The sequence below is a fragment of the Paenibacillus tundrae genome (assembly GCF_030812775.1).
Lineage (GTDB): Bacteria > Bacillota > Bacilli > Paenibacillales > Paenibacillaceae > Paenibacillus > Paenibacillus tundrae_A.
The window spans coordinates 230,685-288,355 of record NZ_JAUSTI010000002.1 but is presented as its reverse complement, the minus strand read 5'-3'; the positions used below and the strand labels follow the sequence as shown (position 1 = coordinate 288,355).

General features: G+C 44.6%; 51 protein-coding genes and 1 pseudogene (2 of these 52 cut by a window edge). 48 read left to right on the top strand and 4 right to left on the bottom strand.

Translation table 11 applies throughout. The features are described 5' to 3' along the window. Positions 1 to 595: the end of a sensor histidine kinase gene (locus tag J2T19_RS04595; RefSeq protein WP_307213629.1), read on the top strand. It extends 1,172 nt beyond the left edge of the window; only the last 595 of its 1,767 coding nucleotides appear in the window; its start codon lies off the left edge, out of view; the stop codon is at positions 593 to 595. Next, the gene (locus J2T19_RS04590; protein WP_307213627.1) at positions 580 to 2,214 is read left to right on the top strand and encodes a response regulator; all 1,635 of its coding nucleotides are present in this window, start codon (positions 580 to 582) and stop codon (positions 2,212 to 2,214) included. Before J2T19_RS04595 ends, J2T19_RS04590 begins: the two co-directional genes overlap by 16 nt. Positions 2,215 to 2,374: 160 nt before the next feature. Here J2T19_RS04590 and J2T19_RS04585 read toward each other — a convergent pair whose 3' ends face one another. Next, positions 2,375 to 3,139 carry a response regulator transcription factor gene (locus tag J2T19_RS04585; RefSeq protein ID WP_307213625.1) on the bottom strand — a complete coding sequence of 255 codons (765 nt, stop codon included), beginning with the start codon at positions 3,137 to 3,139 and terminating at the stop codon, positions 2,375 to 2,377. A gap of 273 nt (positions 3,140 to 3,412) precedes the next feature. On the opposite strand from J2T19_RS04585, the gene J2T19_RS04580 reads away from it, so the two are divergent. The 10 genes from J2T19_RS04580 (at position 3,413) to J2T19_RS04535 (ending at position 16,618) form a co-directional block, all read left to right on the top strand. Next, complete coding sequence (locus J2T19_RS04580) at positions 3,413 to 4,771, top strand: extracellular solute-binding protein (protein WP_307213623.1); 1,359 nt, start codon at positions 3,413 to 3,415, stop codon at positions 4,769 to 4,771. Positions 4,772 to 4,884: 113 nt separating this feature from the next. Further along, entirely contained in the window at positions 4,885 to 7,782 is a 2,898-nt protein-coding gene (locus J2T19_RS04575) for an extracellular solute-binding protein (protein ID WP_307213621.1), read from the top strand. Positions 7,783 to 7,840: 58 nt separating this feature from the next. Continuing rightward, positions 7,841 to 8,758, top strand: coding sequence for a carbohydrate ABC transporter permease (locus J2T19_RS04570; protein ID WP_307214028.1), 918 nt, complete (start codon positions 7,841 to 7,843; stop codon positions 8,756 to 8,758). A gap of 2 nt (positions 8,759 to 8,760) precedes the next feature. Further along, positions 8,761 to 9,636 carry a carbohydrate ABC transporter permease gene (locus J2T19_RS04565; RefSeq protein WP_145407513.1) on the top strand — a complete coding sequence of 292 codons (876 nt, stop codon included), beginning with the start codon at positions 8,761 to 8,763 and terminating at the stop codon, positions 9,634 to 9,636. 15 nt (positions 9,637 to 9,651) lie between these two features. Beyond that, a complete protein-coding gene (locus tag J2T19_RS04560) occupies positions 9,652 to 11,115 on the top strand; it encodes an NHL repeat-containing protein (RefSeq protein ID WP_307213617.1) in 1,464 nt (487 codons plus the stop codon). Beyond that, positions 11,099 to 11,734, top strand: a complete 636-nt coding sequence (locus J2T19_RS04555; RefSeq protein WP_145048756.1) for a YIP1 family protein — start codon at positions 11,099 to 11,101, stop codon at positions 11,732 to 11,734. The genes J2T19_RS04560 and J2T19_RS04555 overlap by 17 nt, the downstream gene beginning before the upstream one ends. Positions 11,735 to 11,751: 17 nt before the next feature. Beyond that, positions 11,752 to 14,322: a DUF5696 domain-containing protein gene (locus J2T19_RS04550; RefSeq protein WP_307213614.1), complete on the top strand. Its 2,571-nt coding sequence runs from the start codon at positions 11,752 to 11,754 to the stop codon at positions 14,320 to 14,322. Beyond that, positions 14,319 to 15,221, top strand: coding sequence for a carbohydrate ABC transporter permease (locus J2T19_RS04545; RefSeq protein ID WP_370874811.1), 903 nt, complete (start codon positions 14,319 to 14,321; stop codon positions 15,219 to 15,221). The genes J2T19_RS04550 and J2T19_RS04545 overlap by 4 nt, the downstream gene beginning before the upstream one ends. A 17-nt stretch (positions 15,222 to 15,238) precedes the next feature. After that, a complete protein-coding gene (locus tag J2T19_RS04540; RefSeq protein ID WP_307213610.1) occupies positions 15,239 to 16,183 on the top strand; it encodes a carbohydrate ABC transporter permease in 945 nt (314 codons plus the stop codon). A gap of 81 nt (positions 16,184 to 16,264) precedes the next feature. Then, a complete protein-coding gene (locus J2T19_RS04535; protein WP_307213608.1) occupies positions 16,265 to 16,618 on the top strand; it encodes a hypothetical protein in 354 nt (117 codons plus the stop codon). 119 nt (positions 16,619 to 16,737) lie between these two features. On the opposite strand, the gene J2T19_RS04530 is transcribed toward J2T19_RS04535, so the two are convergent. Next, positions 16,738 to 17,880 carry a family 8 glycosyl hydrolase gene (locus tag J2T19_RS04530; protein ID WP_307213606.1) on the bottom strand — a complete coding sequence of 381 codons (1,143 nt, stop codon included), beginning with the start codon at positions 17,878 to 17,880 and terminating at the stop codon, positions 16,738 to 16,740. A 235-nt stretch (positions 17,881 to 18,115) separates the two neighbouring features. Between J2T19_RS04530 and J2T19_RS04525 the strand changes: the two genes are divergently transcribed. The 19 genes from J2T19_RS04525 to J2T19_RS04430 all read left to right on the top strand — a co-directional run bounded on the left by J2T19_RS04525 (position 18,116) and on the right by J2T19_RS04430 (position 36,714). Beyond that, complete coding sequence (locus J2T19_RS04525; protein ID WP_307213604.1) at positions 18,116 to 19,399, top strand: SGNH/GDSL hydrolase family protein; 1,284 nt, start codon at positions 18,116 to 18,118, stop codon at positions 19,397 to 19,399. A gap of 65 nt (positions 19,400 to 19,464) precedes the next feature. Then, complete coding sequence (locus tag J2T19_RS04520; RefSeq protein WP_307213603.1) at positions 19,465 to 20,007, top strand: alpha/beta hydrolase; 543 nt, start codon at positions 19,465 to 19,467, stop codon at positions 20,005 to 20,007. 604 nt (positions 20,008 to 20,611) lie between these two features. Further along, positions 20,612 to 20,986: a response regulator transcription factor gene (locus J2T19_RS04515; protein ID WP_307213601.1), complete on the top strand. Its 375-nt coding sequence runs from the start codon at positions 20,612 to 20,614 to the stop codon at positions 20,984 to 20,986. After that, complete coding sequence (locus J2T19_RS04510; RefSeq protein ID WP_307213599.1) at positions 20,976 to 21,611, top strand: chemotaxis protein CheC; 636 nt, start codon at positions 20,976 to 20,978, stop codon at positions 21,609 to 21,611. The genes J2T19_RS04515 and J2T19_RS04510 overlap by 11 nt, the downstream gene beginning before the upstream one ends. Further along, on the top strand, positions 21,604 to 22,578 hold the full coding sequence (locus J2T19_RS04505) for a sensor domain-containing diguanylate cyclase (protein ID WP_307213597.1): 975 nt from the start codon (positions 21,604 to 21,606) through the stop codon (positions 22,576 to 22,578). Before J2T19_RS04510 ends, J2T19_RS04505 begins: the two co-directional genes overlap by 8 nt. Before the next feature lie 500 nt (positions 22,579 to 23,078). Next, on the top strand, positions 23,079 to 24,104 hold the full coding sequence (locus J2T19_RS04495; RefSeq protein WP_307213595.1) for a M14 family metallopeptidase: 1,026 nt from the start codon (positions 23,079 to 23,081) through the stop codon (positions 24,102 to 24,104). 24 nt (positions 24,105 to 24,128) lie between these two features. Next, on the top strand, positions 24,129 to 25,679 hold the full coding sequence (locus J2T19_RS04490) for an ABC transporter substrate-binding protein (RefSeq protein WP_307213593.1): 1,551 nt from the start codon (positions 24,129 to 24,131) through the stop codon (positions 25,677 to 25,679). 52 nt (positions 25,680 to 25,731) lie between these two features. Beyond that, a complete protein-coding gene (locus J2T19_RS04485) occupies positions 25,732 to 26,649 on the top strand; it encodes an ABC transporter permease (protein WP_056690418.1) in 918 nt (305 codons plus the stop codon). An 18-nt stretch (positions 26,650 to 26,667) separates the two neighbouring features. Further along, entirely contained in the window at positions 26,668 to 27,507 is an 840-nt protein-coding gene (locus J2T19_RS04480; RefSeq protein ID WP_307213590.1) for an ABC transporter permease, read from the top strand. Between the two features lie 79 nt (positions 27,508 to 27,586). Then, positions 27,587 to 28,594: a hypothetical protein gene (locus J2T19_RS04475; RefSeq protein ID WP_307213588.1), complete on the top strand. Its 1,008-nt coding sequence runs from the start codon at positions 27,587 to 27,589 to the stop codon at positions 28,592 to 28,594. Then, on the top strand, positions 28,594 to 29,415 hold the full coding sequence (locus tag J2T19_RS04470) for an ABC transporter ATP-binding protein (RefSeq protein WP_307213586.1): 822 nt from the start codon (positions 28,594 to 28,596) through the stop codon (positions 29,413 to 29,415). The genes J2T19_RS04475 and J2T19_RS04470 overlap by 1 nt, the downstream gene beginning before the upstream one ends. Then, positions 29,412 to 30,194, top strand: coding sequence for an ABC transporter ATP-binding protein (locus tag J2T19_RS04465; RefSeq protein ID WP_307213584.1), 783 nt, complete (start codon positions 29,412 to 29,414; stop codon positions 30,192 to 30,194). Before J2T19_RS04470 ends, J2T19_RS04465 begins: the two co-directional genes overlap by 4 nt. Before the next feature lie 72 nt (positions 30,195 to 30,266). Then, the gene (locus J2T19_RS04460) at positions 30,267 to 30,815 is read left to right on the top strand and encodes a carboxymuconolactone decarboxylase family protein (RefSeq protein ID WP_145407529.1); all 549 of its coding nucleotides are present in this window, start codon (positions 30,267 to 30,269) and stop codon (positions 30,813 to 30,815) included. Between the two features lie 261 nt (positions 30,816 to 31,076). Further along, a complete protein-coding gene (locus tag J2T19_RS04455) occupies positions 31,077 to 31,787 on the top strand; it encodes a FadR/GntR family transcriptional regulator (protein ID WP_307213581.1) in 711 nt (236 codons plus the stop codon). 297 nt (positions 31,788 to 32,084) lie between these two features. After that, the gene (locus J2T19_RS04450; RefSeq protein ID WP_307213579.1) at positions 32,085 to 33,431 is read left to right on the top strand and encodes an MFS transporter; all 1,347 of its coding nucleotides are present in this window, start codon (positions 32,085 to 32,087) and stop codon (positions 33,429 to 33,431) included. 130 nt (positions 33,432 to 33,561) lie between these two features. After that, a complete protein-coding gene (locus J2T19_RS04445; protein ID WP_307213577.1) occupies positions 33,562 to 34,395 on the top strand; it encodes a transketolase in 834 nt (277 codons plus the stop codon). Beyond that, positions 34,395 to 35,342, top strand: a complete 948-nt coding sequence (locus J2T19_RS04440; RefSeq protein WP_307213575.1) for a transketolase family protein — start codon at positions 34,395 to 34,397, stop codon at positions 35,340 to 35,342. Before J2T19_RS04445 ends, J2T19_RS04440 begins: the two co-directional genes overlap by 1 nt. Positions 35,343 to 35,425: 83 nt before the next feature. Further along, positions 35,426 to 36,184, top strand: coding sequence for an SDR family NAD(P)-dependent oxidoreductase (locus tag J2T19_RS04435; protein WP_307213573.1), 759 nt, complete (start codon positions 35,426 to 35,428; stop codon positions 36,182 to 36,184). Positions 36,185 to 36,288: 104 nt separating this feature from the next. After that, positions 36,289 to 36,714: a DUF3237 family protein gene (locus J2T19_RS04430; RefSeq protein WP_307213572.1), complete on the top strand. Its 426-nt coding sequence runs from the start codon at positions 36,289 to 36,291 to the stop codon at positions 36,712 to 36,714. A gap of 24 nt (positions 36,715 to 36,738) precedes the next feature. Here J2T19_RS04430 and J2T19_RS04425 read toward each other — a convergent pair whose 3' ends face one another. Further along, positions 36,739 to 37,410, bottom strand: a complete 672-nt coding sequence (locus tag J2T19_RS04425; RefSeq protein WP_307213570.1) for a Crp/Fnr family transcriptional regulator — start codon at positions 37,408 to 37,410, stop codon at positions 36,739 to 36,741. 141 nt (positions 37,411 to 37,551) lie between these two features. Here J2T19_RS04425 and J2T19_RS04420 point away from each other — a divergent pair, with 141 nt between their 5' ends. The 12 genes from J2T19_RS04420 (at position 37,552) to J2T19_RS04365 (ending at position 48,933) form a co-directional block, all read left to right on the top strand. After that, positions 37,552 to 38,730 carry an adenosylhomocysteinase gene (locus J2T19_RS04420; protein ID WP_307213568.1) on the top strand — a complete coding sequence of 393 codons (1,179 nt, stop codon included), beginning with the start codon at positions 37,552 to 37,554 and terminating at the stop codon, positions 38,728 to 38,730. A gap of 208 nt (positions 38,731 to 38,938) precedes the next feature. Beyond that, positions 38,939 to 39,880 (top strand): glycoside hydrolase family 43 protein, encoded by a 942-nt coding sequence (locus J2T19_RS04415; protein ID WP_307213566.1) that lies wholly within the window; start codon positions 38,939 to 38,941, stop codon positions 39,878 to 39,880. Positions 39,881 to 39,994: 114 nt separating this feature from the next. Further along, entirely contained in the window at positions 39,995 to 40,393 is a 399-nt protein-coding gene (locus tag J2T19_RS04410) for a GNAT family N-acetyltransferase (RefSeq protein WP_307213563.1), read from the top strand. A gap of 108 nt (positions 40,394 to 40,501) precedes the next feature. Continuing rightward, positions 40,502 to 41,020, top strand: a complete 519-nt coding sequence (locus J2T19_RS04405; RefSeq protein ID WP_307213561.1) for an RNA polymerase sigma factor — start codon at positions 40,502 to 40,504, stop codon at positions 41,018 to 41,020. Then, positions 41,004 to 42,614, top strand: a complete 1,611-nt coding sequence (locus J2T19_RS04400; RefSeq protein ID WP_307213559.1) for a DUF4179 domain-containing protein — start codon at positions 41,004 to 41,006, stop codon at positions 42,612 to 42,614. The genes J2T19_RS04405 and J2T19_RS04400 overlap by 17 nt, the downstream gene beginning before the upstream one ends. Positions 42,615 to 42,632: 18 nt before the next feature. Continuing rightward, the gene (locus J2T19_RS04395) at positions 42,633 to 42,926 is read left to right on the top strand and encodes a Rossmann-fold NAD(P)-binding domain-containing protein (protein ID WP_307213557.1); all 294 of its coding nucleotides are present in this window, start codon (positions 42,633 to 42,635) and stop codon (positions 42,924 to 42,926) included. Then, on the top strand, positions 42,895 to 43,038 hold the full coding sequence (locus tag J2T19_RS04390) for a hypothetical protein (protein ID WP_307213555.1): 144 nt from the start codon (positions 42,895 to 42,897) through the stop codon (positions 43,036 to 43,038). The genes J2T19_RS04395 and J2T19_RS04390 overlap by 32 nt, the downstream gene beginning before the upstream one ends. Before the next feature lie 222 nt (positions 43,039 to 43,260). Then, complete coding sequence (locus J2T19_RS04385; protein WP_307213553.1) at positions 43,261 to 44,007, top strand: VOC family protein; 747 nt, start codon at positions 43,261 to 43,263, stop codon at positions 44,005 to 44,007. Between the two features lie 259 nt (positions 44,008 to 44,266). After that, a complete protein-coding gene (locus J2T19_RS04380; RefSeq protein WP_307213550.1) occupies positions 44,267 to 46,255 on the top strand; it encodes a glycoside hydrolase family 2 protein in 1,989 nt (662 codons plus the stop codon). Between the two features lie 231 nt (positions 46,256 to 46,486). Continuing rightward, a complete protein-coding gene (locus J2T19_RS04375; RefSeq protein ID WP_307213548.1) occupies positions 46,487 to 48,070 on the top strand; it encodes a histidine-type phosphatase in 1,584 nt (527 codons plus the stop codon). A 150-nt stretch (positions 48,071 to 48,220) separates the two neighbouring features. Continuing rightward, positions 48,221 to 48,634, top strand: coding sequence for a hypothetical protein (locus J2T19_RS04370; RefSeq protein ID WP_307213546.1), 414 nt, complete (start codon positions 48,221 to 48,223; stop codon positions 48,632 to 48,634). Further along, positions 48,607 to 48,933: a phosphotransferase gene (locus J2T19_RS04365; protein WP_307213544.1), complete on the top strand. Its 327-nt coding sequence runs from the start codon at positions 48,607 to 48,609 to the stop codon at positions 48,931 to 48,933. The genes J2T19_RS04370 and J2T19_RS04365 overlap by 28 nt, the downstream gene beginning before the upstream one ends. A gap of 32 nt (positions 48,934 to 48,965) precedes the next feature. Here J2T19_RS04365 and J2T19_RS04360 read toward each other — a convergent pair. Then, positions 48,966 to 49,181, bottom strand: a pseudogene (locus J2T19_RS04360) (TSUP family transporter); the annotation flags it as partial. Positions 49,182 to 49,309: 128 nt separating this feature from the next. Here J2T19_RS04360 and J2T19_RS04355 point away from each other — a divergent pair. From J2T19_RS04355 to J2T19_RS04335, 5 genes are all read left to right on the top strand, one after another. Further along, positions 49,310 to 51,571: a glycoside hydrolase family 3 N-terminal domain-containing protein gene (locus J2T19_RS04355; RefSeq protein WP_307213542.1), complete on the top strand. Its 2,262-nt coding sequence runs from the start codon at positions 49,310 to 49,312 to the stop codon at positions 51,569 to 51,571. Between the two features lie 329 nt (positions 51,572 to 51,900). Next, positions 51,901 to 52,650: an FCD domain-containing protein gene (locus tag J2T19_RS04350; protein ID WP_307213539.1), complete on the top strand. Its 750-nt coding sequence runs from the start codon at positions 51,901 to 51,903 to the stop codon at positions 52,648 to 52,650. Between the two features lie 23 nt (positions 52,651 to 52,673). Beyond that, entirely contained in the window at positions 52,674 to 54,716 is a 2,043-nt protein-coding gene (locus J2T19_RS04345; protein WP_307214026.1) for a hydantoinase/oxoprolinase family protein, read from the top strand. Then, positions 54,716 to 56,692, top strand: a complete 1,977-nt coding sequence (locus tag J2T19_RS04340) for a hydantoinase B/oxoprolinase family protein (protein ID WP_307214025.1) — start codon at positions 54,716 to 54,718, stop codon at positions 56,690 to 56,692. The genes J2T19_RS04345 and J2T19_RS04340 overlap by 1 nt, the downstream gene beginning before the upstream one ends. A gap of 109 nt (positions 56,693 to 56,801) precedes the next feature. Further along, positions 56,802 to 57,671, top strand: partial view of an ABC transporter substrate-binding protein gene (locus J2T19_RS04335; protein ID WP_307213537.1) — the 5' portion only. It continues 267 nt past the right edge of the window; 870 of the gene's 1,137 nt are visible here — the first part of the coding sequence; its start codon is at positions 56,802 to 56,804; the stop codon falls past the right edge of the window.

Sequence of the window (57,671 nt, the reverse complement as noted above, 5' to 3'; positions counted from 1 at the left end):
CAATAGCTTCTTCATTCTAAACTCCCTTGCCAGAACAGGAGAAACGGAGCGGATCGAGCAGTTTACGAATATGCTTGGTGAATACTTTCGCTTCATCACCCGCAACGGCACTGATTATGTACCATTAAAAGAGGAGGTCGAGCATTCACGAATATATACCGATATTCAGCAATTGCGATTCTCTAGACGAATTAAAATGGAGTTCGGGCAAGTGCCATCTGGCATGGAACATATACAGGTACCCAGACTGATTATACAACCGATTATTGAGAATGCTTACGAACATAGTCTTGAGAGAAATACAAGTATGGGGCTCTTACGCGTTCAATTTCATATGGAAGCTACGTATGCCGAGATCATCGTGGAGGACAATGGCAGGGAGTTGCAACATACAGATATCATGCTGCTTCAAGCACGAATTCGCAACGAGGCCGGTGCGGACGAAATGACCGGACTAACGAATATTCACAGACGTCTAGTTCTGACTTATGGGGAAGAAAGCGGTCTGTTTCTATCCCGTAGCGAGTTACAGGGCTTGAAAGTTACGATTCGAATCCAATGGAAAGAGGGGGGAAAGGAATGTATCGACTTCTGATTGTGGATGATGAGGAGATCATTACAGACAGTCTATATGAAACATTTGCCAGGCATATGCCAGATCAACTTGACGTATGCAAAGCCTATTCGGCCTCAGAAGCATTGAACTGGATGCGGCGGAGTAGAATCGATATTGTGCTTACAGACATCCGTATGCCAGGCATGAGCGGGCTGGAACTCACTCAAGAGATTCAGACTCATTGGCCGCAATGTCGCATTATTTTTCTGACAGGACACAGCGATTTTGATTATGCGTACAAAGCGCTGCAAATGCCCAATGTACGTTATTTGCTCAAAACGGAAGGCTACGACAAAGTGCTAACATTTGTGGAACAGGTGATGGAAGAAATCAGGCAGAGTCACCACATGCTTGAAGGGCTGGAACGGTCACGTGAACTGCATATTCAGCTGGCTGTGTTCCAGCAGGAGGAGTATGTACGTCAATTACTCCAGGACTGTAACTCTGCTCCATTCTCTCTGTCTGAGATGTCTGAAATGCAAACTGAACTGACTAAGAGAAACATCGAATTGCAGGCGGATGCTCCGGTATATCTGGTGCTTGGTCGATTGAACAAACCGCTAGATGCTGGAACGGATCTCAGACAGGTTCAGGATTCCGTCCGTATTATTGGCTCTTCGTTATTAAGTGAACAAGCAACGTATGTTAGCGTATCGGATCATTACGGTGATGTCGTCTGGCTGCTCCAGCCCATAAGAGAGAAGGGTTACGAACCCAATCCGTTCACTAGCTATATTGAGGGTACGTTGGAGCTTGTACAGGCAGCTTGCTTCGCTTCTCTTGACATGTCCATAGCGTTTACATTAAGTGGGCGCGCATGTGCTTGGTCACAGATTTCTAGGCAATATGAACGGCTAAGATTGCTGCAGTGGATGAAGATTGGCGATGGGGTATCCATGGTGTTGACCGATATTTATGAAGGTTTTACTGCTGGGGCTGTGAAAGACCCGGTTCGAATCTCAAGCCGTATAGACGTCATGTCAGGATATTTGGAAACCGGACGATTTCAATCCTTTTATGACATATTTGAAGAGCTTGCGGGTGAACTAATGCTACAGGACATGACGATGGAACGAGCGATGGAGACCTACTATCATCTGGCGCTGTTGCTGTACTCGACGTGCAATCGGTGGGGGCTTCAACAGGATACAGCTGACCAACGAAGCTTGCTGCAACTCGGCGATTATACCTGCATGAAAGATGCAGTGCAGTCTCTATACCGCACTGCGGATGAATTGGTACATTTCAAGCGATCAACAGAAGAGGAACGCACAAACCTGGTAATCCAGACATTAGGCTGTTATATCAAGGATAATTTAGAGAAGGATCTCTCCCTAGTGAGATTGGCAGAACTGAATCATTTTAACCCATCCTATCTGTCCAGACTTTTCAAACAAGAGATGGGGATCAATCTGTCAGAGTATATCGACGACTGCCGTATTCGTAAAGCGAAGGAGTTATTGCATAAGTCGGATTTAATGGTGCGCGAGGTGGCACTACAGGTTGGTTATGAAGCTGCTCATTCCTTTACCCGCCTCTTCAAGAAGCTGACGGGGATGACGCCCCAGGAATACCGTGAATCACTGTTAGTGCGCTAGATGTAATAATGAGTAACAGCTATACAAATTATTAATCATGATAAGCGGGATATAGAATACCCACGAGACGCTGGCTGAGACGAGGGCTAGCGTCTCGTGGGTAGGGGGATGCCAATTTATTTACTTCAATTATGTGCATATAGATCCTGACAATCCATGCCTAAGCGGTGTGGATTTTTTGCCTTCGATATGCATTGGGGCTTGATCCCGTATAAGCCTTGAACTTTTTGTAGAACCAGTCGATATCCTTATAGCCTACACCAACAGCAATTTCGTAAATTCGCAGATCCGTGGATAAGAGAAGCTGTTTTGCTTTTTCCATCCGCTGCTGCAGCATGTAATCATTGAAGGACATCTTCTCTTCAAGCTTAAACTTCTGTCCGAGATATGCACAGTTAAAATGCAGCATATCCGATATTTTTTTTAGTGTGATCTCATCACTCAGATGATCCCTTACATACGTTTTGACAATTCGAATCACATGACTGGAGTCCATCGCTTTGCCATTAATTTGAATGGGCGGCGTGAGAGCTGCTGTTTTCTTCATTGGCTCTGGTTCCAGCTTCGTACGTAGTTGATGCAGACTAGTGAGCAGGGCGGGTGTACTGACAGGAGAAGTCAAGTAATCATTCACCTGATATATTAACGCCTTGCGTACAAGCTTGAAGTGATCCCTCCCACCGATAATAAGGATAGGGATTTCGCTTATTTTTCGAATGTGATGACATAGCCACAACCCAGCGGTATCATACCGCTCTGTATGTATGACAACGACAGTAAAGTCCTGTTTAAACATAGCGGTCAGAGCAGCTGCTGAGTCAAAGACGCAATCCCCAATCGTATAGTCTGATTTGCTGTGTTGTAACAGGTGTTGAAGCTCTCTGCACAAACGACGACTATAATCCACAAGTAATAAGTTGTACATGAAGCCAAACCTCACCTTCTCCTGAATTTTCAACCGATAGTTCCACTGAAATAAGGCTTACCTTCATTATGAGAACAAAAGAAAGCGCATACAATGTCCATATTTTTGCAGATGGTGCATTTCTTTACCATTTGAAGGTGTAACACTTCGATATTGGCTAAAAAGTAAGGTGTTCTATAGTCCATCGGGGTAAATACCTGTATTTTGGCGGGTTGTTTGCGCTTTCATATGAGCGATACACTTTGAGAGCAAACGACATTAGGGGGGAAGACGATGAGAAAAAACAAGTTTATGTTATTGAGTTTGGTATGTGCACTGATGTTATTGATTGCTGCATGTAGTTCCGCACCTACGGCTCAGCCTGAGCCGGAAACACCCGCACCACAAGAGCAAGAGGAACAAACAGGCGAAGCAGAGCCGAAGAATGAATTATCCACGCCGGAGATGGATTTTGACATGGGCGGCAGAACGATCAAAGTTGTTGCCTGGTGGGACATGGAAATTACAGATAACAATCCGGATAACATTCAGCGCATTGAAAATCTAGAAGCATTGAAGAAAAAGCATAACTTCGAGATTGAATACGTCTCGATTGACTTTGGAGAATATCAAGAAAAAGTGGTCGCTTCTCTGATGGCGGGCGAACCGCTTGGTGATCTAGTGAGGTTAGGAAAAAACTATGCGATTCCAGCGTTGACCAAACAAGATCTGTTGTGGCCGGTGGATGATTATGTAAAGAACGACAAGGTATTCAATCAGAAAACGACCAAGGAATATATGCAATACGAAGGCAAAGGTTATGGATTTACTGAAGATAAGTCCTCGTTCATCAATGGAATATTCTATAACCGCACATTAATGCAGGAGCTTGGCTTGAAGCCCTTACAGGAATATGTTGATGCAGATGAGTGGAATTGGGATACGTTCATTAGTGTTGCTAAGCAGGCGAATCAGGATCGCAATAACGACGGTAAGCTGGATACATGGGGATTAGCACAGACGGGTCTACTTGAACCGATTCTCTACTCGAACGAAGCATCTTTGACGAAAGAGGATAAACAGAACCTGGAAGATCCGAAAACAAAAGAGGCACTGAACTTCCTCTCTAAACTTGCCACAGAGAAGGTTGGCAGAGCGACGGAAGGCGGCGATTGGACGGAGCCAGCAACGTTTTTTCGTCAAGGTAATACGTTGATGTATTCAGGTGCAATGTATGAGGTTAGCGGCATTATGACAGACATGCAGGATTACGACATCGGCTTTGTGCCATTTCCCAAAGGACCGAGTGCGTCAGCTTATCATTCCGGTGAATCACGTTACCAAGCACTAACGATTCCTAAAGCTGCAGAGAATCCTGAGCAACTAATGTATATCTGGGAAAAAATCAATGAAATTGATTCTGTCTATGAATATCCAGAACAATCGACGTTAGAAACAAATTTGGCAGATGAAGCCGACATCAACAATGCCAGAACGGTGGCAGAGGGCATGTTAGTTTTGGATCATAATACGTTCCCTTCCCTGCCTTTCTGGGATTTCGACGCTGAGCTGAAGGAAGGCGTATCGGTATCGACTCTGATCGAGAAATACAAAGCACCATTTCAAGCCGCAATTGATGAGGTTTACCAATAAACTACGCTACGCTATTCAAGTCCCAGGTAGATCGCCTCTAGGACGCGGTCTGCCTGGATTAGCTCATCATGTTGTTGTCGCTTACGAATACAGGAAAGGGGATACATTCGAACATGCGGTCACGAAAGAAAAAGGGACTGATCCTTGTGCTCGTTGTGGCTCTGGTGTTCTCCATATGGAACTTATATCCATCGCGGGATCGGAGTCCGGGAATAGTGCGTGCGCTTGAGGATTTTGAGGCGACATCGGGTACAGAGGATTCACGCAGCTATCAAAATTACCTGACTACCCATTCGAATACAGCTAAACCTGAGCAAACCGTGCGAATTGAAGGCGAAGCTTATACCCAGACCGATGGTGACGGTTTTGAGATCGTACAAGGTTATGCCGGATTGGATGGAAGTGCTGTAATTACGCCGGAAACGGGAAGCATCCGGTGGGATGTTCCTGTGCAGGTGAGTGGGCTGTACCATCTTCGTATCCACTATTATCCCGTTGCAGGTAAAAGTTCAGGCATCGAACGAAGACTTGAGCTGAACGGGGAGGTTCCTTTCCGGGGAGCAGACGTCCTCATATTCGACAGAGTATGGGGCAATCGTGAAGATAGCATTCGCAGGGACGATCGCGACAATGACCTCAGACCAAGACAAGTGGAACAGCCTGAATGGCAGATCGCTTCGTTCAAAGATAGCGCAGGCTACTTCGAGGAACCATTTCAGTTTTATTTTGAAAAAGGAAACCAACAGTTATCGCTCACCTCGCTGAGAGAGAGTATGGCGATTGATTACATTGAGTTGTACCAGGAAGAGGACATTCCTTCCTATGCAGACGTAGAGAAGGGCTATTCCTCGCGCGGTCTAACAGAAGCAAGCTCATGGATGCTGAAGGTTCAAGGAGAACAGGCAGTAAGTAAGTCATCGCCTACGCTTGCGCCCATATCAGATCGTTCGAGCCCTTCGCTGGAGCCATACGACGTATCCAAAATTCGAGTCAACGCCATTGGCGGCATCAATTGGAAGTTGCCTGGCGAATGGATCGAGTGGGAGGTCGAGGTGCCTGAAGATGGACTATACCAGATCGCGTTAAAAGTGAAGCAGGATCAGCTGCGCGGCGTCTATGCGACCCGTAGTCTGACAATCAACGGTCAAGTTCCATTCAAGGAGATGAAACGCCTTCGATTTAATTACAGCCCAGCTTGGCAAACTCAGGTATTGGGAAGTAGTGAAGAGAAGCCTTACTTGTTCCATCTCGAAAAAGGCACGCATCGACTGCGAATGACGGTAACACTCGGCGATATTGCGCCGCTCCTTCGTACCGTGGAATCCAGTGTGCTTGAACTGAATGAGATGTACCGCAAAATATTGATGATTACCTCCAAAACACCTGATCCGCTTCGGGATTATCAATTGGAACGCCGCATCCCAGAGATGACAGAGGTCTTTGAGCGGCAGGCAGATACACTTCGTTCTGTGGCAGATTATCTGGAACAGGCAACAGGAGAACAGAGCGATAAGGTTGCTATCTTGCATGCGATGGTCGTTCAGCTAGAGGATATGGCGGCTAGGCCCGAGACGATACCCAAACGTCTGGATACGTTCAAGATTAATGTAGGTGGACTCGGTACGTGGATTCTGTCGGTTCGTGAACAACCGATTACATTGGATTACTTGGTTGTCTCTTCGCCAGATGAAGCACTGCCAAGAGCAGAAGCGAGCGTATTCCAGCAAGTGAAGCATGAGATGGGCGCTTACGTCGCTTCCTACACGGAGGATTACGACAGTATCGGTAATGTGGAACAGAAGAAGGACTCGATTACGGTATGGATTACGACCGGACGAGATCAGGCCCAAGTGTTAAAAGGATTGATTGACGATTCATTTACACCAGATACGGATGTCTCCGTACAATTGCGCCTTGTTCCGCCTAACATCTTGTTACCCGCGACTCTTGCTGGCGAAGGACCTGACGTGGCTATGCAGATGGGTGAAGATATCCCCGTAAACTATGCAATGAGAAATGCGGCAGCTGATCTGAGCACGTTCCCAGACTTTGAAGAAATTGCAAATCGATTCCGCGCAAGTGGGTTAACGCCTTACCGTTACAACGATGGAGTCTATGCACTTCCGGAGCAACAGCAATTTCCAATGTTATTCTACCGGAAAGATGTCCTCAGTGAGCTGGAGCTGGAGCCGCCAAAAACGTGGCAGGACGTATACAACGCTATTGCTGTATTGCAGAAGCATAACATGGAGTTTTACCTGCCTATTGAGGACACGCTGAATAACGCCAATCTAGTTCCAAATGCAACCTTTGCTATGCTCCTATACCAGAACGATGGCACCTTCTATGCCGAGGATCAGAAGAAGAGTGCACTGGATTCGGAGATTTCGATGGATGCGTTCAAGCGATGGACGCAATTTTATACCAATTACAAATTTCCGCTAAAAGCTGATTTTCCGAATCGCTTCCGTACTGGAGAGATGCCAATTGGTATTGCGGATTACACCACGTATAACATGCTGACGGTCATGGCTCCGGAAATACGTAACCTCTGGGATTTCACAATTGTTCCGGGCACGGAGCTTCCGGATGGTTCGATTCGACATGAAGTTGCTAGCTCGACCAGTGCCGTGATGATGCTTGAAAATGCCAACAACAAAGAAGCAGCATGGAAGTTTATGAAGTGGTGGACGGATGGGCAGACACAGATTGAATACGGAAGAGAAATGGAAGGTCTAATGGGCGCTGCTGCTCGTTATCCAACAGCCAATATTGAGGCTCTGGAGCAATTACCATGGCCTGTGAAAGATTATCAAAACCTGGAGAAGCAGTGGGAGTGGGTGCAGGGCATTCCGCAAGTTCCCGGAGGGTATTTTACCGGTCGGCATCTAGATAATGCGTTCCGTAAGGTCGTCAACGCAAATGAGAACCCACGTGAGGCATTGTCCGATTATGTATTGTATATCGATGATGAAATTGAGTTGAAACGTAGGGAATTTAATCTGAAATAGAGGAAAGGGAGGGTAACGGTTGCAAGCCAAAACAACCAAGACAGCCGCCGCTCCTGCCATCCAAGCGCGCCACGTCGGCTGGTGGACCCTGCTTAAACGGGATCTATATCTCAGCAGGCACTATTATATTTTGATGGCACCGTTCATGTTGATCTTTTTTATGTTTACGGTCATTCCGGTCGGTATTTCGCTCGGCTTAAGCTTTTTTCACTTCAATATGTTGGAGTTGCCGCGATTTATCGGTTGGCAGAATTACTCACGGCTTTTCTTAAATGACGATGTATTTCTGATCGCACTCAAAAACACGCTGCTTTTTGCTGTTATCACGGGTCCAGTTAGTTATATTGCTTGTTTCTTATTTGCCTGGATCATTAATGAGCTGTCCCCCAAAATTCGGGCAGTGATGACGCTGGTATTCTATGCACCATCCATATCCGGCAACGTCTTTTTCATCTGGCTAATTATTTTCTCTGGTGACAGCTACGGTTACATGAATGGCTTTTTGATGCGTCTTGGCATCATACTGGAGCCGGTTCAATGGCTGTCCAACGAGAAGTACGTTTTAGCCATCGTCATTATTGTACAGCTATGGCTTAGCTTAGGTACCAGCTTTCTAGCCTTTATTGCAGGGCTTCAGACCATCGATCGGTCTTTGGTGGAAGCTGGTACAGTGGACGGCATTAAGAACCGATGGCAGGAACTTTGGTTCATTACACTGCCTTCGATGAGACCGCAGTTGATGTTTGGGGCAGTCATGCAGATCACAGCTTCATTCGCTGTAGCCGAGATCTCAATTGCGTTAGCAGGTTTCCCGAGTGTGAACTATGCTGCGCATACCGTGGTCACTCATTTGTTGGACTTTGGTACGATTCGCTTTGAGATGGGATACGCTTCGGCCATCGCCACCGTTTTATTTGCACTGATGCTTGGAACAAACGTTCTAACGCAAAAAATGCTGAGAAAGATAGGTGAATGACAATGACCAGCAAGGTACGGGCTGCCTTTGGCATGCCGAAGAAACTCAATCGGTCATTTACCGTCAGCTTGATGTTATTCGCACTGCTTGCTCTGTTCGGGTCATTTATGGTACTTCCACTTATCTATGCCGTAAACAACGCCTTCAAGCCACTGGATGAGCTTTTTATTTTCCCGCCTCGCTTCTGGGTGAATAATCCGACGACGGAGAACTTTGCAGATCTGATTAATCTCATGGGCAACTCATGGGTACCGTTATCCCGGTACATTGCTAATACACTGCTCATTACGCTGGTCGGAACCGCAGGGCATATCCTTCTTGCTTCTGCAGCAGCTTATCCGCTAGCCAAATACCGTTTTCCTGGCTCCAAAGTGTTGTTCACGATCGTCATTTTGTCACTGATGTTCTCACCACATGTTACTGCAATTCCCAACTACATGGTGATGTCATGGCTCGGCTGGATTAACACACACACGTCCATTATTGTGCCGTCGCTTGCATTCTCACTGGGATTGTTCCTGATGAAACAGTTCATGGAGCAGATTCCCGATGCGTTGCTGGAGGCAGCCAAAATCGACGGAGCCAATGAATATCGAATTTTCTGGAGCATCGTAATGCCCAATGTGAAGCCTGCTTGGCTTACACTCATGATTTTGCAGTTTCCTGCACTTTGGGGAACAGACGGCGGAAGCTTCATTTATAGTGAGAATCTCAAAACGCTGCATTATGCACTCAGTCAGATTGTTCAAGGAGGGATTGCTAGGGCAGGGGTAGGTGCTGCTGTCGCTTTGCTGCTCATGATTGTACCGATCACCTTGTTCATCATCTCCCAGAGCAGTGTTATGCAGACGATGGCCACTTCTGGAATGAAGGACTAGAAAGGAGGCAGCTAGGTGCGAGCAAGCACAAGGAAGAAACAAAAATGGATCATCATAGGCATGGTCTGCCTACAACTGTTCGGGCATGGGGCACCCCTAGCCAACGCAGACGGAACATCAGACGCATATCATTATTCCTATTGGGGCGAAGCGGTTCCTGCTCCAGTCGCATATGAAGCTACGGCAATCATTACGGGCAGGAAGCTGGACACGGATGCGTTCAAGGAACCGAGCGACCTGCATGTTACAGCCGATCAGCGGGTCTTCCTACTGGATTCGGGCAATGGACGTATCATCGAGATGGATCGTAACTTCAAGCTCGTTCGGGTAATCGATTCATTTGAACGTGAAGGGCAGCCAGACCATTTTAATAACCCTCGAGGGCTTTACGTTACGAATAAAGGACATTTGCTAGTGGCAGATTCAGATAATCAACGTGTGGTGCATCTAGATGAACTTGGGCAATTGGTCAAAATTGTAGCTGAGCCGCAATCAGATCTGTTGCGAACAGACTTTCAATTTAAGCCTATACGGGTCGTCATGGACAAAGGAGAACGCATTTACGTCATGGCTGAGGGTGTCTTTGACGGATTCATGGAGTTTAACGCGGATGGCACGTTCTCCTCATTTATCGGAGCTAATCGAGTTCAGGTTGACCCGGTAGAGTATCTGTGGAAACGATTTGCAACTCGTGAGCAGCGGAGTCAGATGGTCATGTTCACGCCAACGGAGTTCACGAATCTAGATATGGATGAAGAGGGATTCATCTATGCCACAAGTGGGGATCGTGGTAAGGATCCAATTAAGAAGCTGAACGCCCAAGGAACGGACATCTTGCGCAGAGAAGGCTACCAGCCACCTCAAGGAGATATGATGTACACCACTGAGACAGGGCCATCGCGACTGATTGATGTTGACGTGGGGGACAGTGACATGTACTCCGTGCTAGATGCGAATACAGGGCGAGTCTTCACCTACAATGGTGACGGTTATCTGCTCCATATTTTTGGTGGCATTGGTAATCGTCAGGGGCAATTTAATACACCTGTTGCACTTGAGCGTGCTGGGGAGCGGATCCTTGTGCTGGACAAAGCACTTGGTGAAATTACCGTCTTTCAAACGACCGAGTATGGGCGTACATTACACGATGCCGTGCGCAGTTATTATAACGGTGACGAAGATCATTCGTCGTTGCTGTTTGCCAAAGCTGCTGAGATGAACGCCAATCTGGAATATGCCTATGCCGGGATCGGTAAAGCTCTGCTTCGCCAGAAGGAATATGCAGATTCTGCGCAGTACTTCAAGCGTAGCATGGAGCGTCTTGGTTATTCCAAAGCATTTCTGTTGTTCCGCAAAGAGCTGATGCGTGAGCATTTCTCATGGATGATGTCCGGACTATTCCTAGCTGTAGGTTCGCTTGTCACCGTCATGATCGTTCGTAGGCAGAAAAGGAGGACAACGAATGCTGGCGTCAAGTAAGCAATTATACCAATATCCGCTGCATCTCATTTTTCATCCGTTTGACGGATATTGGGAACTGAAATATGAACGAAATCAGAAAATGACTCTGCTGATTGCAGGTATGATCATGCTGCTTTTGATTATGACCAAGATTTTGCATGCACAGTACAGCGGTTTTCTAATCAATTTCAACAATCCGAAACGGCTAAACAGTCTGCTTGAAATGGTATATGTCATCGTTCCAGTGTTGTTCTGGTGTGTTGCGAACTGGTCCTTAACAACACTGATGGATGGGGAAGGTAAGTTTTCCGAAATTTTTATGTCTACATGCTTCGCCTTGGTACCATTGTTGTTGATTCAGTTTCCTTGGATCTGGCTGAGTCTTGTCATCTCTGTACAGGAAACCGCCTTTTATTATTTCTCTAATGCGATTGCTATTGGCTGGACGGTGTACCTGTTATTCGTTGGCAATATGACGGTTCACCAGTATACGCCAGCCAAAACGATACTCACCATGTTCCTAACACTTGTAGCTATGGCATTCATGGCATTTTTGTGCCTGTTATTCTTCAGTCTCGTACAACAGATTGTATCTTTCGCAGTGACTATCTATCAGGAATTAGTGCTTCGGGGCTAAGGGAGGGGGAACAAGCAATGAAACACGCTGTAGTCAAAAAAATAACTGGAATGCTGCTCATAAGCAGCCTGCTTCTCGGCAGTTGTCAGTTCTCGCCCTCACCATTAACCCCAGTGAGTGCGAATGCCGTTGACCAGGCTGATATACCTTCCCTGCCTCCAGGAGAAAAACTAAAATCCTCCTTTCGTGATGATCGCCTACCAGGCATGCTCGGGATTGCCCAAAATAATGCGTTGCAACTGTTCCTTCATGAAGAGACTGCTGAAATTGCAGTTATTTATAGGGGAAGCGGGCAAATCTGGCGCAGTAATCCCACAGATCGAGAGCAGGATGCGATTGCAGCAGGGATTAACAAAGACCTTTTATCGTCGCAAACGAGGCTAAGCTTCTTTAATACTCTCGGCCAGAGCAGTACCGTGAACTCCTACACCGATAGTGTCAGACATAAGCAGATAAGCTATGAAGCATTGCCAAATGGTGTGCGGGTGCACTATCAGTTTGGAAGTACCGAGCGTTCGATCGAAGACTTGCCAGTCAAGATTAGCAAAGAACGTTTCGAACAAGACATACTCGCTCAGCTCGACAAGGTTGGGGAACGAGCCCTGAAGATTGGTTATGCAGAAGACAAGGACGAGGGCGTCTATGATCGAAATGATAAGGCGCTGCAAGGGTTGCAGCTATCCCGAGCCTTGAAAGCTTTTGATGAAGCTGGATACACGGAAGAGGATCTGGTGCAAGACCATGCGGAACATGGAGTCGAGCAGGAACGAAGTGGGCCACGACTCTTTATGCTCACGATGGAATATGAGCTGGACGGACAGGATCTGTTGGTACGGGTGCCTGCCTCGGGCATTCATTTTCCTGAGGAATATCCAATTAACAGCATATCTGTGCTGGAATATTTCGGAGCAGGTAGTACAAGTGAAGAGGGCTCTATGCTGGTTCCCGACGGCTCAGGAGCATTGATTCATTTTAACAACGGGAAAACGCTATACCCTGCCTATCAGCAGGATATATATGGGTCTGACCTCACGATGAAAATGCGGGAAGCAAGTTCTAATGAAGCCAAAGCAAGATTGCCGGTTTTTGGATTAATTCGAACCGACGGTGCTTTTCTAGGCATTATTGAGGAAGGGGATGCTGTTGCAGTTGTCAACGCAGATATCAGCGGCAAGCTTAATAGCTACAACAACGTATACCCAAGCTTCTATGTAGTGAATAAAAGCGATATTACACTGCAGGCCAGCGATATGGTACGAACACTTCCCAAATTTCAGAATCAGCCGACCGTATCTGACTTTGTCGTTCGTTATGCTTTTGTTGGTGCAGAAGAGGCTAGTTATTCAGGTCTTGCCTCCGTGTATCGAAGTTACCTGCAACGAACGGGCGGGGTACCTGAGGAACAAGCCAGCAAGGTACAGGACAGTATCCCTTTTTATCTCAAACTATTTGGAGGTATAACAACAAGGCAGCATATGTTGGGCATTCCTTACGATTCCACACAGGCGTTAACCACTTTCGACGAAGCAGAGAAGATACTCTCTACGTTAATGGAGAAGGATGTTGCTAATATTCAGGTTCGTTATGCAGGATGGCTTAATGGGGGGATTCACCACCGAATACCGGACTCAATTAAAGTCGATGGAGCCATCGGCGGACAAAAAGCAATGCGTGAATTCAGCACGTTTGCTCGTGATACCGGCATTGGATTTTATCCAGATGTAGCGGTATTGAATGTGCATTCTAAGGGTGGATTCAAACCATCCAGAGAGGCGTCCCGCACACTGACCCAGCAACCGGCGGTGCGCTATCCGATGAATCGAGCAATCCAACGTCCCGACCGGGATCGATCGCCTTCATACATTCTGTCTCCGAATCTACTGGGCAATGTAACGGATAAAATGCTGGATTCCCTTAAACCGCTTGAAACGGAGGGGCTTTCCCTGTCAGATCTGGCAGAACAATTGAATAGCGACATGAATCCGAAGAAGCTGTTGGATCGGACGGAGGCAGTAAACAACGTAACTACAGCGCTTGAACAGATTAAACAGCAGGCTGGTTCCGTGGTAGCTGAGGGAGGAAATGCTTATGCACTTCCTTATCTCACAGGTCTGACAGATGCTCCCATGACCAGCAGTCGGTTCAAGCTGGAGGATGAAGAGATTCCGTTCTTTCAGCTTGTGATGCACGGAAGTATCAGTTATACCGGTTCCCCTTATAATCTATCAACATATACAAACGCAAGACAGTATGTGCTGAAGTTAATTGAATATGGGGCAAGTCCATATTTCGCTTGGTTTAATGCACCCAATCACGTCGTGAAAGAAACTGATTTTGATCATCTCTATGCGGCGAATTATGAGCAATGGATCGATCTGGCGGCTGAGATGTACAGAGAGGTTAATCAGGCAAACCTGCCGTTTATAGGTCGTTCGATGATCGCGCATCAATCCGTATCAGAAGGTGTATTTCAGACAACGTATGAGGGCGGCGGATTCGTCATCGTGAATTATAACGACTTTCCTGTGGAAGTTGAGAACCATACTGTGGAAGCTCAAAGTTATGTGACTGGTGGTGAGCAGCTCTGAAGACGCTCCTGAAATGGAAATGGGGAAGTCGTACGTATGCTCAGCAGAAAGCCATGTGGGGCATGATTTACGTGCTTCCCTGGCTTGTTGGATTTGTTTTGTTTTTCTTCGTTCCGTTGCTGGCTTCCCTAAGGTACAGCCTGAGCACAATTCAGGCGAATGCAGAAGGGATCGCAATTCAATTCAGTGGGGTCGCCAACTATATTCAGGCATTGACCGTGAATACCAGCTTCAACCGAGCACTTATCGAATCGGTGACAGACGTACTTGTGAACGTGCCGCTTATTGTCATCTTTAGTTTGTTCCTTGCGGTTATCCTGAACCAGAAATTCAGAGGTAGAGCGGTAGCGCGTTCGATCTTTTTCTTGCCGGTTATTCTTGCATCAGGCGTGATCATGACACTGGAGAGCACAAGCCTAATTGATGCGGTTAATCAAAGCAGTACAGGTGGTAGCTCGCTGGGGACTTTCGAATTGGAGAACCTGATGCTGAGTGCAGGGGTGAGCGAATGGATTGTCACCTATTTAAGCAGCGCCGTAGATCGAATCTATCAGATTGTTAGTCAATCTGGCGTACAGATTTTGATCTTTCTTGCTGGTATTCAGACGATCTCGCCTCAACTCTATGAGGCGTCCAAGATGGAAGGTGCAACCGGATACGAGGCGTTCTGGAAGATCACGTTTCCGATGGTCAGCCCGCTTATTTTCGTCAATGCAATCTATACGATCATTGATTCGTTTGCCAATAACGCCATGACAAAACTAATCCGGGATACTGGCTTCGTCAAATTTGATTTTGGTCTAAGCTCTGCTATGGCATGGGTCTACTTCTTAGCAATTGCAATTATTTTGGTCATCGTATCTATTATTTTCTCGAAACGTGTCTTCTATCAAGATTAGAAAGGAGGAGGTCTAGTGTGACAACTTCACGATTATTCTCATTAGAACATTGGAAGGGCTGGCTGTGGTCCATCATCCGTTTTGTTCTCATTACCGGACTTTCTTTTGTCATCCTCTTTCCTATATTTCAGAAAGTTTCAACGTCCATTAAGGACAAGGGAGATCTGTATTCAGCAGTCGTTGTGTGGATTCCCCAGAACTTCTCCGTGGACAATTTCAAGGAAGCAATTCGCGTCATGGATTACTGGGTAACACTGTTTAATACATTTGCGTTATCTGCAACAACAACTCTACTTACGACGGCTTCTTGCGCACTTGCCGGCTACGGGTTCGCCCGATTGAAATTCAAAGGCAGTAACTGGTTGTTTGCTGGCGTAATTCTGACGATTCTTGTTCCACCAACAACGATTCTGATTCCGGTCTATCTTAATCTAAAAAGCTTTGATCTGATGGGTATTATAACACTTATAACAGGCGAACCCATTAATCTGCTGAATACGTACTGGCCGTTCATTCTTACTGCTATTACGGCGAATTCACTCAAAGCGGGGCTGTATATTTTCATCTTTCGCCAGTTTTTCAGGGGAATCCCTAAAGAGGTGGAAGAGGCAGCTTACGTGGACGGAGCAGGGATTGGCCGGACGTTCACCAGAATTATGTTACCTAATGCCATCCCTTCGATGGTAACTGTAATGCTGTTCTCCTTTGTTTGGCAGTGGAACGACAGCTTCTACACGACCACATATCTGACATCCAGCAAGGTGATGTCCACCCAGTTGTCGTCTCTTCCATACAATCTGGCTCAACAAGTCAGCAATGGCGCTTCGAAGGCAGACCCTTTCTACCTAAGCATGATTCAAGATACAGGCGTTTTGCTGGCGATCCTGCCGTTGATCGTAATTTACTTGTTTGTACAGCGATACTTCGTGGAGAGCGTGGAACGTACTGGAATTGTCGGCTGAACTAAATGTATGGTTACGGGATTTATGCTATAATATGGGCAAAAAAGAGGAGATGTCCTTATCTCTATCCGACTAGCGATTTTGATTCTTTTTGCTTCATTACTGGGTTTATGCAGCTGCACCACATCAGTTAATGATGAGCGAATAGTAGCCAAGTCAGAACATTGGATTGTTACAATTGATCTTGTTTATACCAAGGGTGAGTACGAAGAGGTTCCTTCCATACAATACATTGGAGAAGATCCAGTTGATGAACAGGTAGAAATTAATATTCTACATCCCAATAACAGTTCTACTAGTAACACAATTCATGTTTCTATTAATCCGAATGAAATCATTCAGTTACCAACTAGAAGTAGTGTAGAAGACTGGATAGATATAGGCAGTGTGATTGTAACTTGGGGTGAAGAAGAGGAGATTCTTATATTCGAATGACACAGTTTAGATGACATTCAAGAATTAGGATGAATGAATAAAAATTCAGAAGACGCATAAAACCCTTTGGCTTCCGAAGAAACCAGAGGTTTTATGCGTCTTCTGTCTACAGATGTTAATTAATAAATCCGATATCTGCCGCTTAAGGCAAGCAGACTGAAGAAGTACAAACAATTGTCGTAGTACCGGCGTTCTCCCTGGCGTAGAGGGGTGTTCCAGAATCGATGGACAAATGACTCTGCATGCGGGCCGTCTGCTGCCAGTGAAGCCATAGCATTGGTAGCAAGTAAACCTATGGGGTGCAAGGAAGGTTCGTCAAAGGCTTCGCCTTCAATGGTATAACGACGATAATCGGATACGTCAATGTCGCTGAAGAAAGACTGAATTCGATTGGATTGTTCGACTTGCCATAGATCCTTGCGGAACCATTCCCAGTCCAGCGCAACATTCGCTGCAACTCGATAGGCATCACTGTAAAAGTGTCTATAGTCACCGTGAGGCTGAATGGGAGCAGGTGAGCCATCATAATTGGCGTATTCTGGCGAAAGTCCTGTCACAGGGTGGCAGGCGGTATGCAGATATGCCCGACTTGCGGCCGCTGCCTCTTGCCAGAATACCTGATCACCCTTATCTCCGTAGATAGCGAACAGTTCATAGAAGTGGGGAAGATGATAAGATGGATCACTGAATGGCGATTCGGGCACGAATTTAATGAGCCGAGTCTCTGGATCCCACATGGGATCGCCATCATCGTTTTCACCTTGATGAATGCACGCACGGAGAATTTTTCGAGCTTGTTCTTGGTAATTGTATGGCGTATCGCCATCTCCCCAGCGGTTAGAGGCGAACAACAAAGCCATGGCAAAGAACTCCTCACCATCTGGTGCAGGTCCTTGTGAGATTCGGGTTCCGTCAGGCTTACAATGCCATGCAAAGTAATCTTTATATCGTCCTTCAGTGTGCTGCATGAATGTGTAGGCATAGTTCCATAGACGATCAAACTCTTCTTTTTTGTTCATCTGTACAGCCATCATCATCCCGTAAGACATGCCCTCAGAGCGTACATCGTGGTTGCCTGTGTCCAGCAAATAGCCTTTATCTCCACCCATAGGGTAATAGATTCGTGTTTGTTCATCTCCATCGAACAATTCGTTCCATGTCAACTCCAGTCGTGTGTTAATCTCTTGTTCGCTATACCCTAACTTGTGAAACATATTGGTATACGTACCTGAATCATATGCATTCTGACCTGTAATTTGCATGATTTACCTCCCTTAATGAATGCCGTTTATCCTATTGTATCACCGGTTCGACTCTATAAATTAAAGCGTTTACATCAGAAATTATAGGTTTTCCGTATCTCATCTATTAGACAGCGAATCCAAGTGATATATTGAGTCAAGTCCTATACTTTGTCAGGTTGTTGTTACAGGATATGAGCGCTAAACTCGGAGGGATAGAGCTAGGTGGGAACAGAAAGGATCGTGATGATTCAACATGTTGGACGATGAAAGAAGTGTAGATGATAAACGAGAATATTCAGCACCACGTGATCCTGTAGGTGTTGTACAATCAGCGAATGAGACGCAGGTGGACTTTGAATCTCAGGCATATCGCGAGTTGATCGGACGATCTGTTCTGAACAAAGGTAACAATGTCAGGTTGAAGCGAGCTATTGAGAAAGCTAGAAAAGGTGAGCCGGTCTATGTCGCATACATTGGGGGGTCGATTACACAAGGTGCAGGTGCTGTACCCATTCATCTACAATGCTATGCTTATCGTTCTTATGAGCAATTTAAGAATAGGTATGCTCCTTTAGACGGAAGTTCGATTAACCTGATCAAAGCCGGTGTAGGTGGGACACCCTCTGAGCTTGGAATCATACGTTATGACCGAGATGTGCTTCGGGACGGTCAGGTTCAGCCGGACATTCTGATCATCGAATTCGCCGTTAATGACGCGGATGACGAGACGAAGGGCAATTGTTATGAAAGCTTGGTGATCAAAGCACTTGCTGCTGACAACAAACCAGCGGTGATCTTGCTTTTCAGCGTGTTCGAGAACGACTGGAATCTACAAGATCGTCTAGCTCCAATCGGGTGGCATTATGATCTGCCTATGGTGAGCATGAAAGATGCTCTTGTAGAGCAATTCCAGAAGACGCCAGCCGAAGGCAACGTGATTACCAAAGAACAGTTTTTCCATGATATATATCATCCGACAAACATGGGGCATCGGATCATGGCTGACGTACTCTCTCATCTGTTTGACGTTACGGATCACTCCGCGCTCGATCAGGTGGAACAGTGCGACGATCAAACACCTTTAATTGGAAGCGATTTCGTCAATGTTAAATTGCTGGATCGAAAGAACATTGAGCATATTGCGCGAATTGAAGTTGGAGCTTTCCAGCATACGGATACAGAGCTACAGATGGCTGAGATGCATGATCATGATTATGGTACGCCTTTGTTTCCTCATAATTGGATGTATAGCAGGGAGGACACGCAAGAACGGAATCGTTTTACATTACATTTAAATTGTAAACGTCTTATTTTGATCTTTAAAGATTCAGGTAGTGATGAATTCGGTACCGCCAATATTAGAGTAGATGATGAACACATCAAACAAGCCGATCCACACCAAGTAAATTGGACACATTGTCATGCGATACTTCTAATTAACGAAAATGAGGTCAGTGAGCACAAGATTGAGATTGAAATGGCGGAAGGTTATGAGGACAAGAAGTTTACCATTCTAGGTTTCGGATATGTCGATTAATAAAAGGTGGCCTAGATGTAGCTCTAAGGGTGAAAGTATACGTTGAGTTGAAGGGAGTTATGGAGATGAACTTTGTTGCACCAGCTGGATTTGACCAATATCGAGCGAACATACCTCGCGGCGTAATCAAGACTGTGGAGTATAACTCTACGACAGTAGGCAATATGCGTAAAGCAATGGTGTATATACCACCTGAGTTCTCAACAGAAGAGGCGTATCCTGTTCTTTATCTGTTGCATGGCATCGGTGGAGACGAAACAGAGTGGTACACCCATGGCGCTCCGCAGATTATTCTCGACAATCTCTATGCTGACAATCTGCTTGTACCGATGATTGTTGTATTAACCAATGGTCGTGCTATGCCGAATGATCGAGCTGAGGGAGACCTGTTTGATTCGGAGAAGATAAAAGTTTTTGAACGCTTCGAATTGGATCTCATTGACGATCTCATCCCTTACATTGACTCCAACTATCCTACGAACAGCAACAGAGATAATCGAGCTATCGCAGGCTTATCCATGGGCGGAGGTCAGTCGTTAAACATCGGACTTAGCCATCTGGATTCCTTCGCCTGGGTTGGAGCCTTTTCTGCAGCACCTAACACCTAAACGCCAGAACAGCTTGTGCCTGATCCAGCCGAGGTGTCGTCACTTCTCTTGCTATTGTGGCTTTCCTGCGGCGATCAGGACAATTTGCTCCCTATTAGCGTAGAGGTTCATCAGTATTTGCAGCAGCAGGGAGTAGCTCATATCTGGTATGAAGAGAGCGGAGGACATGACTGGCCGGTATGGAGGAATGATCTTTATTTATTTTCTCAACGTCTATTCAAATAACCTTAGTGCCACTGTAGTCTTGAATGCACAAGCTGAACGTTGTGTAGAGAGGCTAAGGTGGTACTTTTTATTAATGCACTGCACTGACGTGCGTATTCAATCAATAACATGTAAAATGCAATAAACTACGAGCAAAATGCCATTGTGTTTCGGAACGTTACAACTCAATTTGTTGGAATTATAGCGAAACTAGATATATTTTATTCTATAATATCGTTGACAATTTAATTAAAGTTACTATAATTTATATTGTTTTGCTTGAAGAACCAGTCAGTCACTTGTAAGGGGTGCCACTATGCGCAAATCTCCTTCTCAGAACTGTCCACAGCGCTAGCTCATCCTGCGCCCTTAAAATTTTATCGAGGAGACTGAAGAACGAATGAAAGTATTAATTGTGGAAGACTCTATTTTTGTACAGAAAATGATGCGTAAGCTAATTGCTGATCATTTTCCAGAATCTGAGATTCAGACAGCGAACAATGGAGAAGAAGGATATCACCAGTACTTGGAATTCAAGCCTGATTTTATTACGACGGATCTGCTCATGCCTAATCTTAGTGGTCAAGAGATGCTTCGTATGATTCGTGAAATCGACCGTGAGGTCAGAATTATTATTTTATCTGCAGATATTCAGAAGGTGACTCGTGAAGAAGTAGAGAACCTCGGAATCTCTGGATTTTTGAATAAGCCGTTAACTGTAGAAAAAGCAAATACATTGATTCAAATGATTCAGGTGGCACATCATGCTGACTGAATTGCAGAAGGATATGCTGACTGAACTTGTGAACGTTTACGTTGGACAAGCGGCCAATATGCTTTCCGAGATTGTCGACAAGCACATTGTACTGACCATACCTGAAGTGGAGCTCATTTCGATATCTGACGTTGATCCAGGAGATCGACGGTATAAACTCTTTTTCAGCGAAGGTCATCTGTTCAGATCATCTTTGCAGTTCGGATACGATTTTCAGGGGAAAGCATTCCTTATGTTCCCTGCTGAGCAGGCTAAAGTGTTAGCGAATATGTGTCTTGGAGAACTCACCGAGACGATTGAGCCGGAAGAAAGTCGCCTATTAGATACGGATCTGGACGTGCTCAAAGAAGTTAGTAATATTCTGCTAAATGCCATCATTGGAGAATTCGGTAATTTTCTAGAAATGAAATTAGAATACGTATTGCCGGATATTGAGCTGCTGCATGTGACACACTCTGATCCACAGCTCCTGCTCCAGAACGAAGTATATGTGCTGGTTCTCCATACGTCATTCTTACTTGCCGATACCAATGTGAAAGGGATCATACTTATTGCGCTCAGCATGAACTCTATCTCAAGTCTATTGGACAAAATGAATGCATTATTGGAGGATGACCATGGATAATCTCGTAATACAGGCTCTAGGCAAAATCAACATGGGCATCCTCATCATTGACAGACAATTAAAAGTGATTCTCTGGAATGGCTGGTTGGAACGATTCACTGGTAAAAGTAATGAAGAGGTGATTGGGCGGAATTTGCTTGAGGTATGCCCAAGATTCAAGTTGAACATGTACCAGAACATACTGCATAATGCGCTGTACCAAGGGCAAAGCAGGTTCTGTTCAAGCGCTCTACATAAGGCATTTATTCTGCCTAAAGAAAATGAAGATGAACACTTTTATAAACAAAACATGCATGTTGAACCCTTATACGAAAATGGTCGTAATTACGCGATGATTCAGATCAGTGATATGACCAACACTAGCACACGGGTATATAAACTGAAAAATCTAATCAAGGAATTAGATGTTGAATATCACAAAGTTAAAATTTCCGAAAAGATTAGTAAGCATCTATCCATGCATGACTCCCTTACGGGATTGCCTAATCGTCGTGCTTTCAACGAACGTCTAATCTGGGCAATTAACCATGCCGAGCGAAGTGAGGGGAAATTCGCTGTTCTCTTCGTCGATACCGATGGATTCAAGCAGATCAATGACACGTATGGACATGAAGTGGGTGACCAGGTGCTTGTGGAGACTGCGAAACGGCTGAAGGAAAACATTCGAAGTACAGATAGTGTGGCTCGGCTAAGTGGAGATGAATTCAGCATCATCTTAAATCAATTGAACGATGACCACGACGCAGAGGTGGTCTGCGAGAAGCTGGGAACAGCTTTTGTAGCTCCTATTGAGGTCTCGGGTAATTTCATTCATCTATCACTCAGTATTGGGATTAGCGTCTATCCGCGGCATGGAGAGGAACCAGCTGAGCTTCTAAGGTATGCAGATCAGGCGATGTACCGAATTAAGAAAAATGGAAAGAGCGGTTACGCTATGTATGATTCGCAAAGAGATCAGTACGTGTAAGGCTGCAGCACGAATCTTACTGGTACCCATCACGAAAGTTGCTTATATAGCGACTTTTTTTGGCGTTGAAAAACTTGCGTCTCTTTCTATAGCTCCTTAAAGTAAGTGGTGGATCTCTTCAATTGTGAAGAAACCCACCAAATACACTTTAATACATTTACTTTTATTCAGCAGGATCCACATGCCTTTGTTTCACTCTTACCGAATGAGGTAGGTAAGGTGCTCGAACCTGGAGAAGGGACTGAACTGTAGATAATGTTATACGGAGTCGCTTTATAGCGGCTTTTTTCGTATGTCTAAACAATTTCTTCATTATATAATTCAAAATCAACTTTTTTTGTAATCGATATCAATCGCATATTATCACTGTTTTTTCGACATACAACGCTATGTATAGACAATTTATGACATTGACATACTGACATATCTTTTGATAGTATCAACTAAATTTTATAATTCATACAAGAATACTAGGTTATAGAAAGGCGGTTCATTTCATCATGCAGCAGTCCCTATCTGCAACTTCCATTTTTGCAAAACCATATCCCATTTATGCAAGTCTGGAACAAGCTTTCAGACAACAACCCTCGACAAGTGTATCCCGAATTCAAGAGATTCATGAGGAGCAGACAATCATTTTGTTTCTGATCAAGGGGATTCAAGAGGGATCAACGGTATGGGTACAGGCTGCACTGCATGGAGACGAGCATGATGGCATTATCGCTTGCGCTAAACTTTTGAAGGATATTGTGCCGGAGCATTTGTCTGGAAATCTGATATTGTGTCCTGTCACGAATCCAACCGCGATGCTTGCGGGAACGAATGGCAGTCCACTGGATGGCTTAAACCTGAACCGGGTTTTTGGTCAAAATGCAACAGATGATTCATACTCTGGTCGCTATGGTCGCTGGCTGGCTAACAATATCATCGCATATGCCGATTTTCTGATTGATCTGCATGGAGGCGGTCGCTGGCTGGATGTCTGTCCGTTTGCCATGGTAGCAAGCGACCATGAAGCTGCATTTGAGCGTAGTATGGCGGCACTAAATACAATTCCGCTTACAGCGACGTATGTCTGCCAATCGGGTACCAAAGGGATGTTGATTAATGAAGTGTGTCAGCAGGGGATCCCGGCCGTCTTACTGGAGAGTGGAGGAGGCAATTACTGGACTTCCACAGCCGTGGATACGCATCTACAAGCTGTTCAGATGATCCTTAATCAACTTGGCGTATATTCATCTGAACAATATTCTCAGGCAGAAGAAACACCTGGCATGAACCGAGAGCCTGCACGGATCTCAGACATCGTTGAAATGCGATTTGAAACGAGCGGTTTGTTAACGTTTAGCATGCACGCGGGAGAGAATGCTCGGCTGGGGGAAGAGCTGATGCGCATACTGTCATACCCGGGACTTGAGGAGCATTCCATAACCTGTCCCATCGAACATGGTGTCATTTTATCCATTCATGCAGCATCGACAGTTCATCAGAACGGTTACGCGGTCATGTTGGGCAAATTAGCATAATTTAATTAACGGGGGTTGTACATCATGAAAAAGAGTAAGTTTCTGCTAATCCTGACTTTGCTGGCCGTATTCGCCGCAGGCTGCTCTACAACGAGCAAATCAGGATCGGGTGAAGAAGCAACAGGTGAAAAGCAGGATCAAAAACTAGAAATCACGATTGCCCGCGCATTTGACGTAAACGGATTGGATCCGGGCTTTCTGACCGAAAATGCACAGGTCGTGGACAATATCTTCGATACATTGGTTAAACGGGATGCAGAAGAAAAGCTCGTACCTGGTCTAGCGACAAGCTGGAGCCAAATCGATGATACAACCTGGCAATTCAAACTGCGTGAGGGTGTAACCTTCACCAATGGTGAGGCGTTCAATGCCGATGCAGTGAAGTACTCCCTTGATCGTGTGCTTGATCCAGCGAACAATGCACCGACAGCTAGTTATGTATCTACGATCCAAGAAGTTAACGTTGTTGATGAGTACACGGTTAACGTTGTAACGAAGAAACCTGACCCACTTGTACCCACACGGTTTAATCGTTATCCAACCGAAATTGTACCTCCCAAATATGCTGAAGAAGTAGGACAAGAGCAATTTGCTCAAAAACCGATCGGCACAGGCCCATACCAGTTCGTAAGCTGGGATAAAGGCAGCAATGTCGTATTAGAAGCTAACCCGAATTACTGGGGCGGCGAACCTGATGTGAAAAAGGTTACTTTCCGTTCTATTCCTGAAGCTTCGACACGTGTAAGTGCGCTGCTGAATGGTGAAGTTGATCTGATTACAGCGGTATCTCCAGAAGATCGTGAGAAGATTGAATCGTCGTCTACTGCACGTCTCTCCACAGTTGAACGTGCGGGCAATACAGTATATGTCGGCTTCAAAACCGATGTAAAACCATTTGATGATCCAAAAGTAAGACAAGCCCTGAACTATGCAATCGATGTTAAATCTATTGTAGATAAAGTGCTTCAAGGCGCAGCTGTTCAGACCAATAGCTTGATTGGTCCCAAAGACTTTGGATATGCTGGCGAACCAGAAGGGTATAACTATGATCCGGAAAAAGCGAAGCAATTGTTAGCAGAAGCAGGCTACCCGAACGGATTCTCCGCAACACTTGATACGGTAAGCTGGTACATCAAAAACACGGATGTTGCACAAGTCATTGCAGAGCAACTTAAAGCTGTTGGCGTCAATATCAAAGTCAATAACGTGGAAAGTTCGGTATATCGCACACTCGTACCTGCGGGCAAACAATCGGATATGTATGTACTCGGTTGGAGCAGCACGAACACACTTGATGCAGATGCAGCAATCTATGCCATCCTTCGTTCAGGAGAGTCTTACTCCACTTATGCGAACAAAGACGTAGATGCTAAGCTGGATGAAGCAAGATCGGTTACAGATGAGGCTAAACGCAAACAGTTATATAAAGAAATACAGGATGAAGTGTTAAAAGATGCACCGCGCATTTTCCTATATCAGGAGAACCAGTACTATGGCGTATCTGATCGATTGAAATGGGACGGCCGTGTGGATGGCTCCATCCCGGTATCGACGATTTCAGCAGGTAACGAGTAAATCGGCAGGCGTCTTATGTGACTTGGCCAAGCCCGGATGGGAGTGTTAACCATTGAAGCATTACGTGCTTAAACGTTTGGGACAATCGGTACTTGCAGTCCTCGGTGCGGCAACGCTTGTATTTTTCATTATTCGCTTGTCAGGTGATCCGGCGCGCCTAATGCTTCCACCTGAAGCGAGCGAAGAACAGGTGACCGCGCTTCGAGAGAGCTTAGGGTTCAATCAACCTCTCTGGATGCAGTACATCGATTATCTAAAAAACCTATTTACCGGCGATTTGGGAAACTCGCTGTATTACAAAGAATCCGCTCTAAAGCTGGTGCTTGAACGAATGCCAGCTACCATAGATCTGGCCATGTTTGCAATCATTATTGCGGTCACTGTTGGTTTGCTGGCGGGGATCGTGTCGGCATACAAAAAGAATAGCTGGATCGACTATGTGGTCAACGGTTGGATTTTCTTAACTCAATCACTGCCAGTATTCTGGATTGGTATCGTGTTAATCATGATTTTTGCAGTAAATCTCCACTGGTTGCCAACGTCAGGCAATCGCGGATTGGAGTCGATTATACTTCCAGCACTGACTCTAGCTGCATACCCGATTGCTCCGATTGCCCGCACCATGCGAGCCTCTCTTATTGAAGTGATGGACAAGGGGTACATGATTACAAGTCAAGCTCAAGGATTCTCCAAACCTAGCCGGATTTTGAAACGCGGACTCAAAAACGCGTTTCTGCCGGTTATTACCGTCATTAGCCTGGAATTTGGAGTCATGATCGCTGGCGCAGTGGTGACTGAAACGATTTTCTCATGGCCAGGTGTGGGGCAGTTGATCATACAAGGTGTCAGCAACCGCGATTTCCCGTTGGTGCAGGCAAGTATTCTTGTGATCAGCATCATCTATATCGCCATTACACTTGTGACGGATCTGATCTACCATCGCCTTGATCCAAGAATCAAAGTGCACTAAACGAAGAGAGGGATAATCATGAAAAAACGATCTTTGCTTCGTGCCAATGCCAAGGGCATTGCCAGCATAGGTTCGTTGACCGTCATCTTCGTGCTGACGGTCTTTGCCCCGCTATTCGCGCCATTCGATCCGTATAGGCAGTCATTGCAGGATATCCTTATCCCACCAGGGAGCACATATAGTGGAGAGGGCGCAATGAGCTTGCTTGGAACTGATCAATTGGGCAGGGATGTGCTCAGCAGATTGTTATATGGGGGCAGGCTCTCGCTCTGGATCAGCATTGTCGCCGTTGTCATTTCAGGTGTGCTGGGCAGTATTATTGGCATCGTAGCCGGGTACTTCGGTGGTAAAACGGATGCGGTATTAATGCGTCTAGCTGATATCCAGATGTCCATTCCAAGCATGCTGCTCGCCATCGTTATGGTTGCTGTGCTTGGGTCAGGTCTCACGAATATTGTTATTGTGCTGGCAGTTACAGGTTGGGTGACCTTTGCACGTGTTGTTCGTAGCCAGGTACTCTCGCTGAAAGAGTTGGAGTACGTCGAAGCAGCCAAAGCCATGGGTGTGCCGAGCATTAGTATCATGGCGAAGCATATTTTACCGAATACCCTGTATACGATCGCTACACAAGCTGCCTTACAGATGTCACACATGATCTTGCTCGCGGCAGCATTAAGCTTCCTTGGGCTCGGCATTGATGTGTCTACACCATCTTGGGGTGGAATGGTGAATGACGGCAAGAGTTATATCAGTTCGGCATGGTGGTTGTCTACGATACCGGGTCTGGCTATTGCTCTGGTCATTATGACGATTAATCTGTTCGGCGATTGGCTTAGAGACCGAGCGGAGTTCCGATGAATATGAAGCGGCTAGAAGGAAAGCGATGCGAAGCAACAGGGCAACAAATCATGTCACAGCAGGAAGGAGGATGGAGCGAATGTACTTTGTATCACGAGAAAGCATCAAGCAAAGTGGGATAACCGACCCCTTAGTTGCACAACGTCTGATTGAACGAACCTTTTGTCAAAAGGCACAGGGGACAGCAGTAGGTGCACAGGAGGTAGCGATGGCTGCTGGAGCTAGAGAAGCGGGAGCTTTCTATTCCTTGCCAGCGTATCTTGCTGAGGAAGGCGTGGCAGGACTGAAATGGACTTCCCATGTGCCACACTCCGATCCTTCGATACCGTATACACATCCGGTCGTTGTGCTCAATGAATTAGCAACAGGCCGACCGCTTGCACTGTTGGAAGGAGAGTTGATTAGCGGGCTCCGTACAGGCGCAGTATCCGCCACTGCGATCAAAACGTTGGAAAGATCAAAGGCATCATCATTGTTCCTCTGTGGATCTGGATTTCAGGCGAGTCACCAGGTTCGCAGTATTGTGCCGTTCATGCCTGAACTGAAGGAAGTTCATGTGTGGAGTCGTACGATGCAGCATGCAGAGAAGTTAATTGAAAATCACGCAGATATCCTTGGAAAACGGGGGATTCGGAGTCGTGTCCATACATCACTTCCGGAACGCCTTGATTGTGCTGAGGTTGTGGTCGGGGCAACATCCGCTTCCACTCCTTACCTACATGCAGACCATTTTGTTCAAGGTCATCTGTATCTTCATATTGGCATGCGTGACATTGATGTAGAAGCCATTGAATCATTTGACCATATTGTATGTGATGATTATGAAGCCGGCATTCCATCTAGCAGTCAGTCGTTATTCGGTCTTGCACGCAAGACACCGGAAATTGGCGGTAAGGTAACACTACTAGAAACACTTCTGGCTGAGCCTAATCCGGCAATCCAGCGGGACTCTGATCGTAAAATAATGTTTAATGCGTTCGGTCTGTCCATTTTTGATCTTGTGCTTGCCCATGAAGCCTTACAGCGGCTTCTGAAGCAACCGGAATCAAATGTGGGGCAATTCGACCTTAGCAAGGAGAGAAGCTAATGACAGACACATCACTCCTGCGCATCAATGAATTGGGCATTCGCTTCACCAAGCGTGACCAACATACGGACGTACTTCATCATATATCCTTGGATATCCTTGAGGGTGAAATATTATGCCTAGTTGGTGAGTCGGGAAGCGGAAAGAGCGTTGCCGCCAAATCAATTATGCAATTGTTACCACGACCTGCTGCACAATATACCCATGGGCAGATCTGGTTCGACGGTCAGGATTTGCTGACCTTAAATGAGAAACAGATGCAACGTATTCGTGGCAAACGGATTGCCATGGTCTTCCAAGATGCACTGAGTGCATTAAACCCGGTCTATACGATTGGAACACAAATGGTGGATGTCATTCGTTTGCATGCGCCGAAGCGAATGAGCAAAAAAGCCGCGCTTGAAGAAGCGAAATCCTGGTTAACTCAAGTGGAAATTCGCAATGTGGATGAGGTTGTGAAGCAGTATCCGTTTCAGTTGTCTGGTGGAATGAGGCAGCGTGTCATGATTGCGATGGCCTTGTCTTCCCGACCTGAATTGCTGCTTGCAGATGAGCCGACAACAGCATTGGATGTGACGGTTCAAGCTCAGATTTTGCGGTTAATCCTGAAGCTGAAAGAGCAATATGGCATGACGGTGCTGTTCATTACGCATGATCTGGGTGTGGTTCACGAGATTGCTGACCGTGTCATCGTGATGAAACATGGCAATCTGGTTGAAGAAGGTACGAAGGAAGCAATATTCGGGCGACCGGAACATCCATACACCAAGCAGCTGCTAAACAGCATGCCCCGTATTTATTTTGAGGGGGTGGATATATGAGCAAACATCTGTTGGAGGCTGAGGGACTTCATAAGGTATATCGGACGAGAAACGGCACCGATTTTGCCGCGGTACAAAATGTTTCGTTTTATCTAGGGCAAGGGGAGACATTAGGCATTGTTGGTGAATCCGGCAGTGGCAAAACGACCGTTGCAAAAATGGTTGCTGGCATGATTCCACTTACATCAGGCTCGATCGCCTTGGGCGACAAAGCCTTAAGTGGCACGAAGCGTATTCGCTCTGACAAGCGCAGCATCCAATATGTGTTCCAAGATCCGGTCTCTTCCCTGAATCCAAGATGGAAGATCAGAGATATCGTGGCTGAACCACTGAAGCTTTACTTTCAGATGAATGCCAAAGCAATCGATAAACGGGTGGACGAATTGTTGGATGATGTTGGTTTACCCCGAGAGTTCAAATCGCGATATCCGGGAGAGCTGTCCGGTGGACAATGTCAGCGTGTGGGAATCGCCAGAGCACTTGCGGCAGAACCTGCCGTTATTGTCTGTGACGAACCAACCTCTGCACTTGATATGACTATTCAGGCACAGATTCTGGAATTGCTGAAGAAGCTTCAACAGCAGAAGGGTGTATCTTATCTATTTATCGCCCATGGCCTTGAGGTAATCTACAGCATTTCGCATCGCGTGATGGTCATGAAAGCTGGTGAAGTTGTGGAGGAGGGGGAGACCAAGCAAATTTTCCACGATCCGCAGCATGAGTACACCCGGTCGTTGATTGAAGCAATTCCGAGAATTAATATTCCACAATTTCAATAAGCTGTCCAAACATGATGGTTACTTATTACTTAAAGACGTCACATTAACTTTACTTAAGAGGAGGAATTTTACATGAGCAGTGTAGTACCCGCATTACAATACGAAGACATGTCTCAAGAAGCCAAGGACTTTGTGGATGAGCGAATCAAGAATGGCAATCGAGTAACGAATATGGTTAAAACGTTGTTGTATTCCATGCCGTCTTTTGATGCGATGGAATTTTATCCGGTACGTAATGAGCTACAAAAAATCATTGGCAGTCGCGCGATTTATTTTTACTGTTATGCGATCTCGACGGAGAATGAGTGTCTGGTCTGCTCCACCTATCATGCCAAGCTTCTCCGTGATCTGAACATCAGCTTCAATGAGTTCGAATTCACTGAGATTGAAAAAGTGTTGATTGATTATGGTCGTGGATTAGTTAACAATCCAAACACCATCGATGAGTCCATCTACGATAAATTAAGAAGCGAATTCACCTCAGAAGAGATTGTGCTTATTACAACTGTTGGATGCAAGATGATTGCCTCGAACATTTTCAATGAAGCGATGAAGGTTGATTTGGACGAATATCTGTTCGAAGTTGAGTTTGACAAAAATATATTGCCTGCGAAATCTTAATGGTTATGCATTGAGATGTGGAATTTGAAGAAAACATGATCGCTCTTTGGCGGTCATGTTTTTTTGTTGTTTTTTAACACCAAGTTGTTGTCTGAATAGCCCCCGTGTGATCAAGTACTGGAAAAGGTTGTCCATTCGATGTACTTTTGTTGAATTCCATTGATTTGTTAATTATCATGTTGTCTAACAAGGTTCTAATTTATATAATGTTTATTGATAGTTCGTTTTGGTAATTAGATGTAATGAAACTAATCGAGGGAAGTGATTTCAATACAATTTAATCGCGTATCCAGCAATAAACTGTATATTCAAATTTATGATCAGATTCTCTCTGAAATACAATCAGGTACATTCCAAATTGGGGACAAGCTACCGACAGAACGAGAACTATGTGCACAATTTGGGGTAAGCCGGGCTCCGATTAGACAGGCTCTGAGTGCTCTGGAAATGAAAGGGTACATCTATTCCAGACAGGGTGAAGGCGTTTATGTCAAAAGCACAATGGCTCAGGATGAGGCTGTAACGGACGAGTCTTTCATCAACTCTGTATCCCCGGAGGATATTGTTGAAGCGCGAATGAATATAGAACCACTTATCGCCAGTATGGCAGCACAACGAGCTACGGCAGACGAGATTCAGCTTCTCCGAGAAACCATCAAACAGATGGAATCAGAGACCGCAGGTGGACATTATGTACCGGAGACGGATGAACGCTTGCATATGGAGATTGCTAGAGCTTCACATAATGATCTGTTCATTCAGTTCATGACGGTCATTACTCAAGCGATGAAACAACAGGAAATGTGGAGATTTATCCGCGATCGCACGGTAACCCGCCCTGACTACCGTGATACTAACTTTAGCGAGCACAAGGAAATCATTGATGCTATTGAAAATAAGGAGGCAGATACGGCATCCAAACTCATGACAGAGCATATGCAGAACCTCTTTAATCGTTATTGGAAAGATTAATGATAATCCCTATGCATCGCATCTAGCATAGGGATTATTTGTTGTTTTTAATCAATCAAAAATTGAAAGAATAAGTTATTGACAATTAAAAAGTAACTTGTTATATTCATAACAGCAAAACTTAGGATACAAGTTAACAAGATTACAAATTAACAGGAGGTGCATATCATCACAAGTATTTGGAAACGCTTCATTTCAGTGAGTTATGTTGATAATGTAGGACATTATTTTTTTGAAACTGAAATTGTAAGCGTTTAACATAACAACGGGTTGAATTATTTCATGGGAGGATTTCATATGGATCTGCAGCAATTGGAGAAATCGACTGTCCGCAAAGTAACATTACGTTTGATCCCATTTTTGTTTTTGTGTTTTGCCATTTCAATACTGGATCGCGTAAATATCGGATTTGCGGCATTACGAATGAATGAAGACCTCGGATTCTCCGAGGCCGTGTATGGGTTTGGGGCAGGGATTTTCTTCTTAGGTTACTTCCTGCTTGAGGTACCCGGCAGTGCAATGATGTCCAAGATAGGTGCAAGACGGTGGATTAGCCGCATCATGGTTTCCTGGGGGATCATCGCTGTCATAATGGCATTTATTCAAACGCCAATCCAATTCTACATCGTTCGCTTCTTACTCGGTGTGGCTGAGGCTAGTTTTTACCCTTGCATGGTGCATTATCTAAGTGGATTCTACCAATCCAAGCATCACGCAAAAGCGATTGCTGGATTTATGATTGCGATTCCAGCAGCCAATGCTATTGGTTCACCGTTATCAACCTTCCTGCTGCAAATTGAATGGTTCGGTTTATCGGGTTGGCAATGGCTATTTATTTTGGAAGCGATTCCAGCAGTGATTCTCGGCATTATCTGTTACTTCTACTTAACGGATCGCATCGAAGATGCCAAGTGGTTAACAGGTGCAGAAAAGACCTGGCTACTGGATGTAACTCGTAAAGAGGCACTGGAGAAACAAAAAGTTAAAAAGCCTACGTTCCTTGAAGTATTACGAGATAAGGACGTCCTTATTTTGGCACTGGGATATTTCTTCTGGATGTTTGGTTATTACGGAATCAATATGTTCCTGCCAACCATATCGAGAGGTTTGACTGAGTCAACAGGCTGGTCCTTACAGAGTATTGGCTGGTTGCTTGGATTCATGTATCTCTGTGCAATGATTGTGATGTATCTTGTCGGCAAAAGTTCAGATAAACATAACGAACGTAAATTCCATGTGGCTGGTTGTTTGACGATTAGTGCAATTGCTATGATTGCAAGTGTATATGTTGCAGATTTCAGTTTGATGGGAGCATTCGCACTTCTAACGATTAGTTTGTGTGGGGCATTTGGAGCTTACTCTCCGTTCTGGGCGATTCCGCCATCATTCCTGACGGGAGCAGCCGCAGGTGGTGCGATTGCATTAATTAATAGTATCGGTAATCTCGGTGGATTCTTCGGCCCGTATTTTGTAGGATTTATCAATGACATGACAGGCAGCCATAATCTTGGGTTGACAGTTCTTGGAATCAGCATGATAATAAGTGCGACTATCATCGTGTTCCTGGTCAAACAATCCGGTAAAAGTTATAAAGTAAGTCCGGGTAGACCATTGGATCATCCCAATTCAAGTAAAACAGGGTAACCGCAGCTGAAACGAGTATGAGAATCTGAGCAAAGTGCTCGTTTTTTTTACAACAACTTAGGATACAAGTTAACAAGTTTACAAGACGACAAAGAAAAAATAACTATCAAATTCATATGAGGTGAGCATAATGACCAAGCCTAGCGTTGAAGAACTCAAGCAAAAAGCAATCGAACTGAGACAAACAGCGATTACGATGATCTATGAAGCACAGTCCGGTCATCCAGGTGGTTCACTATCTGCAGCTGATATCGTTACGGCATTGTATTTCAAGGAAATGAACATTGATCCAGCTAATCCGAAATGGGAAGACCGCGATCGCTTCGTATTATCCAAAGGACATGTATGCCCAATTCAGTATGCTGCACTGCTTCACCGGGGATTCGTTCCAATGGAGAAGGTGCACACGCTAAGACAGTACGGCTCTCCATTTCAAGGACATCCTGATATGAAAAAATGTCCGGGAATCGACATCTCAACAGGTTCACTCGGTCAAGGGCTCTCTTGTGCCGTAGGCATGGCGATTGCAGGTAAAAGGGACGAAAAGTCATACCGAGTATTCGCTATGCTAGGAGATGGTGAATGCCAGGAAGGTCAGATCTGGGAAGCTGCTCAAACGGCAAACAAATATCAACTCGATAATCTAATTGTGTTTGTGGATGATAACAACCTGCAGATTGACGGGACTTGTGATGAGATTATGCCAAACTTGGATTTGGAGCTGAAATTTAAAGCTTTTGGCTTCGATACCAGAAGAATAGACGGTCATGACATGCAACAGATCGTAGATACATTGGACGAAATTCGTAATATTCAACACGGGAAGCCAATCTGCATCGTATGCAATACCGTTAAGGGCAGAGGAGTTTCATTCATGGAGGATGTATGTAACTGGCACGGGGTTGCTCCGAAGGAAGCGGAATATCTGCAGGCTTTGGAAGAAATTGCGGGAGGTCTGAAATGATGAGCACTTATAACGTAACGGAGAAAAAAATTGCGACGCGTGAAGGTTTTGGACACGAAATTGTAGAGCTTGGCAAAATAAATAAAAACATCTATGTCGTTGATATTGATATCGGTAAGTCATGTAAAACAACTGAGTTTGCGAATCAGCTTCCGAACCAGCATATCAACGTGGGTATTGCCGAACAGAACGCCGCAGGACTTGCCGCAGGACTAGCAACAACGGGAAAAATACCTTTTATCAGCACCTATGCGGTTTTTGGTTCGCTACGCATGCTTGAACAGATTCGTCAGGAAGTTTGCTATCCTCACTTAAATGTTAAAATTGCTTGCTCCCATGGTGGACTTACCCCAGCTAATGACGGCGGAAGCCATCAGGCCATTGAAGATATGGGTGTACTGCGCACAGTTCCCAATATGACGGTTATTATGGCTGCTGACTATCATTCCACGCGCAAGCTGGTTGCTAAGGCTGCTGAACATTATGGCCCAGTATATCTTCGGTTCACCCGTGATACAGTTCCTGTCATATATGGAGAAGATGAAGAGTTCGAGATCGGCAAAGCCAAAAAGCTGAAGGACGGCAAAGATATTGCCATCATCGCCAATGGAGATACTTTACACCTTGCCTTGAAAGCATCGGAATTGTTGGAGAATGAGGGTGTATCCGTTAAATTACTAGATTTCCATACGATTAAACCTCTAGACCGTGATGCTGTTGTGGACTGCTTAAGTACAGGGCGGATCATCACTGTAGAGGATCATAACATTCTGAATGGTCTTGGCAGTGCAGTAAGTGAAGTTGTAGCCGAGGAAGGCGGAGCTGTCGTCCGCAGAATTGGTGTTCAGGACAAATTCGGAGAATCTGCTCCATACGAAAAATTGCTAGAAATGAACGGAATCACGATAGATAACATCGTAGCGACTGCACATTCCCTATTAAAGTAACTTCTTAATCCGAAAGCACTGAGAAAGAGTTTTGCTTAACAAATCGCAATCAACCCATCAACCCATCTGAAGGAGTGTATAACATGTTTGAATTAAACAACAGAGTAGCCATTGTCACAGGAAGTGGATCTAAACGAGGAATTGGACGTACGATTGCACTAACATTAGCCAAGCAGGGGGCAAAGCTCGTTATTGCTGATATCAACCAAGAAGGAATTCAAGAGACGGTTGATGCTATTCGTGCAGAAGGCGGGGAAGCAATCGGGGTTGAGCTTAACGTTACCAGTCAAGATTCAAACCAGGCCATGGTAGAGAAGGTACTTCAAGCGTACGGAAGAATTGATATTTTGGTGAATAATGCAGGCATATCCCAGAAGGCAACGGTAGCAGAAATGACATTAGAAGACGTAACTCGTGTATTCAACGTAAACATGTTCGGACTCTTTCTCTGCACTCAAGCCGTGCTTGAACCAATGAAGAAACAAAATTATGGACGAATCATTAGCCTATCGTCTGTATCTGCTAAACGGGGCGGCGGTGTCTTTGGCGGAGCGCACTATTCTGCATCCAAGGCAGCTGTACTTGGTTTCTCCAAAAACCTCGCACGAGAAGTTGCGACAGATGGCATTACGGTTAACTGTATCGCACCAGGCCTAGTGAACACAGACATCTGGAAATCTCTAGACCAGCAAACTGCGGATGGCGTAATTGCAGGCATTCCAATGGGACGCCCGGGTGAAACGGAAGAGATTGCTTCAGCCATTGCTTTCTTAGCATCTAGTGAAGCCTCCTACATTACTGGCGAGGAAATTGATATTAATGGCGGATCTCATATGGATTAATAGCCAACCACTATAGAGTGTAAGAAGCCGCTACTAGATAGCGGCTTCTCTTTCCTTTATTTTGCCGCAAAGGGTATGATAGGATGCAGTAGAGGGGTGAAACTATGGAATTAGAAAAAGTGTTTACGGTTCATGTGAAGATCTTAGAAACGTTCGAATTACGCAATACTGAGGATGATTCTGTCGTTATGATTACGTTCACAGGAGATGTAACGGGAAAATATTTTGAAGGCATCGTGCTTAATGGTGGCGTGGATACACAGGTCATTGGGAAGGGCGGAGATCGACACAGTCTGTCGGCAAGATACATGCTCCAAGGTGAGGATTTTACTGGACAAAGCTGTGAAATTTATATCGAGAATAACGGGAATATCAACAAAAAGTTGAAATCTTCATTGTTTCGCACTTCACCTACAATCATTACAAATAGTACAGCATTATCCTTTCTGAATAGCGATATTCTCGTTGGTGAGGGAAAAGCCACAGACACTGGATTGGATATTATTATCTACAGAGTATCTACCTCGTAAGAAGACTTGTAGTTGAGGAATCTTTTAAAAATCGGTGGAATATCGCTGTAATTGCTTCATGTCCAAAATCTGAATCGTTTTGTTCTGTCTCAGGATAATCTTCTCTTCCACTAGATCACTGAGCAATCTTCTGATATGACGGTCGGAGATTCCCATTATGCTGGACATGTCCTTCATAACAAAAGGAATCGTTGCCGATTCGAATTTTTCTGAGGTTTGTACAATGGTTTTGCACAGTTTATTTTTGGCTGGATACAGCAGTGATCTTGCATTTTTCACTGAAGACTTCATCAATTTCTCTGTGAGGATCGAACACATGCGCATGAGAAACGGGACTGATGTTGTTAGATGAGAGTGTACCACCTCTAGTGGAATGAGTAATATGGTTGTTGGTACAACAGCCACAGCCGTGTGAAGATAATTGCAATGATTGAAGAATTCCATGTCACCTAATACTCCGTTTTGCTCTACATAATCCACAACAGCGACATTTCCCTGCTCGGAATAGTTATGAATCGCCACTCTGCCTTCAATAATAATATAGAAAAATGCTAGCTCATCACCCGAGACGACAACCGTCTCGTTTTTTGCGTATGTTCTCACTTGCAAATTAGCTATAACTTCATCTGTAATGATATGGTGTAGGTTTGCTTTCATAATGGCGGCCAAGATATCCGGATTAACCTTAGTAGGCATAGAACTTAAATCTCCTTTTGCACAACGATTTAGAAAAAGAGCCGCCATAAAAGCGGACTTTTGTCCTTATTGTTTGACCTTTTATCATATTATACTTACCTCGAATTACAACACAACATGTAATTAACTAGGGGGTTCGTTATGAATAGTATTATTGATGATCCAAGTTTGGCTGGTGCTGGGGCATCTCGGATGCATTGGTTTAGAGAGAGGATGCCAATTGTGGCAGAACTTAATCATTGGTTCCATGAGGAGCAGGTGCTCCAAGGTAAAACCATTGCGATCAGTATGCATATAGAGCCCAAAACGGGATTCTGGATTGAAGGACTTCTCGCTGGTGGAGCCACACATATCTACCTGGTCGGTTGCCTGGGTACAACTAAAAAAGATACAGCAGCATACCTGGCCTCTTTACCCAATGTGACGGTTTTTGCCAAAGAAGCAGACCAATATGACGACCACAAACGTTATCTTGAGATGGTGTTGGCTAACCAGATTGATCTCTTCTTGGATAATGGTGCAAGTCTGATTCTTGCTCATCATGAATTACAGCCGGGATGGAACCCGATTGGTGCCAATGAAGAGACGCGCACAGGCAAGCTGTTAATCGAGAAAAAAGGTGTCCAACCTGAATATCCTGTCATCGTGATTGATGATTCGCCCTTGAAGCAAATTTTCGAAAATGCGTTAGGGGTTGGACAATCTGTTGTCGATGGCTTCATGCGAACGACGAGTCTTCTCGTTGGCGGCAAAAAAGTACTCGTTATTGGATATGGTTATTGTGGAAGCGGTGTAGCCAAGAAATTCCGTGGATTGGGAGCTACTACACTCGTTTATGATGTTAATCCGATTCAATTGTTGAATGCCAAAACAGACGGACATCTGGTGGGCGAATTGCAGGAATTGATCCCTGAAGCCGATGTAATTGTCACAGTCACGGGAACCTTTAATGTGATTAACGAGCAGCATATTTCGTTGTTCAAAGAAAAAGTTATTCTTGCTAACTCAGGGCATTATGGGTTTGAAATCAATGTGGGCGAATTGAAGAAGGCTTCGAAGTCTGTTGAAGTCGTCAAAGACGGTATTGAACGAATAACGTATGCTGAGAAAAGCATCTATTTACTGCATCAGGCTAACCCGCTTAACCTAGCAGGAGCTGATGGCAACCCTATTGAGATTATGGATATGGGCTTTGGGTTAATCTCGCATGCAGCATATCGTATCCTGACGAATGTTGAATCCCTTCAACCTGGATTGCAACCCGTTCCCGAAGATATCAATTATACGATTAGTAAGAGGTTCGTGAACCTGCTTCAATAGAGGTATCGTGATAATGATTCGCTCTAAACAAGCTGATCATGGATTAAAACTATTTATTTAACCCTCCCTAATCATTTAATATGTATATAGTCCTTACTAACAGTTGTTCCAAAGCTCACTTTTACAAGTTGAAGCCTGGCAACTGATAGGACATTTAAGCACAACGAGACTACGTACCTCTATTAGATCTTAGAAGGAGTGTTACATTGTGACAGGACAACATGTACCTTATACGGGTTATCTTCTAGTTCATTTTATTGGAGAAAGTGCGGATGGTGAACAGGTCTACTTCTCGTACAGTGAGGATGGGCTGCATTGGCAAGATTTGAATCAAGATTTACCGGTTTTGCGATCAGCGATTGGGGAGAAAGGAGTTCGGGATCCATTTATCATTCGCTCTCCTAAGGATAACCGTTTTTATCTGATTGCTACCGATCTTCGGATTGCAAGCGGTAAAGGCTGGGATGCAGCAGTAAATGAAGGAAGCAAAGACATTATTGTATGGGAATCTGAGGATTTAGTGCATTGGTCATCGCCTCGCGCAGTTACCGTTGGTGTATCCGACGCGGGCTGTGTATGGGCACCTGAAGCTATCTATGACGAGGCGACAGATGAATTTCTAGTATTCTGGGCGTCGGCAACGAGAAGAGGAGCTTCTGACTCTTCTGAAACCGAACGTAAACAGAAAATCTATAGTTCACGAACCAAGGACTTCCGAAGCTTTACTCCGACGGAGTTATATATTGAGCGAGAGAACCACATTATCGACACAACCATTATCGCGCACAATGGGAGCTACTACCGTTATACGAAAGATGAAACGACGAAAAATATTCGGGTAGAGAAGGGTTCTTCCTTGGATAAGGATGCGTTCGTTCCGCTATCTGCTCCTATTTTGGAGGCGATTCCTGGCGTAGAAGGTCCTCAGATTTATAAGATGAATGACCGTAATGAATGGTGTTTGATCGTGGATCAATTTGCTAAGGGTGATGGTTATCTTCCTTTATTAACCTCAGATCTCGACAGTGGAGATTTCCGGGTGGTGGATAAGGATGCGTATGACCTAGGTAAGACCCATAAGCGACATGGCGGAGTAATCCCGATTACTGCCGATGAAGTTACTCGTTTGTTAGAAGCGTTTGGATCATAATATTGTACAGACGAATCAGATTGGACTAGTCCATTTCATGCAGATTGGATCTTCACACCCTACCAATATTCTAATATGTTCGTTGTACATTAAAATAAATTGTGGGGTGCATCAATGGACATTGTGTATAAAATGAATGCCAATCTTAAGCCAGAGGATGTTCAGAACGTATTTAGAAGCTCCGGAATTAAACGTCCTGTAGAGGATCGAGATCGAATTCAACGAATGATTGAGAATGCAACGCTTACGGTTTCTGCTTGGCATGATGACAAGTTAATTGGACTTGCAAGAGCAATTACGGATTTTGCGTATTGTTGTTATTTATCAGATCTAGCGGTGAGTAAGGAGTATCAGAGAAATGGTATTGGAAAACAGCTTATCGAACGTGTACGTAGCCATCTAGGCGAAGAGGTAGCATTATTGTTGCTCTCTGCACCTACGGCGATGGAATATTATCCTCAACTTGGCTTTGAGAAAACAGATAGGGCGTTTTTAATACCAAGAACCATTTGATGAGTTCAAAGTCGCTAATCTAGCGGCTTTTTTCTTTGGGTTTCTATAAAATGAACGAATACATAGCTTTATTAGTCTTATTACTGACAACCACAAAGGGGGTGCAGAATGACGGATCGGGAAATTTTCGAGCTGTATCGAGAGGATGTATATTATTTTTGCTACTATGTGATGAAAAATCAGGCAGACGCAGAGGATCTATGCCAAGAAGTATTTGTCAAAGTGATCATGGCTGACAGAACGAAGGTAAGGAACATGAAGTCTTGGATATTAAGAATTGCTTCGAATGAGTGTAACAGTGTGATTAGAAGACGTAAAACAGGCTGGATGAAAGAAGTGCGCCACTATTTGTTATCCAAATCTCAGGATGATAATCCTGTGGAAAAGCGTCTAACTCATCGGGAAACCCAAGAAGAACTTGAAGGGCTATACAGCGAGCTTCCTGACAAAATTAGAATGGTCATTGTGCTGCGGTTCATCAATGAGCTGACCATACCTGAGATTTCTAAAGTGATGAATATCCCTGAAGGAACGGCAAAGTCGAGATTAAACAAAGGGCTAAAACTTCTTAATACAATGGTGGCACCCCAACTAAAGGAGATGAGAAGTAGTGAATCAGCATATTAAAAACGATAAGAATACTCCTCAGCCAGATTATGATGTCATGTGGTCAGCCATAGAAAAGGAAGTGCATCAGCGTCAAGCCAACACGCAATCTTCACGAAGTGGGGTGTTACATCGAATTAAAGCTATCCCCGTTGGGATCGCATTTTCTTGCTTCTTACTCGTGGCTATCCCTGTATTCGCCAGTGTCACGATTGATTGGGATCGGATGGGTGGTCGGAACGTCGCCAACGCATTGCAAAATGACATTGGACAACAGTATGATCTGCAATCCTCCAATGCAGGGGTGACCATGAATTTGAATGGTGTGGTGACTGACGGAGAAAAGATGAAAATGCTTATATCTCTGAGTACTGGAACTAATCTAACACAATATACTGGGTTTGCTACTGAGACCAATACCTTGATCGGGCCTGCTGGAACAGCAAAAGTCTATGGTTATTTGGGCTACGATCCGGATAGCCAGAAGCTCCTGGGAGTCTATGAAACACCTGATACGCTGAAGGATGACGCCAAAAAGTATACCTTTAAAGCGCAAAATTTAATTTTGTACCGTGATATAGATATTCCTTTAGCATCCAAACATGAAACTGATGAGATGATTGTTACCGGAGTTGCACAGTATCCCACAATTCATATGCAATCGGTTCGACATGTTGGAGATCAAACAATTGTTCGTTATAAAGTGGCGGCATCACCGACAGATTTAGGACGTGGAAATCCTCATATCATAATGCATAATCACGATAATGAATGGAATGCTATTCCAACGATTTTACCCAACGAAGGGTCAGACTTGTTAATTGAACAGGTATTCAACATGTCCGAGAGTGAATGGAAGAGTTCGAATCTTCATTTCAATTATATTAAAGAGGCGAAGAGAATCGAAGGTACATGGACGTTTGATTTTAAAGCAGATGGAAAAAAAGCGAGTGAAGCGATGTATTCTAAATCATTGAACACGAGTCCCGAATTTCGAGAAAGAACAGGTGTTAGCATCGATCAACTAGCCATTACTCCATTAGATATTCAAGTTCGGATCAACAAGAAAGATTCGCTGGCGAAAGGTATCGTTCACTACAATACAACAGAGTTACTTATTGGAGATCAGAAGATTACGGGTGGGCGATATTTGAAAGGAGATCAGGCTGAAGGCTATCAGCATTATTTTCAGTTTGAATCTCCCGTGTGGTACAAAGACTGGTCTGCTGTTCCTATGAAACTGATATTGCAAGATGCTGTAGTGGAGAAACGGGATACGACGAAGAACTGGGTTACACTTCATAAGCCAACAACAGAAAAGCAGCACACTAAACTTCAGGTGGATGGGTTAGAAATTCAGTTTACGTATTATATGGATGGGCAAAGCTTGATGGTGGAGTCTTCTTCAACATCGCCTGATTTCAGGGGAGTTAACCAAACTACGTTACGTATTAACGGTAAAGAAATTGTTCCCGAGATCACTCCCAAAGGTATGGTATCTACGGGAGTAAATATAGATACTTATCGTGATATACCACTGGATGCTACGCTAGACTTAAATCCTGGTATATATAAATACAGTGATCCGAGTCGAAATGTAGAGATAAAGTTATAATTATGATATAGCGGACAAGTGAAGCAGCGAGTGTACGCTGGAGCAAGAAATCCTGAATCGATTCATTTGCCGGGAGCAATTCCACTGCAGCTTGATATTACCGATCCTGAATCTGTGAAGGCTGCGTCCGAAATCGCAGTGGATGCAACGTTGCTTGTTAACAATGCTGGTTCTTCTACAGGAGCTTCTTTGCTGTCAGGTGAGCTTCACGATATTCATTTGGAATTTAACACGCAAGTATTCGGAATGCTATCGATAATTCGCGCTTTTGCACCGGTAATTGAAAATAGATATTGCCAAGACTGCAATTGACGGAATACAATCTGGACTTTATGAGATTATTGCTGATGAAGTAAGTCGAGGTGTTCAGCAAGGCTTGGCGGGCGGCATCTCTGCTCTGTATCCACAAGTGCTTCAACAATAACAGGTGAGTTCATTTTTGTTTTTTTGCTCGTACGGATGTAGATGCAGAAATGAAGAAACTCGATGGTTTTTCCGCGAGACATTAAAGCTTTTTATTTACTAAGTCGCTAATTTAGCGGCTTTTTTGATCTATAATTAAGTAACCAGATAATAACCAACATATGATAGAATATCTGAAACATAACAAACCATAGAGTACATGGGAAGATAGGAGCCGTCGGATATGAAAATTGATCATTTAGTCGTCAATGTTGACAGGTCGTTCCAAGAAAGTAAGCAATATATTACTTCTGTTCATTCTATCGGCCTACCCTATATGCCTAAATGGGGCAAAGGGACAAAAGGTTTTAAAGTATCCAATCTGTGGATGGGCAAAGAGTATTTTGAATTAGTACATATTAAAAAAGCGGACGGGGGAGGATGGGTGAAGGAATGGACTAATAAGTATAATGAAGGACACAGAGGTTTAGTTGGTTTTGCTCTAGAAGTTGAGAATATAGATGAAGTGTATCAGAAATTAACTGACCGGCAGATCAACGTAACTTTTCCAGAGCCTTTGAGGTTTCGGTGGTTTTTCAATCTATTGAATAAAACGATGCCATGGCGAAACTCCTATTTACCTACATTTAAAGGAGTTCCTTTTCAATTCTTTCTTCAGCAATTAAACGATGAAAAATCCAAGAGTTTTATGGAACAGTATATGGTTCCCAATAGCAGTGAGAACGGTATTGAAGGCATTCTTGAAGTCACGATCTACGGAAGACTAGAAGATGAGGATCGTAACATTATTTATGCTCTCTTCGACGATTATGAGGAGCATGAAGGTGCACTAAACATCAACTTAGCAGATCAAACGATTCGTTTTATTGAGTCAAGTGAACATAAAGTAGAGGTCAAACTTCGTTGTGATAATGAGGCATATGCCGGGAAGAAAATGAATATTCATAATATTCAAATTATCAATACATAACATGGAAGGGAACTTCAATTGAAAATAATAAAAGAGGCTACGATCTATGCGCTTGTCATGGAATCTTGTACGGACTAACATATTACTTGTTCTTATTTGTATTTGCATTTGTAGTTATATTGCTTATCTTGTTGATTGCTAGGATGGTTGCCATATTTCGCTCACAATATTGTCCATGACATTCAGAGGATATTCAATGGTCATCGATCGGTAACTCTTATATCATGAACTAAACAACATGGTAGAGAGAGGGATCAGAGTGAGCGCGAGAATAATAGTTCCATTAGAAGATTCTTGGTTGTTTCAGGCAGATCATAGGAATGAAGGTCTATCTCTAAAGTGGTATGAACAAGGTCTTTCCTCAGGCGAGAGCATAAATATTCCCCATACATGGAATGTACACGAGGGCTTAGAGGAGTTTCGTGGCAAGGGCTGGTATAGCTATGACTTGTTCGTATCTACGGATTGGGAGGGTAAACTGCTTCGACTCCAGTTTGATGCGGTATATCGTGATGCAGTGGTATGGGTAAACGGAAAACGAGCAGGGGAGCACGCACATTCAGGGTACACTTCATATATCGTCGATATCTCCGACTTCATTCATTGTAATGCAGACAATCGTATTATCGTCTCTGTCAACAATGCGAATAGTCAGACTGCACTTCCGTTAGGAAATAGTTTCGATTGGGCAGACGATGGCGGTATTATTCGAGGTGTATCACTGATCGTTAGTGGCGATGTGGCGATTGACTATTCCAAGCTCCAAGCAATTCCGTTCTTTGAAGATGATGTGCCTGGAACGACGGCTACATATGGTTTGTTATCTGGTGCAATTCGGTTGTGGGAGCTCAGCTCTGAGTCAGATATCAAGTCTTTGCAGTTGAAAGTGACCCTCTCTAATGAAGAAGGTCTCTTAAAGTCACAGGAATGGGAGATCGCTGAAACGGATGGATTCCTATACTTTAGCGATATCAAGGTAGACCAGCTGAAGCTGTGGCACTTTGACCATCCTCACTTATATACGGTTCATCTTGCCATATACGCAGATGGCGTTCTCTCGGATGAGGTATCAACTGCACTAGGTTTTAGAGAGATTCGCTCCGATGGCAGTACATTATTGCTTAACCGCGAGCCTGTGAGACTCTTTGGTGTTGAGTGGATGCCAGGATCGAATCCGGAGCATGGCATGGCCGAGACAGCTGAACAGCTTGCTGAGATGCTTCACCATATTAAACACGCAAACTGTGTCATTACCCGTTTCCACTGGCAACAAGATAGCAAGCTGTTGGACTGGTGTGATCGGCATGGCTTACTTGTGCAAGAGGAGATTCCTCACTGGCAGACACCAAGTGAACCCGGAGACGAATGGCTGAACATCTCGATGCAACATGCCGAAGAGATGATTCATCGTCATTACAATCACCCTTGTATTTACGCATGGGGACTTGGCAATGAGCTGAACGGTCAATCTGAAATGACGAATCTGTACTTTGATAAACTTAAATCTCAGGTAGAGCAACTTGATGACACAAGATTTATCAACTACGTATCAAATACAGTACATGATAATCCCGCACAGGATACAACGGGTGCAGGTGATTTGATCATGTGGAATGATTATATCGGTACATGGCATGGTGAGTTAGATCGCCCAGAAGTCATTCGAAGCATAACGAAAGGAATACCTAACAAACCTGTAGTAGTTGCTGAGTATGGACTCTGTGAACCTGCTTTTGAAGGTGGAGACGAGCGGCGGGTACAGATTCTATTGGAGAATACGAGGGAGTATCGTAAGCATTCAGAGATCGCCGCGCTCATTTATTTCAGTCTGAACGATTATCGGACACAGATGGGTGAGGAAGGCGATGGCAGGCTTCGGCAACGTGTACACGGATCGATGAGCCTTAGCGGTATGCCTAAGCCCTCTTATGAAGTATTACGTCAATTAGCGTCACCGATCACCGTAAGTGTTAGCTCAGAGTTAGGCAAACTAGTCTTATTCGTTGAGGTACGTAATGATATTCCATGTCATCGAGTATCTGGATATACGTTGGAATGGAATGATCCGCAGAGTGAACGCATTGTCAATGTAATCCCTGAGTTAGCGCCAGGGCAAAAGCATGCGTTTTACTTTACCGAAATTCCTCAGGAACGTTGGACGGAGATCGGCTTAGAAATTATTAGACCAACTGGATTTTCCGTAATCAGTGGCTCTTTAAACGACCTGAATAATAACTTTATTGGATAAGATAAGAATGGAATGAGGGAAAAGCCCCAGAGATAAATCGTCAGTAGGCGATTTATTTCCGGGGCTTTTCATTTTTAATATACCATGGGTATCTATATGTGCAGATTAGGGATAGGCATCATTTTACATAAGATTTACAAAGCGTAGATATAGAATAAATACTATTCACCTATAGTATGATGAGCTAAAAAAACGATATACATCTGAAGACTAAGGGGAAAATCAACGAAAATGAACATTAAAAAAATCGGAATTTCAGTAGTTTCACTCACGATGCTAACATCGATCGGTGTATTTGATGTGTACGGTGCAGGTATTAAGCGCACGATTGAAGTATCGGAGCAAGCGGTAAATGTCGTTGTGGATGGACAGAAAATGGATGGTGAGTCTTTTGTCTATAACGGAATTACTTATATTCCCGCTCGAGTTATTGGGGAAGCGCTTGGTAAAAAGGTAGACTGGGACGAGCGGACACAATCCGTATTCGTTGGGCAGAAAATGAATGATACACAAGGTTATCGTGGTACGAAAACACCTTATCCTTTTGACAATACAACAAGTTATTCAGAGGCGCCAGCCGGGTATAAGCCGGTCTTTATTAATTTGGTAGGAAGACATGGCTCAAGACATTTGTCCAGTTCCAAGTATGATAAGACGTTGTATGAACTACTCAGCATTGCTGAAAAGGATGGGCAGATCACGAATTTGGGCAAAGAGCTCAAGAAAGAAATTGCCAAGCTTATGGACATCGAGAAAGATCACTATGGATTATTGTCGATCTCTGGCGGTGAAGAATTGAAAGGCATCGGATCTAGACTAGGGCGCAATTTCAAGGATATCTTCACCGATGATAAAAAGGTCATTGCGCAAGCAACCTTCAAGGATCGAACTCCGCAGAGCAGAGATCAATTTATTGAAGGCTTAGAAGAGAGCTTAGGTGACAAGAAGGTGGACATTCTCTCCTCCGCTTTTGTAGAAGGAAGCGACCCATATCTGCGTCCGTATGATCTAGCGACGAAATACAATGAATTTGCCGAAGATGGTGAATGGGTTAAGATGTACGAGAATTATGCTACACAGGAAAAAGGAACAACGTATGCGAAGGAGCTGCTGTCTCCTTTGTTCTCTGATCGTTTCTATCAGAGGTTAGATGCAGGTGAGTTCCAATTGAAGGACGAGAAAGGAAAAGTGAAGCTAAGCAATCCTACCGAAGCAGCATCCAATTTATATGAGTTGTATATCATCTCTTCGAACCTGAAAGAAGAAGGTAACTTAGAATTCGGAAGATACTTCACGACTAACCAATTGAAATGGTATGAAAGCTTAGATAGTATTCAAGACTTTTACGAGAAAGGGCCTTCCCTAACTTCGACAGATCTACCTCAAAATATCGCTGCACCACTCGTGAAAGAGCTGCTCGTATCTACTGAACAGTCCATTGAGAAAAAGGACACGGCGGGAATTTTCCGATTTGCGCATGCAGAAACGATTATTCCGTTATCTTCATTCTTGGATATTGAAGGAGCGAATGTTAGTGTAGACAACCCGGAGAAAGTGGCAGAGAACTGGAATGGTGCTGAGATTTCTCCAATGGGAGCTAATATTCAGTGGATACTGTATTCCAATGGTGAGGATTATATGGTGAAGATGCTGAGAAATGAAGAGGAAATCGCCTTTCCGATCGAAACGAAGAGCTACCCGTATTATAAATGGGAAGATGTGAAAACGTATTATGAGACGAAGCTTGAGAAGGTTGGCGTAGACATGAACAGCAGTCTGGAAGACAATATTGAGCTTCTAGAGACAAAATTCTAAATTGTGGATTGAAAATGTTATTTCTATAATGTCTAATTTTGATTGAATTAAATCTCATATGCAGTACAACTGTTCTCTAGTAAACTCATAAGACATGTTAATCATTTTATCCCCTTATAGTAGAAAAGAAGGAGTGACTATCTAGTTTAGATGGACTCGTTCTTGCCTATTGAAGGGGATTTTTCGTGTTTTCATAAAGACTTGTACGGAGATGAGAGTACACCGGGAGCACTGCTTCTCACGGCAATTTCGGGCGTGCCTTGCACAGCAGATATGGATGATAAGCTTTCTTTTCAGATAGGTATGTATCATGCAAAGCTTCATGAAGTGAACATGCAGCAATACGGCTATCATACAACTGAGGGATTTAAGCCACTTGAGCAGAATGATTGGAGATTACATATTCAACACAATTTTGATAAATGGAAAGAGCCGTGTAAAGAAATTCTTGTTCAAGCCTTATATGAGAAGTGTATACGTTATTTTGATCATGCTTTCTCTGCATTACCTGAACCGATGGGCCTGTTGTTGTTCACATGGACTTTAGACCAGGAAATATATTAGTTAATGGTAATGAGGTTGCGGGAATTATTGATTTTGAGAGTGCGCGAGCAGGTTCCACAGAAATAGAATTCACCAAAATGAATCGATACATATGGGAAGTGAACCCGCACATGAAATCCGCATACCTTGAGGGGTATCAAACGATTCGTCCAATGATCGACTTGGAAAGAGTAATTCCATTTTATGATTTTTATGATGCTTTCAGCGCAGTAGTATGGTGTAAGAATAGAGGAATTGAGCAAAATAAAGAGTTTCTGCAGGAAAACATACGGACTTTGCAAAAACTGATAGATTATTAAGTAAGTGTGTTCGTAGATTAGAAATGGTACTATGCTCCGACATATGAACCGGACATGGTTCCGATCACAACAGCCAGCAGCAATTGCAGATCGAGGTAACCGATCTTCATATAACCGGCACCACCGGCTAATGCAATTGGAATGATTACGAGCATCGTTGTACCTGCCGCATAACGCATTGACATCCCTAACAGCAGCATAAGACCCAACTGTATAAATGGTGTGGAACCAATACATATTATCGCTGATTGTAAGAACTGCATCGTGTCCGGTGATCTGCGTATATTGATCTAGAAAATGAAATGTAAGAGCAACAAAATATGTGCACATAGCGTCTAAATAGGAAGAATAGAACAGCAACAGGAGTGGAAACCAGATGTTTGTAAAATGCATGACACTACTTAGTACGATTCTTGGTTCCATGCTCATATGGGCAGGAAACGCAGGTGCAGAGTCACGATTTACGGATTTACAGTATTCCAAATGGGCAGAAGATGGCATTCAGTATATGGCTGAACGCGGGACAGTAGCGGGCTACGGTAACGGTAGATTTCAGCCGGAGAAGTCTGTAACGAGGGCGCAAGCTGTCACTTTTATGGTACGAGAGTTATATCCAGACGAGCTTCAGCAGCCTGTGCAAGGGGGTACTTACTCAGATGTTCCAACGACACATCCCTTCTATCGCGAGATCACGATAGCTGCCAAGAATGGACTGGCGAGTGGGTTCCCAGATGGTACTTTTCGCCCTAATGCACCCATTAGCCGTGCTGAAACGGCATCATTCCTAACGCGAGCCTATCCCTTGGAAGAAGGGAAGCAATCGGCAAGTTGGACAGATACGGAGTCTCATTGGGCAGCTGCACCCATTCTCATGTTGAGCTCCAATGGTTTGGTTGGTGGATATGCAGATGGAACCTATCGGCCGAATCGATCCGTCACACGCGCTGAGTATGCTGTATTTATGTCCCGTGTTATCCGCTTTGAGCGTGAACAAGCTATACAGGCTCAAGACTGGGATAAATTGATCTCGTATATGACGTTAAGTGAACAAGTTGGTCAAATGCTGATGCCAGACATTAGGCAATGGAATGGTAAAGTCACGACGACGTTACATGAAGGTCTGAAGCGGAATATCCATGAACAGGATCTAGGTGGACTTATTCTTTTTGACAAAAATATCGTGGATGCCCGGCAAGTTGCTACATTTACACATGATCTGCAGGCAGAAGCAGGTGACATTCCTCTATTTCTTGGGATCGATCAAGAAGGCGGCGTCATTAAAAGAATTCCTGGCGGTACGAATCTGCCGGGACAGATGGCACTCGGTGCAACCGGAAGTACAGCGCTAGCTGAATCTGCTGCTCAATTGACAGGAGAGGAACTGAAGGCACTAGGAATTCAGGTTAATTTTGCACCTGTTCTCGACATTAACAGCAATCCGGACAATCCGATTATCGGGATACGCTCCTTTGGCTCGAATGCTGATATGGTGTCACGGCTTGGTCTGGCCATGATAAAAGGATTGAGGGAATCAGGCGTCATCGCCGCAGTGAAGCATTTTCCAGGTCACGGGGATACAGCGATAGATTCTCATCTGGGTATGCCGGTGTTGACACATCCGCGTGAACGACTGGATGTCGTCGAACTGAAGCCGTTCAGAGATGCCATTAACAATGGGGTCGATATGATTATGACCGCACACATTGCGTTCCCTGCGATCGATAATGAGCTAATGACTTCTCTAAAAGATGGCCAAAAAGTATCGGTACCCGCTACATTATCTAAGAAGGTTCTCACGGGTCTGCTTCGGGATGAACTTGGATATGATGGACTGATCATCTCAGATGCTTTTACAATGAAGGCGATTGCGGAGCATTTTGGGGAGAATAAGGCGGTAGAACGTGCAGTTTCCGCTGGGGTAGACATCATCCTTATGCCACAAGATTCAGCAGCAGCTCATCAAACATTGGTAAATGCGGTGCTGAAGGGTACGATCCCGAAAGAAACCATCCAAGCGTCTGTCACGCGAATATTGGAAGCCAAATCCCAATATGGATTGTTTGACCGCAGCCCGTCACTCTCCGTTAAACTTGCAGAGCTGAACCGGGTGATCGGATCGAGTCAGCATCGCAACGTGGAACGGGAAATTGCAGAGCAAGCAGTTACTGTCTTGGCAAGTCGAAAAGGGAAGCAAGTTGATTCAATAAACAAAGGTGATCAGGTTGTGATAGTCGCAGCCGATGAACAACAGGCACAACAGCTGGAGAAACAACTCCAACAATCGGCTAGCAACCTGTCGATCCAAACGAGCATATCCGTTCTGCCCCAAAGGAATTCAAAGGAATCACTACAAGCGTTTGCCAAAGCAGACTACGTGATTCTTGCTTCCTATCAATTCCGTAATGTGGCTAGTGCGTTCGGCTGGAACGATTACCAGGTCTTGATTGATGAGATGAACAAGCGTAATCAGCGATATACGTTGTTGTCACTTGGGAATCCCTACGAGACCATCTATCTACAGAACGTACGCTCAGCCTTGGCTGTGTACGGGAAGCAGGAACCTAATACGTTAGCAGGAATCAAGGTGTTACTTGGTCAGCTTGAGGCTGGTGGTAAGTTATCGGTGGAACAGAATTGAAGCCATCTCACTGTCTCAAATAAACAGCTAAAGATTCGTGAATAATAGTTAGAATATATGATTAGCGACAGATGAGAAGAAGTATAGTTAATGCAAATGGGAAACAGAAGAATTCAACGTCGTAGTTGACTACAAAACCGCGCCCGGCGCGGTTTTTCTTTGTTTTTGACGTAGTTTAGAGTACCAGTACGTTCTTCATGAAAAACATATTCTAAATAACTCATACTAATTATATCAAGATTATTGAAAAAATTAGGAGATAATATTATAATTTTGTTAATCATCAGTGAGTAATAGTTTTGAATAGAGAATATAAGGGAGGGGATCAGGTGTCTCCTGAATTATTGGAATTAGAGCTAGAATATGAATTGCTGAAGCAGCTTCATGAGGCTAGTACTCCTATTGGTGCAAGCACGCTCGTACATACACTTGGCAAAAGCCATAATTTGAGTCAGGCTACGATTGGTCGAAGATTGATGGAGTTGGATATGGACGGATATACGGTACTTCAAGGACGTAAGGGAAGAGTACTGACAGAAGAAGGACAAGAACGGATGAAAACACTTGAACGTGAATTGCAGCAAAAAAATGTAAACATGCGCTTTATCCAGATGTTAAATCACTCAGGTGAGAAAGCACTGCTGGACGTTCTTGTAGCAAGAAGAGCACTTGAGAGGGAGATTGCTTCATTGGCCGCCCAGCGTGCCACGAAGGAATATATTGAATTGCTGAAAGAGTCGATTACGGTACAGAACCGCAGGCTGGCAGATAACATGATTCCGTATGAAGAAGATCGGGAGTTTCATAGACTTCTGGCTTATGCAGCTCAGAACCAGATCTTGCTGCATGCCGTCGAACTGGTATGGGAGACTAGTCGTGATTTCTTGGAGACGGCATACATTCGGCGAACCGTTGGAAGCGAACTCGTTGTAGATCATCAGGAAATATTAGATGCAGTGGCTTCTGGTTCACCGGAACGAGCTGAGGCAGCCATGGTCAATCACATCAACCAGATGATCGAAGATGTCAAACGATACTTTGCGATGAAAAACAAAATAAAACCTATAGATTTGGTTTAAAAGGAGCTGAGCTTTTGGACACCATGTACCGTTTAGGCGTTGATATCGGAGGCACATTTACGGATGCTCTGGTCACTGACGACCAGGGAAGAATCGTCACCGCCCTCAAGACACCATCCATGGCTGCAGCGCCTGAACAGGCCATTTTTAATGCACTTGATCAGCTTAAAGAACGCGGTGTGGATATCCAAGACATCGATCTGTTTGTCCATGGGACAACTCTTGGGGTCAACACGCTAATTGAGCGAAATGGTGCAGAAACGGGACTTCTGGTAACGAAGGGGTTTCGTGACATTCTCGAAATTCGTAGGTTGCGATTAGAAGATACAACCAATCTGTACGGCGACAAAACGGAGGCACTTGTCCCAAGACATCTGGTTAAGGAAATCGATGAACGGGTCCTGGCAAGTGGTCGAGTGCTGCACCCACTGTCTATAGAACAGCTCCTACAGGCTGTGGATGAATTAGTAGAAGAAGGGATTACGGCTCTAGCGATCAGCTTCTTGCATGCTTATGTTAATCCTGCTCATGAGAAACAAGCAGAAGAACGGATTAAACAGCGACATCCCCATCTTTTTGTATGCAGCAGCAGCACGATATGGCCGCAGCAGCGAGAGTTTGAGCGCACACTTGCTACGACGATGAACGCTTATGTCGGGGAACGAATGGGATCGTACTTTCAAAGGTTACAAGAAGGTATACAAGCATACGGGTTAAAGGCCAATCTGCTATCAACGATGTCTAATGGTGGCATGATGACAGCCTCAAGTGCAGCAAGTGAACCTGTCCGTACGTTGTTGTCTGGTCCTGCTTCAGGTGTCATCGCAGCAACGCATATCGCACATACCGCAGGGATTGAACAAGTAATTACGTTTGATATGGGTGGTACAAGTGTCGATGTGGCTCTCATTGATGTATACCCCGCATTTTCGACCGACAACAAGGTAGGGGATTTCCCAGTCATTATTCCTGCAATTGATGTAACGGCGATCGGTGCGGGTGGGGGCTCAATTGCCTGGCTCGATTCAGTGGGTGTCCTTAAGGTAGGACCTCGCAGTGCAGGAGCAAGTCCAGGACCAGCTTGTTACGACAGGGGAGGGCTTGACCCAACCACAACAGATGCCTATCTTCAGCTAGGCATTCTGCAAGCAGATCGTTTCTTAGGTGGACAAATGCAACTTCATCCAGAGCTTGCAACAAGTGCTCTTCATCGACTAGGTAACACGCTGGGGCTGGATGCAACACAAACGGCTCAAGCTATTCTAGATGTAGCGACGGCGAATATGTACGCCCAATTCTCACCGTTAATGGCACGAAAGGGTGTTGATCCACGTGATTTTACCCTACTTGCTTACGGCGGTGCTGGACCGATGCATGCCTTTTTGATGGCTCGGGAGGTAGGAATACGCAGAGTGCTCATTCCACCATCACCGGGAACGCTTTGCGCCATGGGATGTACGGTAGCCAACTTGCGGAATGATTTCGTTTTTTCGTTACACCAGAACAGTCAGGCTCTGGCTTTAGGAGAATTGGCTAACCATTTCGAGGCATTAGAACATAAGGGACGGAGCTGGGTTCAAGAGGAAGCCCAAGGAAGCTTGAAGCTGGAGACCGTATACTGCTTATTCAGTGCTGATATGCGTTATGAGGGACAGGCATTCGATCTAGAAATTGCACTTACACCTGAAGAGATTAATAACCCAGAGCTCGCCGTAGCCAAATTCCACTCACATTATGAACATGTATTCGGTATTAGTCAGGCCGAGGCTGAGGTTATGTTTATCAGTCTTCGAGTAAGTGTTGTAGGCGTTGTGCCATCGAACAATAGCATAGATCATGCAGTGGAAGCTCACCAATCGTTGGATGAGAATGAACCAGAAGAACGCATGATTGTTTTTGACAACATTCCCAGAACAGCTAAGGTGTGTACCCGGACACAGATTCCTCTCGATGATGTAATGCAGGGACCCGTCATTATTGAGGAATATGATACGACCATTTTTATTCCCGCAGGTTTTAAGGTGTTTAGAGATATTCACGGGAATTTGATTGGAGAGATGCAATGATGATCGTGGATAAAGTTTTTCTCGAAATCTTCAATAATCGGATTCAAGCAACCGTTGAAGAGATGGCGAATGTTGTGTTACGCACGGGCTTTACTGCTTTTGTCAAAGAAACCGGTGACTTTGGAACATACTTACTGTCCCCAACAGGTGAGACATTTGGCTCCCCACTTGAAACGGGATACAATCTGTCTCTTGGAATCCCCGCTGCTGCAACAATACAGAGCGTGAAAGATTGGCAAGAGGGCGATATCGTCATTTGCAATGATCCCTATGCTACGCAAGGCATGGTAACCCATCTTCCAGATATGCATCTTATCAAGCCTTTCTTCTATGAAGGACGCATTATTGCATATGGAATGTGCTTTGTGCATTCATCAGATGTTGGCGGCAAGGTGCCTGGAAGTGTATCTCCCAGCGCTTATGATATTCATATGGAAGGCATTCGGATCGCGCCGATTAAATTATATGAGGCTGGCGTTCTTAATGAAACTGTACAGCGCATGTTTCTGGATAACAGCCGCATTCCTGAACAGAATTTGGGTGATCTCAGAGCACTCATGGCGGCATTAAATCGGGGAGAACAGCGGATTGGCGAACTGATTACGCGATATGGTGCAGTGCGGGTAGAACAGGGCATTGAGCAATTACTGCAATATGCGGAGCTGAAAGCGCGTGCTATTGTCAGTGACATTCAAGATGGAACATATGAATTCTGGGATTACCTTGAAAAGGGACCAGGCGGATATCCGATTCGTCTGCGATGCAGCATGACAATCCACAAGAGCGATATCTATCTCGATTTCAATGGTTCCGATCCACAGGTCAGGGCATCGTTTAACATTCCAACGCATAACCAACAAGGACACTATATGCTGGTGCCTGCTCTTATCCGTTATTTTCGTACACTTGATCCAACTATTCCGTGGAACTCTGGCATGATTCGACTAGTACGCAATTATGCACCGCCAGCCTCCATTCTTAATCCAGAGCCGATGGCAGCGGTCGGCGCTCGGGCGGCAACCTTTATTCGCCTGATGGATGTAATCACCGGAGCATTGAGTAAAGCACAAGCGAGCAAAGTACCAGCAGCAGGAGCCGGGCAAGCTTGCATCGTCATGATGGCCATGACTGATGCCAACGACGGGAAGAAGAAGGTCGGTGTCATACAGCCGATCTGTGGTGGATCAGGTGCGAGACCGATGAAGGATGGTATTGATGGTATGGATTTTGCAGTAGGTCATCTGCGTAATATTCCAGCCGAGACCGTGGAGGCTGAGATGCCCGTCATGATTGAACATTATGGTCTACGTCCAGATTCGGCAGGAGCAGGAACCTTCCGCGGTGGAAGTGGGATTGAGCTTCGTGTTCGGATTCGAACACCAGATACGGTGATGACAGCAAGAAATATGGAACGTATGGAGTTCCAACCATGGGGGAGGCTTGGAGGCGGTGTGGGTACACACGGTGAGGCTATTCTGAATGTTGGTCTTGATAGCGAAGAGCAGTTGGGTAGAATTGATGAACTGCTTCTACAGCCGGGAGATACGGTTACCTTTCTATCGCAAGGTGGCGGCGGATATGGCGATCCTATGGAACGAGATGTCCAACTCGTGCTGAAGGATGTAAGAAGTGGGCTAGTATCGACTCATCAGGCATTCGAACGGTACGGGGTTGTGATTCGAGATTTAGCGTTGGATGAGGAGCAGACTCGGGTGGAGCGTGTTAATAAACGTCAGCAGGAGACGAAGGACTTCAACTACGGTCTTACGAGAGAGAAGTATGAAACGTTGTGGAGTGATGAGATGCAGCTGGCTTTGGTCAATGCCTTGAACAACTATCCGCTTGCTCTTCGTGATTACTTGAAACGTCGGACGATGAATGCTGCTGAACAGAGATTCGCAGGCAATGCTTCCCTAAGGCCTCACGATATACCTGAAATGATGGAAGAGTTGCGACAGCAGATTGGGCTTCAATGAGAAAGAAAACGAAGAAAAAGTTCACGTTTTATTGAAACACATCAACGAAATAGATTTAATCAGATGATTTTGTTGGCCTATATCACTTATTCGATGGGGGAAATTCAATATGTTTAGATCAAAGAAGAATCGTTTTCTCAGTTTAGCTTCTCTCACACTGGCTGCTTCACTCGTACTCTCAGCTTGCGGGGGAGCGAGTAATACGAGCAATTCTTCCGAAGGAACGGATGCTTCAGAATCTGGTGGGGAAAAGGTGAAGCTCACGATGTTCATTTGGGCTGGTTCCAATCAGGATGTTGTACCAAAAGAAGTTGTTGCTGAATACGTGAAAGAACATCCAAACGTAGAAGTAACGTTTGAAGAATCCACTAACGCTGTAATGTATCCGAAGATGGTTGCCGGCAAACAAGCGAATCCTGACGATCCAATCGTTAACTTCGGTTACTTCAATGCCGACGCTACGGCGAAAGGTCTGAACGATGATATGTGGGAACCACTTGATACAAGCATTGTGACGAATATAAAGGATATTCCTGAACAGTTTCATCAGCCGGATAATAAAGGGATCGTCTGGGGTGTATCCAGCTTTGCATTAGTGTATAACAAAGATCTTGTTCAAACACCGCCAACGAGTTGGAATGACCTATGGGAGAATGAGCAATTCAAAGGGAAAACTGCTCTGTGGGATTACATGTTCTATTCTTACATCTCACCATTAATTGCGGTTAAAGGCCAAGAGATTGGTGCTACATATGAACATCCAGAGCCTGCATTCCAGTACGTGGCGGATCATAGCGATCAGATTGGTACACTGGTCACATCTAATGATCAGTTAAAAGCACTTCTGGAATCAGGCGATGCTCTTATTGCCCCGTTCAGTGCACAAGTTGCTCAGACATGGATTGATGCAGGTTCTCCTCTAGCTGTTGCTTATCCTGAAGAAGGAGCGATTTCCTTCCCGTATTCACTGCAAGTCGTC

Bases quoted from the DNA above. Each gene is read 5' to 3' on its own strand.
- J2T19_RS04510 (WP_307213599.1), top strand. From the start codon at position 20,976: ATGCTGACTGAATTGCAGAAGGATATGCTGACTGAACTTGTGAACGTT.
- J2T19_RS04575 (WP_307213621.1), top strand. From the start codon at position 4,885: ATGCGGTCACGAAAGAAAAAGGGACTGATCCTTGTGCTCGTTGTGGCT.
- J2T19_RS04555 (WP_145048756.1), top strand. From the start codon at position 11,099: ATGCTGGCGTCAAGTAAGCAATTATACCAATATCCGCTGCATCTCATT.
- J2T19_RS04520 (WP_307213603.1), top strand. From the start codon at position 19,465: ATGAACTTTGTTGCACCAGCTGGATTTGACCAATATCGAGCGAACATA.
- J2T19_RS04430 (WP_307213572.1), top strand. From the start codon at position 36,289: ATGGAATTAGAAAAAGTGTTTACGGTTCATGTGAAGATCTTAGAAACG.
- J2T19_RS04550 (WP_307213614.1), top strand. From the start codon at position 11,752: ATGAAACACGCTGTAGTCAAAAAAATAACTGGAATGCTGCTCATAAGC.
- J2T19_RS04425 (WP_307213570.1), bottom strand. From the start codon at position 37,410: ATGCCTACTAAGGTTAATCCGGATATCTTGGCCGCCATTATGAAAGCA.
- J2T19_RS04385 (WP_307213553.1), top strand. From the start codon at position 43,261: ATGAAAATTGATCATTTAGTCGTCAATGTTGACAGGTCGTTCCAAGAA.
- J2T19_RS04375 (WP_307213548.1), top strand. From the start codon at position 46,487: ATGAACATTAAAAAAATCGGAATTTCAGTAGTTTCACTCACGATGCTA.
- J2T19_RS04445 (WP_307213577.1), top strand. From the start codon at position 33,562: ATGACCAAGCCTAGCGTTGAAGAACTCAAGCAAAAAGCAATCGAACTG.
- J2T19_RS04480 (WP_307213590.1), top strand. From the start codon at position 26,668: ATGAAAAAACGATCTTTGCTTCGTGCCAATGCCAAGGGCATTGCCAGC.
- J2T19_RS04475 (WP_307213588.1), top strand. From the start codon at position 27,587: ATGTACTTTGTATCACGAGAAAGCATCAAGCAAAGTGGGATAACCGAC.
- J2T19_RS04435 (WP_307213573.1), top strand. From the start codon at position 35,426: ATGTTTGAATTAAACAACAGAGTAGCCATTGTCACAGGAAGTGGATCT.
- J2T19_RS04530 (WP_307213606.1), bottom strand. From the start codon at position 17,880: ATGCAAATTACAGGTCAGAATGCATATGATTCAGGTACGTATACCAAT.
- J2T19_RS04470 (WP_307213586.1), top strand. From the start codon at position 28,594: ATGACAGACACATCACTCCTGCGCATCAATGAATTGGGCATTCGCTTC.
- J2T19_RS04355 (WP_307213542.1), top strand. From the start codon at position 49,310: ATGTTTGTAAAATGCATGACACTACTTAGTACGATTCTTGGTTCCATG.
- J2T19_RS04515 (WP_307213601.1), top strand. From the start codon at position 20,612: ATGAAAGTATTAATTGTGGAAGACTCTATTTTTGTACAGAAAATGATG.
- J2T19_RS04585 (WP_307213625.1), bottom strand. From the start codon at position 3,139: ATGTACAACTTATTACTTGTGGATTATAGTCGTCGTTTGTGCAGAGAG.
- J2T19_RS04525 (WP_307213604.1), top strand. From the start codon at position 18,116: ATGTTGGACGATGAAAGAAGTGTAGATGATAAACGAGAATATTCAGCA.
- J2T19_RS04505 (WP_307213597.1), top strand. From the start codon at position 21,604: ATGGATAATCTCGTAATACAGGCTCTAGGCAAAATCAACATGGGCATC.
- J2T19_RS04410 (WP_307213563.1), top strand. From the start codon at position 39,995: ATGGACATTGTGTATAAAATGAATGCCAATCTTAAGCCAGAGGATGTT.
- J2T19_RS04340 (WP_307214025.1), top strand. From the start codon at position 54,716: ATGATCGTGGATAAAGTTTTTCTCGAAATCTTCAATAATCGGATTCAA.
- J2T19_RS04450 (WP_307213579.1), top strand. From the start codon at position 32,085: ATGGATCTGCAGCAATTGGAGAAATCGACTGTCCGCAAAGTAACATTA.
- J2T19_RS04370 (WP_307213546.1), top strand. From the start codon at position 48,221: ATGGACTCGTTCTTGCCTATTGAAGGGGATTTTTCGTGTTTTCATAAA.
- J2T19_RS04590 (WP_307213627.1), top strand. From the start codon at position 580: ATGTATCGACTTCTGATTGTGGATGATGAGGAGATCATTACAGACAGT.
- J2T19_RS04420 (WP_307213568.1), top strand. From the start codon at position 37,552: ATGAATAGTATTATTGATGATCCAAGTTTGGCTGGTGCTGGGGCATCT.
- J2T19_RS04495 (WP_307213595.1), top strand. From the start codon at position 23,079: ATGCAGCAGTCCCTATCTGCAACTTCCATTTTTGCAAAACCATATCCC.
- J2T19_RS04565 (WP_145407513.1), top strand. From the start codon at position 8,761: ATGACCAGCAAGGTACGGGCTGCCTTTGGCATGCCGAAGAAACTCAAT.
- J2T19_RS04365 (WP_307213544.1), top strand. From the start codon at position 48,607: ATGGACTTTAGACCAGGAAATATATTAGTTAATGGTAATGAGGTTGCG.
- J2T19_RS04465 (WP_307213584.1), top strand. From the start codon at position 29,412: ATGAGCAAACATCTGTTGGAGGCTGAGGGACTTCATAAGGTATATCGG.
- J2T19_RS04440 (WP_307213575.1), top strand. From the start codon at position 34,395: ATGAGCACTTATAACGTAACGGAGAAAAAAATTGCGACGCGTGAAGGT.
- J2T19_RS04460 (WP_145407529.1), top strand. From the start codon at position 30,267: ATGAGCAGTGTAGTACCCGCATTACAATACGAAGACATGTCTCAAGAA.
- J2T19_RS04490 (WP_307213593.1), top strand. From the start codon at position 24,129: ATGAAAAAGAGTAAGTTTCTGCTAATCCTGACTTTGCTGGCCGTATTC.
- J2T19_RS04405 (WP_307213561.1), top strand. From the start codon at position 40,502: ATGACGGATCGGGAAATTTTCGAGCTGTATCGAGAGGATGTATATTAT.
- J2T19_RS04345 (WP_307214026.1), top strand. From the start codon at position 52,674: ATGTACCGTTTAGGCGTTGATATCGGAGGCACATTTACGGATGCTCTG.
- J2T19_RS04580 (WP_307213623.1), top strand. From the start codon at position 3,413: ATGAGAAAAAACAAGTTTATGTTATTGAGTTTGGTATGTGCACTGATG.